Source organism: Rhizocola hellebori (genome assembly GCF_016862955.1).
GTDB classification, from domain to species: Bacteria; Actinomycetota; Actinomycetes; order Mycobacteriales; family Micromonosporaceae; genus Rhizocola; species Rhizocola hellebori.
Window position 1 is genome coordinate 1 of record NZ_BONY01000002.1, and the last position, 56,851, is coordinate 56,851.

The following is a 56,851-nucleotide window of genomic DNA, read 5'->3' on the forward strand; positions in this document are numbered from 1 at the left end:
ACGGGAGTTCGCGGCGCGCAACCACCACGGACCGGCGCCAAGAAATGCCACACAAACTCACAGCGCGCAACCGAGGAATGCTGCCGGGAGAGGATCGCCGAGTCTGCACCGCGGAAATCTGTGGTGTGGAAGCGGTTGCGGCGCACGCTGAGCGCGAAACGGCTGGGGTGAAAGTCGCGCGGCGGTCGAGGGGCGGGCTAGGCGTGGTTTAGGGAGTCGAGTTGTGCTTGCAGCCGGGCGGCTTCGGCGGGGTCGAGGTCGCGCAGCATTGCCAGGGCGCGGAGCCAGGCTTTGCGGGCGTTGGGCAGGTCGCCGGCGACGACGTGGACCTCGCCTAGGGTCTGCCATGCCTCGGCTTCGTAGGCTTGGTTGGAGTCCGCTTGGTGCAGGGCGACGGCATGTTCGTAACAATCGATCGCTTCGGCGAAGGTGCCTCGCTGGCGGTGTACGTAGCCTAGGCTGTCCCAGGCCAGCGCCTCGCTGGTGCGGTTGCCCGCTACCTGTTGCAGGGCAACGGCTTGGCGGCAGTAGCCGAGCGCTTCCTCGTAGTCGCCGCGCATCGCGTGACACCAGCCTAGGTTGTTGACCGCCCGCGCTTCGCCTACCACGTGTCCGGCCTGGCGGAACAGGTGTAGTGCGTGGCGGGTGTGCTCGATGGTGTCGTCTAGGCGGCCGAGCCGTTCGGTGATGAAGCCGTAGGCTACGTGGCTGTGAGCCTGCGCGGCTGGATCGCCCAGCTCGGTGAACAGCTCCAGGGCTCGGCGGCAGTGTTTTTCAGCGTCGTCGTAGAGGCCTAGGCGGCCGGTGACCCGGGCCAGACTGCGGTGGGCGACGGCCTGGCCGAGCAGGTCTCCGCAGCGCTCGGCGGCGCGCACGGCCACCGTGTCCATCTCGCGCCAGTCCCGGTTGGCGGCACGCGAATCGAAGTAGCTTTCCAATGTCCAGCTCAGCCGGGGGACGTAGGTGTCATGCCCGGTGTCGGCGGCCGATCGGATGACGGCGAGCAGCGTCTGGTACTCGGCGGCGAACCAGGCGAGGCCGGAATCCTTGTCGACGATATCCGCCAGGGTGACGCCCGGCATCGCTTCCGGAAGCTCAAGCCGGTCGCGGGTCGGGTACGAGCTGATTGCCGCCGCGTAGCCACACCGCAGATAGTGATCAAGCATGCGCCTGGTGGCGACATCGCGTTCCGGATCGGGCTCCACGAGCTCGGCCGCGTATTCGTGCACCAGATCGTGCAACCCGTACCGGCCGATGCTGCCCTCGTTGGCGAGGTGAAGGCGTGCCAGCTCGTCGACCAGGGGACGGATCTGCGCCACCGGCTGCCCGGCCAGGCTGGCGATGGCGCTCAGCGAAGCATCCGGGCCCGGGTGCACGCCCAGCAGGCGGAACACCCGGGCCGCGGCGGGCGAGAGCCGTTGATATGACCACGTGAACACCCCGCGCACGCCCGCGTCGCCGACCCCGAACGCGTCGAGCCGGTGGTGGATGGCGCTCAGCCCGTCGGCGAGATGGTCGAGCGGGATGTCCGTGCGCATGGCGGCCTCGGCGGCCACCATGGTCAAGGCCAGCGGCAGCGACGCGCATCGCTCGATGATCTGGTCCACGGCCTCGGGCGCCTGCGCTATCCGGGTCTGGTCGAGGCGCAGGGCCAGCAGAGCGCGGGCCTCGTCCAGCGCCAGCGGCGGCACGGCAAGCGGGAAAGCCCCCGCCGAGGCGATCAGCCCGGTCAGCCTGTCCCGGCTGGTCACGATGGCCATGCAGGCCGGCCCGCTGGGCAACAACGGCAGCACCTGGCCGGTGTCGCAAGCATTGTCGAGCACCACCAGCAGGCGGCGGGTGGCCGTGAGACTGCGGTAGAGCGCGATCTGCGCATCGGCTGCGGCCGGGACATGTTTGGGCGCCAGCCCAAGCCCGTCAAGCAACCGGCGAACGGCCTCCTCGGCCGTCACCGGGGCAGCGGAAGGATCGAAGCCGTGCAGATCAAGGTAGAGCTGGCCGTCCGGGAAGGCTTCGCTGACCCGGTGTGACCAGTGCACGGCAAGCGCGGTCTTGCCCACACCGCCCATTCCCGACACCGCGACCACGGTGGTGAGGCTGGACTGGCCGGCGACCAGCCGGTCGAGGCGCTCAAGCTCGGCCTGACGGCCGGCGAAACCGCGCACATCGAGCGGAAGCTGCCGGGGCACGGCCACCGATCCGTCCGTCGCGGACAGGTCCGGCTCGGTCAGCGACGGATCGTTGCGCAGGATCTTCCCGTGCAGGCGCTGCAGATCGGGCCCGGCCTCTATGCCGAGCTGCTCCACCAGCTGGTCGCGAGTGGACCGGTAGACAGCCAGCGCCTCGGCCTGACGCCCGCAGCGGTACAGCGCGGTCATCACCAGACACACCATGGTTTCCCTGGTCGGATGCTGCTCGACCAGTGTGGTCAGGTCGGTGACCACCTGGCCGTGCCGGCCGGTGGCCAGGTCTGCCAGCGCCTTCTCTTCGACGGCGTGCAGGCGCAGCCCGATCAGGCGGCTGCCCAGCCTTTCCCGAAGATCTTCTTCCACCACGTCGGCCAGCAGCTCGCCGCGCCACAGCGCCAGCGCCTCGCCGAGCTTGGCCGCCCGGCTGACCGGATGCTGGATCGCGGTCGCGGCCGCGACCAGGTCGGTGAACCGGTGCGCGTCGACCCTGTCCCGTGGGGTGTCCAAACGGTATGCGGCGTCCTTGGTCTCCAGCCGCACGCCGAAGGGGGCCAGCCGGGCCCGCAGGCGGGCCGCATGGGTGTGCAGCGCCGCCCGGGCACTGGCCGGGGCGTTCTGCTCCCACAGCAACTGCACGAGCCGGTCGATGAGCACCGGGTTACCGGTTTCGAGCAGCAGCAGACCCAGCAGCCGCCGCTCCTGGCGTCGCCCCAGTTCCACCGGGGTTCCGTCGGCGTAGGCGACCAGCGGGCCCAATACATGAAAGTCCATCGCGGCAGCCAGGATAACCCGTAAGGCCGATCGATATGTGCCCCGTGAAAGCCACCTGCAAGGCCACGCGGAGACGGTGTCCACACTGTCCACTCGCCGTGCCGAGGCGCTTTCGCGAAGGAACCGACGTGAATGTAAACGATCTTCCATTCCAGGGCAGACCAAGCTATGCCGCACGGTCATGGAGCAGCCGGCTGATGGCTGGACTGGCGATGCTGTTGGCCACGCGGACCGGGTCGGTGGTGCTGTCCTCGTCAGCGGCCTGGGCCTATCCGCCGCCTGACCCATACCAGCCGTGAGGTCGGGGTCCAACAAGCAATGGGTGCGCATCGCCGGAAACATCGAGGCCCATCAGGCTGCGGCGCCGTTCACCTCTTTCACCAATCATGCGGGTACCAGTGGTCTGGGCGACCTGGTTTTCATCAAGCTGCGCGGCACGGGCTCGGGCGTTATCGAGCTCTTCGCCGCCGGGGCGGTCTCCGGTTACCAGCAGCTCAGTCGCGTTCGCGCTGGGCGATGCCAACAACGGACGTTCACGCTGACCCGGAAGCTGGCTATACCCATCGGGTATAGCCGGCTCACTCGAACCGGATGCTGTCGTGGCGGGTGGCGATATCCATGAGCGGCAACGCAATCAAGGAAACCGCGAAGGCGGCCAGCACCCCGACGCCGAGACCGGCGAGGAAGCCGCCGGTCGGCCACACCCACTCGCTGGGCGAGACGCTGACATAGGCGGCCACCATGGCGACGCCGACCCCGCCCAGAACCGTTGCCGCCAAAGGAACTCCGGTCTCGAGCAGCACGATGCGGCGCAGCTCGCCGAGGCGCACCCCGGACGCGCGCAGCAACGCGAACGGGCGACGGCGCTCGGTCAGCCCGTTGATCGCCGACACAGTGAGGCTGCACGCCGCGACGAGCAGCACGAAGACCATCACCGGCGGCAGGGCGGCGTCCAAGCCGGACGTGTCCACGGCCTCTCGCGCGGGCAGGTCGTCGTCGGTTTTGCTGCGCGAAGCCGGAATCGTGACCGCGGCGAGGGTCCGCAAGCGCTCCTGTGTGGCCAGGGTGCCGTCGGTGGGTATGAACAGTGTCTGGATGGGAAGCTGGGCGGACTCGGCGTCGGGCTCGGCGAAAGCCCTGGGGCCGAAGATGTAGTCGGCGGCGCTGACCCCGGGATATGGCAGCATGAAAAGGTCTTCCGCCTGTGCGCCTTCGAGGGTGTCCCATCCGCTGGGGTCGGTCGGCAGCGGACAGCGCACCGAGGTCACCCTGGCCAGCTCGGCGCACGCCACCACGACCTTCGCGTTGGGGCCCACCCGCGCCATCACCGCATCGCCGGACATGAGCGCGGCAACCGATTCCGGCGATGCCCCCTGCACGTGTACGGCGACCACTCCGGGATCAAGGGCAGAGGTGACGTCGCGCTGGGTTTGCCGTTCGTGCGCGGCGGACAGGCTCAGCCAGGTGGCCACGTATATGGCCAGGGCCGCACCGCTGACCGCCCGGAAGGTGCTGTAGGGGTCGGCCGCCACCCGCCGCGCCACGATCAGCGACGTGGCGCTGCCGCTCAGCCGCGCCATACCCCGGCTGATCCACATGCACACCCACGATCCGGACAGGAAGAGTCCCACCACAATGGACAGTGCGGCCAGCAGCGAAAGTGGCCCGAGCCGAAGGTCTTCGGCGAGCGCCGGGTTGGCTTGGGCCTTAGTTATCGCCCAGACACCAAGGAGTCCCACGGCCACCGGCAGGAGCCGCCAGGCCGAGGGCGGCCGCCGCCGCGTGCGCCGGCGCACCTGCAGCGGTGTCATCTGCACCGGACGCAGGCTCACCAAGGTGGTGGCCCCGGCCAGCAACGGCACGGCCAGCAGCACCAGCACCAGCTGCCCGGTGGGGACCCGCAGATCCGAAGCGAAGATCGGCATGCCGTGTCCCAGCGTGATATAGCCCGCCGCCAGCGGCCGGACAGCGAGAAACCCCGCCCAGCCCAGCAGAACTCCGGCGATGGCCGCGCCCACGGTCTCCACCGCGGCGAACACCGCTGTCTGCCATCGGGTCGCCCCGGCCAGCCGGAGCGCGGCGAAGCGCACGTCGCGGCGCGCACCGCCGAGCCGGGTGACCATGGCGACGAAAACGGCCACCGGCCCGATGATGAGCGCGGCCAGCATGCCGACGAGGATTCCCAGCAGCTCGATCAGATCGCGCCGCTCGCCCGGCTGCTCGATGCCGCGGATCTCAGTTGCGCCAAGGGTTTGGCGCAACTGCTGTGGGGCCTGCCCCACGATGCCCACCAGCTCGGCCGGGGCGATCAGCCCTTCCGGCCCGATGGTTCCGGCTATCCGCCCCGGGAACCGGTCGCGCAGCTGATCGCTGGGCGTGGCCGCCATCAGCTCGGCAAGCGCGGGCGAGACGAACACCTCGCCCGGGCCGGGCAACCGGCTGATGCCGGGTGGGACAGGCGGGTGCGCCCCGAGCGCGGCGACGTGCACCCGGATGACGTCCTTGCCCGCGTACCGGTCGGTGACGGCCAGCCACAGCGCCGGATCCGGTGCGGTGGCTGGGCTGTTCACATTGGTGCGATGCCAGGCCAGGCGGTCGGTGTGGGTCTGCAGCACCGGCAGGGCGGTCAGCGCGAGCAGCACCAGCAGCACCCCGATCGCGATGCCGATGGCCATCAGCGCCATGCGCACCATGCTCTCCCGGCCGCCCCCGAGCACCATCCGGATCCCCAGCAACAGGTTCATGACGCCCCCAGCACGGTGGCAGGTTGGGCGATCCGGCCGTCGCGGACGGTGACCTGGCGATCGGCGTAGGCGGCGACCCGCGGCTCGTGGGTGACCAGCACGGCCCCGGCCCCCGTGGCCTTGGCCGTGTCGATGAGCAGCTCCATCACTTCGTCGGCGGCCACCGAGTCGAGCGAACCGGTCGGCTCGTCTGCGAATATCACGCTTGGGCCGCAGATCAGGGCGCGGGCGATGGCGGCCCGCTGCATCTGCCCGCCGGAGATCTCGCCCGGCAGCCGCTGCCCGATGTCGCCCAGCCCCAGGCGCTGCAGCCAATCCTGGGCCGCGGCCAGGGCCACCCGCCGCTTCTTTCCGGTGAGCAGCAGCGGCAGGGCGATGTTCTCGACCACGGGCAACTCGGGCACCAACTGTCCAAATTGGAACACAAAGCCGAAAGCCGTTCGCCGCAACTGGCTGCGCTGCCGATCGGGCAACTGGTCGATGCGGCGCCCGGCGAAGGTCACCTCGCCCGAGTCGGGCGTGAGGATGCCCGCCAGGCAGTGCAGCAGCGTGGATTTTCCGGAGCCGCTGGGCCCCATCACCGCAAGCACTTCGCCCGCTGCCAGCGAAAGGTCCACCCCGCGCAGCGCGAGGGTGGGCCCGAAGCTCTTGTGCAACCCGCGGCCGATCAGAAGTGGCGCTTGCTCGTTCATAGCTGTATCTCCGCAGCCAGAGTGTCCAGGCGGCCGGCCGCATGGTCGATCCAGCGCAGATCCGCCTCGATGTGGAAGAGCTGATAGTCGATGAGCAACCCGTCTTGCAGGGAGGCGGTGCGCCTTGCCGTGGTGAGCTCGCGCATCGCCGTCAGGTGGACGCCGCGCTGCGCGTCCAGGTATTCCCCCGCGGACCGGCCCGACAGCAGGGCCAGCATCACCTTCTGAAACAACACCGTCTGGAGCTGAGGTTGCGGCTCCTCCGGCTCGGCCAGCCAGCGCTCCAAGTCCGTCACCCCTTCCGCGGTGATCGAATAGCGTTTGCGGTCGGGCCCCGCGCCCGCCTCCACGCCGACGATGGCGATCAGGCCGTCCCGCTGCAGCTGCGAGAGCGTGCGGTAGACCTGGCCGAAGCGCAACGGCCGGGTGCCACCAAACATGCGGTCGTAGCTCTGCTTGAGGTCGTAGCCATGCCGGTCGGCCTCGTGCAGGAGCCCGAGAAGCGCGTACGAGACGGTCATGTCATCGACTATACGCATCGGGTATACCCGATGGGAAGAGTCAGGCGAGGATCAGGTCCACGACAGGCCGGTAGACGCCGGCGTGTTCCCGTACCGGCAATCCCACGCGGCGACGGCCCTCGCTGGTGGCGATCCGGTACATCAGCGCGCGAACCAGCATCTGGTCCCACTGCGGCCGGTCGCTCAGGCGGTCCACGAGCGTGGCGGGTGCGGCGTGCCAGGTCAGGGCGTCCACCACGGCCACGGCCAGCGCCCACGACACCGGGCGGTAGTAGACCGGCCAGTCGATCACCGTGGGGGCCAGCCGATCGGCGAACATGACGTTGCCCAGCAGGTCGCCGTGGACGGGCTGGGACGCCAGCTGGACCTCCCGGCGCGCCGAAGCCAGCGGCTGCAGCAGTTCGGCCATAGCCTCGCCGCCGCGCAGCGGCAGCTCCTCCCACGCCAGCCGTTCGCCGTAGGTCCACGGATCGTCTCGTTCATCCAAAAACGACGGTCGCGCCATCCCGGCCAGCGCCTCGTGGAAAGCCTCCCCTGCCACCAGAATCTCGTCCCAGCGCCGGGGATCGGGTGCCCCGGGCGTGCGCTGCCAGGCCTGCCAGCCCTGCACCACCCAGCTTCCGTCCGAGGCCCGCACCGGCCGGGCCACCCGAAACCGGGCCGTCGCCACGAGAGCCGACAGCACCTCGGCAACCCAGATCGTCTCCGCTTCCAGCCCGGCGGGTTTGAGCACCACCTCCCCGGAAAGCCAGGTCTGGCCCTGGCCGCCCGGCAGCGGCACCGCTTCCCGATAGGCGCCGAATGCCGCCAGAACCTGCGGTGGTGGAGTCGCGCTAACCGTCATCTCTGCAGCATTGTTGGTACCGCGATGATCCGCTACCGTTTTCCGATGGTCCCCCTGCGCTAGCCCCAGACCTCGGCGGCGGTTTCGACGATGAGGGACAGCTTGGCGACCTGCTGATCGTAGGTGAGCACGTTGCCTTCGACGGTGGAGGAGAAGCCGCACTGTGGGGAGAGGCACAGCTGGTCGAGCGGGATGTACTGGGCCGCCTCGTCGATGCGGCGCTTGAGGTCGTCCTTGGATTCCAGCGCGCCGCTCTTGGTGGTGACCAATCCAAGCACGACCTGTTTTCCTTTGGGTACGAAGCGAAGCGGAGCGAAGTCGCCGGAGCGCTCGTCGTCGTACTCGAGGAAGAAACCGTCGACCGCCAGCTCGGAGAAGAGGGCCTCGGCGACGAAATCGTAGCCGCCCTCGGCCGCCCACGAGGAGCGGAAGTTGCCCCGGCACATGTGGGTGGTGACGTTGAGGGAAGCGGGCCGGTCGGCGATCGCCGCATTGATCTGCTTGATGTAGCGCAGGTGCTGGTGCTCGGCGTCGTCTCCGCGTTCGGCGAGCATGGCGCGCTGGGCGGGGTCGTTGAGGTAGGCCAGCGAGGTGTCGTCGAGCTGCAGGTAGGTGCAGCCGAGCGCGGCGATCCCCTGCACCTGCTGGGCGTAGGCCGCGCTCAGGTCCGCCCAGAACTGCTCCTCGTCGGGGTAGACCGCCGGGTCGATGGCGGCGCGGCCGCCGCGATAGTGGACCATGCTCGGTGACGGGATGGTGAGCTTGGCGGTCACGCCGTCGTCCACTACGGACTTGAGGAAGGCGAAGTCGTCGCCGAAGATGGGCTCGCCCAGGCGCACCGGCCCGGTGACGGCCAGCGCGGCCGAGGTGAACTCCAGCAACCCGTCGGCGTTGCGGAACTGCACGGTGATCCGCCCGTCGGCCTGGTTGATGCCGCCCAGCCGGTAGATGAAGTCCATGTGCCAGGAGGTGCGGCGAAACTCGCCGTCGGTGGCCGATTGCAGCCCGGCCTGGCGCTGCATCGCTACCACGCCCCGGATCGCGTCGTCCTCCACGGCGCGCAGCTGCTCGGCGGAGATGGCGCCCCGGGCTTTTTCCTCGCGGGCGCGCAGCAGGGTTGCCGGGCGCAACAGGCTGCCCACGTGGTCGGCCCGGAACGGCGGCTTGTCTCGCATGTCAGTTTCCTCCATCGAAGGGCAGGCCGACATAGTTCTCGGCGAAGGATGTGGCCGCGGCCGGGGAGCTGGTGAGGTAGCGAAGCTGGGACAGCTGCAGGCGCTCGGTGAACGGGTCGGCCACGCGGTGCAGCATCGAGGTCATCCACCACGAAAAGTGCTGCACCCGCCAGACCCGGCGCAGGCACCGTTCCGAATAACCGTCAAGCCGGTTCTCCACAATGGCTTGCGCGAGCGCGGCGACATCGGCGACGGCGAGGTTGAGGCCTTTGGCCCCGGTCGCGGGGACGATGTGGGCCGCGTCGCCGGCCAGGAACAACCGGCCATATTGCATGGGCTCCACGACGAAGCTGCGGTGGGCTGTGATGCTGCGTTCCACGATCGGGCCGGCGGTCAGCTGCCACGCCGGGTCGTCGCGGGCCAGCCGCACCCGCAGCTGTTCCCAGATGCGCTCGTCGGGCCAATCGGCGAGCTGCTCGTCGGGGGGCACCTGTAAGTACAGGCGGGTCAGGTGCGGGGAACGCATGCTGTGCAAGGCGAAGCCCTCGCGGTGGTACGCGTAGATGAGCTCGTCGGCCGAAGGCGGCGCCTGCGCGAGGATGCCCAGCCACGCGAACGGGTAGAGATGCTCGAAGGCGGTGAGCACACCGTCGGGAATGGACGGTCTGCTCACCCCGTGGAAGCCGTCGCAGCCCGCGATCAGATCGCATTGCAGCTCTTGGGTCTGACCGTCCTGCACGAAGGTGACCCGGGGCCGGTCGGAGGTCAGGTCGTGCAGGGCCACGTCGGAGACCTCGAACAGCAGCGGCCTTCCCGTGTCGAGGCGCGCGGCCACCAGATCCTTGACCAGCTCGTGCTGACCGTAGATGGTGATCTCCCGCCCGGCCAGCTCGGCCAGCGGCACGTGGTGGCCGACGCCGTCGAAGAGCAGCTCCAAACCCTTGTGCACCAGCCGTTCCGCGAGCAGCCGACCGGCCAGGCCGATCTCCTGCAGCAGGTCGACCGTGGCCGGTTCCAGCACGCCAGCACGGATGCGGCGCTCGATGTGTTCTCGGGTCTGCCTTTCCAGTACCACGGAATCAATGCCCTGCAGATGCAGAAGGTGCGCCAGCACCAGCCCGGCCGGGCCGGCGCCGATGATGGCGACCTGGGTGCGCATCAGAACGGGTAGGCCGGGACGTCGCCGCGAACGGTGATCCATCGTTGTTCGGTGAAGGCTTCCAGGTTGGCCGCGCCGCCGAAGCGGGCGCCGGTGCCCGAATCCCCCACCCCACCGAATGGGGCCACCGCCTCGTCGTTGACGGTCTGGTCGTTGATGTGCACGATCCCGGTCGGGATCCGGTCGGCCAGGGCCAGCCCTTTGCTCACGTCACGGGTGAGGATGCCCAGCGACAGGCCATAGCCGGAGTCGGCGGCCAGCTGGGCGGCCTCGTCCAGGCTGGAGAAGCGGGCCACCGGGGCCACCGGGCCGAAGACCTCCTGGGCGTAGGCCGGCATGTCGGGCCGCACGCCGTCGAGCACGGTCGGCCGGTAGAACAGGCCTTCATAGCTGCCCCCGGCGGCCAGCCGCGCCCCGGCATCGACGGTGGAGGTGACCAGGCCGTGCACCTTGTCGCGCTGGGCCTCGTCGATGAGCGGGCCGAGCGCCACGTCGCCGGCGGACGGGTCGCCCACCGGAAGGTTGTTGGCGTGCGCGGAAAGCGCCTCCACATAGGCGTCGGCGACGCTTTCGTGCACGAGGTGACGCCCGGCGGTCATGCAGATCTGGCCCTGGTGCAGGAAGGAGGCCCAAGCTCCGGCGGACACGGCGCGATCGGTGTCGGCGTCGTCGAGGATGACCAGCGCCGAGTTTCCGCCCAGCTCCAGATGCACCCGCTTGAGGTGACGCCCGGCGAGCTCGGCGACGGCACGGCCGGTGGCGGTCGAGCCGGTGAAGGAGATGACCCGGATGCGCGGATCGGTGACCAGCGCCTGGCCCGCGTCGGCCCCGCCGGGCAGCACGTGCAGCAAACCCTCGGGCAACCCGGCGTCGGCGAACACCTTCTCCAGGATGAACCCGCCGCTGATGGAGGTGCGCACATCGGGCTTGAGCACGACCGCGTTGCCCAGCGCCAGCGCGGGCGCCACCGAGCGGCTGGACAGGATCAGCGGCGCGTTGAACGGTGAGATGACCCCCACCACACCGACCGGCACCCGCCTGAGCAGGCTCAGCCGCGGCTGGGCGGTGGGCAGGATCTCGCCGATGGGCCGCGACGCGAGCGCGGCCGCCTCGTAGCACTCCTGACTGGCCACATAGGTGCCGAACCCGGCCATCCCCTGTACCGAACCGGTCTCCCGGATCATCCAGCGTTGCAGCTCCGGCGCGTGTTGCTCGATCAGCGCACCGGCGCGGCGCAGCACCGCGGCCCGCTGCTCGAAGCTGGCCGCCGCCCAGTCACGTTGCGCCGCAACGGCTTTCGCCGCCGCCTGGGCCACATCGTCGGCATCGGCTACTCCGGTGGCCCCCAGCGACTTGCCGGTGGCCGGCTCGGTGATGGTGGTCTGGCCGCCGTGCAGCGGCCTGTTTTCCCAAAGGGTGCTATCGAGATAGGTCATGTGTGCTCCCATGTTCAGCCCGCTGGCTGGGCAGCTTCTTGATGTGGGCATAGATGCGTGCGCGCAACTCGGCGAAGCGCGGGTCTGCGCGCGTGGTGAGCTGGTCGCGCTCGCCGGGCAGGTCGATAACGATGTTTTCGACGACGCGGGTGGGCGCGGACGACAGCACGATGACGCGCTGTCCTAAGTAGACGGACTCATCGATGTCGTGCGTGACGAACAGCAGGGTGACCCCGAGCCGCTGCCACACCGAACGGATCAGGTCCTCCAGGTCGGCGCGGGTCTGCGCGTCGACCGCGGCGAATGGCTCGTCCATGAGCAGAACGCTTGGGCCATAGGCGATCGCGCGGGCGATGGCGACCCGCTGCTGCATGCCGCCGGAGAGCTGCCAGGGGTAGGCGTCGTGGGCGTCGGCGAGCCCCACCGCGGCAAGCGCCTCGTCGACCTGGCGCTGGCGCTGCGCACGCGGCATCTTGGCGGCCTTGAGCGGCAGCTCGACATTCTGGGCCACCCGCAGCCACGGGAACAGGCTGCGGCCGTATTCCTGAAACACCACCGCGATCGGCTCACCGGCTACCCGTACCTGTCCCGAGGTGGGTGGCAGCAGACCGGCGATGCAGCGCAGCAGGGTGGTCTTGCCGCAGCCGGAAGGCCCGACCACGCAAGCGAACTCGCCTCCGCCCACGGTGAAGGTCAGGTCGGCGATGGCCTCGACCCGGCGGCCGTGCCCGTCGTAGACCTTGCGCAGCCCCTGCACCTCAAGCATTTACCACTCCCGCTGACTGGAACGAATCCCGTGATACCAAGCCAGAATGCGGCGCTCGGCGATGGTGAACAGCTGGGCGAGCACAACTCCGATCAGGCCGAGCACCAGCACCCCGCTCCACATCTCCGGAATCTGGAAACCGCGCTGGAACTGCACGATGGTGAAGCCGAGGCCGCTGCTGGCGGCGAACAGCTCACTGATCACCATGAGAATGATGCCGACGGACAGGCCTTGCCTTGCGCCGGTGACGATCTGCGGGCTGGCCGAGCGCAACACCAGGTGACGCCACCTGTTCAGGCCGGTGATCCGGTAGCTGCGGCAGGTGTCGGCGAGCACCTCGTCGACCCCGCGCACCCCTTCGACCGTGTTGAGCAGCACCGGCCAGACGCAGCCGGAGACGATCACGATGACCTTGGTGGTGTTGCCTATCCCGGCGACCAGCATGATGATCGGGACCAGGACGGGTGGCGGGATGGCCCGCAGGAACTCCAGCACCGGCTCGCAAAGCGCTCGCAGCCAACGGTTTGCGCCGATCATCATGCCCAGCGCTATGCCGATCACGAGCGCGATCAGATAGCCGACCGCAAGCCGGGCCACGCTGGGCAGCACATCGACGACCAGCCGCTCGCTGAACCAGGTCTGCTGGAAGGCTGTCACGATGCGCTGAAGCGAAGGACGGTAGAAGTCTGTGCTGCCCGCGCTGAGGAACCACCAGGTGGCGACCAGAACCACGGGCAACCCGAGCAGGGTGACGATCCGTCTGGCGAGGGTCATACCGGCACCTCACCGCGGATGGCGGGATGCCAGGCGAGCACCCGCCGCTCGGCCATGCGGGCGAAAAGGTTGGCGGCCAAGCCAATCAGGCCGGTGACAATGACCAAGGCATACATCTGGGGTACCGCGCCACTGTCCTGCGCGTTGCCGATCTCGCGCCCGAGCCCGGGCGAGCCGATGAGAAGCTCGCCGGTGATGGCGAGGATCAGCGCCACCGACGCGGCCAGCCTGACCCCGGTCACCGCATAGGGAAGCGCGGTCGGCCAGAACAGGTAACGCACCCGCGCCCAGCGGCCGAGCCGGTAGGCGCGGGCGGTGTCGTGGGCCACCGGGTCGACGTCGGCCACGCCGTGCAGCACCTGGACGAGCACCTGCCAGAACGACGCGTAGACCACCAGCACCAGGGTGGAGGTGATGGTGGCGCCGTAGAGCAGGGACACCAGCGGGATCAGCGCCACCGACGGGATAGGCCGCAGGAACTCGATGGTCGAGGCTGTCGCGGCCCGCAGCACCGGCACGGCCCCGATGGCCACCCCCAGCACCACCCCGGCGACCACGGCGATGAGCAGCCCGAGCGCCCAGGTCTTCAGCGTGTCGACGGTCGCCGTCCAGAACCGGGGCTGCTGGACCTGGTCGCCGAGCAAGGACAGGATGCGGCTCAGCGGCGGCGCGTACAGCGGCGATATGAGGCCGAGCCGAGGCAGGGCCTCGCCGAGCGCGGCGAAGATCGCCAGCCCGGCGAGACCCCACAGGGCCCGGCTCATCCTCACGGCAGCAGAGCGTTCAGGTCGGCTGCCTTGGCAAGCAGGCCATCGCCGAGGGCAAGGTCGGCAAGGGTCTGCACCGCTGGGCGGTTGACGTCGGCCGGCCACTTCGGCAGCGTCATCTTGGCGATGACCTCGGGCGCGATCTGGGTGTAGGTGCCGATGATCTGCCGCGCCTCGTCGGGATGGGAGTCGGCATAGGCCAGCGACTCCTTCATCGCCTCGGTGAAGCGCTTCACCAGATCGGGGTTGCCCGACAGCATCTGCTGCGAGGTGAAGTAGGAGGCCACCACCAGATTCGGCGCGACGTCCACATAGGACGAGGCAATCTTGCGGCCGCCCTGAGCCAGCACCGCCTGCTGGAACGGTTCGACGACGAAGACCGCGTCGACCTGGCCGGACTGAAGCTGTGCCGGTTGCTGCGGGAACGGCAGCTCGACAAACTTCACGGACTTGGGATCGCCGCCGGCCTTGCGCACCGACGCCCGGACGCTGGTGTCGACGATGTTCTTCAGCGTGTTGGCGGCGACCGTCTTGCCCGCCAGATCGGCGGCTGTCTTGATTGGACTGTCGGCCTTCACCATCAGCGCGGCGAAGTCGGAGCCGTCGACGCCGGTGGAGTTGTTGCCGTTGCAGACCACCTTGAGCGGCAGGCCATTGCTGCTGGCGATCAGCAGCGAGACCATGTTACTGAAGCCGAACTGATATTGCCCGCTGACCACGGCGGGCACGATGGCCGCCCCGCCGGTGGCCTGGATGAGGTTAAGGTTGATATTGCGTTTAGTGAAGAAGTCTTTTGACTTGCCCAGATAAATCGGTGCTACGTCAAGAATGGCGATGACGCCGACGTTCACCGTGTCAGGCGCGCCAGGTGTCGTGTTAGGGGTATTGGCCGGCGTGTTCGAGCAACCGGCCACTAGCAGGACCGTGGCGAGCGCTAGGGTGGCGATACTTCGTCTCATTCGAGGGCTCCTGTTCGGAGATCGCACGCTCGTTCTCTACGAGAACGTACGACTCGGCACGGGGAGCGTCAACCCATTGACTGCGGTCGGGATGGTTCTCTAATGTGCGTTGAGAGAACGTCCGTTCGCACAGCGCACAAAGCGAAGGCATTCCGGAGGACGTGAACATGGCGGAGCTGGTCGGTCTGGCCGAGGGCATCGCCGCGCTGGTCCACGACGGCGATACGGTCTCGCTCGAGGGCTTTACCCACCTTATCCCGGTAGCGGCCGGGCACGAGATCATCAGACAGCGCCGACGTGACCTGACCTTGGCGAGGATGACGCCCGACATCGTCTACGACCAGATGATCGGCGCGGGCTGCGCCCGGCGGCTCATCTTCGCCTGGGGCGGCAACCCCGGCGTCGGCTCGCTGCACCGGCTGCGCGACGCGGTGGAAAACGACTGGCCGGCCCCGTTGGAGATCGAGGAGCACAGCCACGCCGGCATGGCCAACCGCTATACCGCGGGTGCCAGCGGCCTGCCCTTCGCCGTGCTGCGCGGCTACACCGGCACCGATCTGGTCCGGCACACCTCCAGCCTGGCCACGGTGACCTGCCCGTTCACCGGCGAGGTGCTCACCGCCGTGCCCGCGCTCAACCCCGACGTGGCCGTCATCCACGCCCAGCGCGCCGACCGCAAGGGCAACGTGCAGCTGTGGGGGCTGGCCGGGGTGCAGAAGGAAGCCGTCCTGGCCGCGAAGCGTTGCCTGGTAACAGTGGAAGAGATAGTCGAGGAACTCGACGCGCGTCCCAACGCCGTCGTGCTGCCGTCATGGGTGATCACCGCGGTGGCGGTGGTGCCGGGCGGCGCGAAGCCGTCCTACGCCCAGGGCTATTACGACCGGGACAACCTCTATTACCGGCGATGGGACGCCATCAGCCGCGACCGCGATACCTTCACCGGGTGGCTGGCAGATGAACTGGGAAGCTGAAGAGATCATGACGGTGGCCGCGGCGCGGGCGCTCGCCGGGCGCGTCGCCTGTTTCGTCGGCATCGGTCTGCCCAGCACCGCAGCCAACCTGGCCCGCCGGCTGCACGCGCCGGAGCTGGTGCTCATCTACGAATCCGGGGCCATCGGGGCCAAGCCCAGCAAGCTGCCACTGTCCATCGGCGACGGCGAGCTGGCCGAAACCGCCGATGCCGTGGTGAGCGTGCCCGAGATCTTCAACTACTGGTTGCAGCCGGGACGCATCGACGTCGGCTTCCTGTCCGCCGCTCAGGTCGACCGGTTCGGCAACCTCAACACCACGGTGATCGGCGACGACTATCGGCGGCCCAGCGTGCGGCTGCCCGGGGCCGGTGGCGCCCCCGAGATCGCCGCGTCTTGTCGCGAGGTGATCCTCATCGTGCGGCAGAGCCGGCGCAGCTTCGTGGAGCGGCTCGACTTCGTGACCTCGGTCGGGCACGGCAGCGGGCCCGGCGATCGGGCCCGCCTTGGCCTGCGCGGCAAGGGCCCGGTCATGGTGATCACCGACCTGGGGGTGCTCGAGCCCGATCCGCAGACCTGCGAGCTCACCCTCACCAGCGTGCATCCCGGGGTCGACCCGGAAACCGCCCGCCGCCAGACCGGATGGCCGCTGGCGATAGCGGCGCAAGTCGCGGTGACCCCGCAGCCCACCGCGCAGGAGCTGGAGTTGCTGCGCGACCTGGTGAAAAGGAGTGAGGTATGACGGTGCATCCGCCGCTGCTGTGGCCCGCCTACAAGTCGACCCTGCTGCGCGCGCCGAGCAAGGCCCCGGTTCCGTTGCAGCTCAGCGTTTCCGAGCTGACCGGGCCGACCTTCAGCGATCGTCCGGTGGAGGCGCACGAAAGCGACCTGACGCGGCAGGGAGCGATCGGCGAACGCCTTATCGTGCACGGGGTGCTGCGCGACGACACCGGCCGTCCCATCCCCCACTCGGTCATCGAGGTGTGGCAGACCAACGCGGCCGGCCGCTACGCCAACCGGGCCGACCAGCATCCCGCTCCGCTCGACCCGAACTTCACCGGCGTGGGCCGCTGCGTCACCGACGCGCAGGGCCACTACCGCTTCCAGACCATCCGGCCCGGCGCCTATCCCTGGCGTAACCACGACAACGCGTGGCGTCCCGCGCACATCCACTTCTCGTTGTTCGGGCGGGCGTTCACCCAGCGCCTCATCACCCAGATGTACTTTCCCGGCGACCCGCTCTTCGACCAGGACCCGGTCCTCAACTCGGTGCGCGACCCGGCCGCCCGGCAGCGGCTCATCTCCGCCTTCGACCTGAGCGCCACCGAGCCGGAATGGGCGCTGGCCTACCGTTTCGACATTGTCCTGGGTGGACAGTCGGCAACCCCGATGGAGCCCTGATGACACCATCGCAAACCATCGGCCCGTTCTTCACCCACGCCCTGCCCTACCCTGAAGGCCCGCTGGTGGTCCCGCTTTCTCAACCCCATTCCTTCTGGGTACGGGGAAAAGTCTTCGACGGCGTCAACGCCCCCGTGCCCGACGCGCTGATCGAAAGCTGGCAGGTCACCGACGAGTTCTCCGGATTCGGCCGCTGCCCCACCGACGAGGAGGGCAACTGGGCGCTGCACACCGTGAAGGCGCCCTACCTGGTCCTGTCGGTCTTCGCACGCGGCCTGCTCAACCGGGTGGTGACCCGCATCTACTTCCCCGACCAGGAGCAGCTCAACGCCACCGATCCGGTGCTGGCCACGCTCGACGACACCGCCCGGGCCACCCTGCTGGCCCGCGCCGCCGATGACGGCTACACCTTCGACATCCACCTGCAGGGCGAGCATGAGACCACCTTCTTCGCCCTCTGACCGGCCCGGGCTCTTCGACCAGCTGCAGGCTCGGGGTGCCGTGCGCGACGCGGTCAGCGACGAGGCGTGGCTGCAGGCGCTGCTCGACGCCGAGGCGGCGCTCGCGGCGGTGCAAGCCGATGAGGGCCTGATCCCCCAGGCCCACGCCACCGCGATCGCCCAGCTGTGCCACGCTGAGCAATTCGACATCAGCGACCTCGCCAACGCCGCCGCCGGAATGAGCGACCACGACGCGGATCCAGCAGGCTCGGGTGAGCCCGGCGCGGGCACAGGGGCGGCGGGGAAGCCGGCTGCCGACGCGGGGCCGCCGGGTAATCCGGTGCTGCCGTTGGTGCGGGCGCTGCGGGCGCGGCTGACCGAGGAGGTGGCCGCATCTGTCCACTTTGGAGCGACGAGCCAGGATATCCTTGACACGGCGGGGATGCTGGTGGCCCATCGCGCCCTTGGCGCGCTTCTTGCCGACCTCGACTCGGCGGCCGAAGCGGCTGCCCGGCTGGCCCGCGAGCATCGTGCTACGCCTATGACGGGACGCACGCTGCTCCAGCTGGCCGAGCCGGTGACCTTCGGGATGACCGCGGCGGGATGGCTGGTCGCGCTCGACGAGGCGGCCGCGTGGCTGCGGGAGGTGCGGCGCGCCCGGCTGGCCGTTCAGCTTGGCGGGCCGGTGGGCAGGCTGATCGGGTACCAAGGAAAATATGCTCAGAAATTGGGCCTGGCAACGCCTTTGCTCTCCTGGCACACCAACCGGCTGCGGGTCGCGGAGCTGGCGGCTGCGCTCGGCGGGGCGGCCGGGGTGGTCGGCAAGGTGGCGCGGGACATCACGCTGCTGGCCCAGTCGGAGGTGGCGGAGGTCAGCGAGGCGGCGCCCGGCGCATCGTCGGCCATGGCGCACAAGCGAAATCCGATCGCCGCGATAATGGCTGTCTCCTGCGCGATGCAGGCGCCGGGGCTGGTGGCAACCCTGCTGGCCGCCATGATCCAGGAGCACGGGCGGGCCGCGGGCGCTTGGCATGCCGAGTTTCGCGCCCAACGCGAGCTGCTGACCTCGACCGGGTCGGCGGCGGCGTGGCTGCGCGCCAGCCTCGACGGGCTGCGGGTCCACGACGACGCCATGGCCGCCAACCTGGCGCTGCTGGCGACCTCCGATGTCCAGACAGCGCACACCGCCACGGCCCTGGTGGACCGGGCGCTGCTGGCCCATGAGACCCGGGAGGGGCAATGACATCAGGCGAAAGCACCCGGCGGGCGGTGCTCGGCGATGGCTATGTGGACCGCGCCCAGGCCAACACGACCGAGTTCACCGCGCCGTTTCAGCAATGGGTGACCAGCAGCGCCTGGGAACAGGTGTGGTCGCGACCCGGGCTGGACCTGCGCACCCGAAGTTGCCTTACCCTTGCCTTGCTCACCGCGCTTCGCTGTGAGCACGAGCTGGCGATCCATATCGAAGCGGCGGTCCGGCTGGGGGTGACCCCGACCGAGATCCAGGAGGTTCTGCTGCATGCGGCCGTCTACGCGGGCGCTCCGGCAGGCAACGCCGCCTTCGCCGTGGCGCAGCGCGTTCTGTCCGAGGTGGAGGGCTCATGACGCAGGGCGTGACCAGACCGAACGCCGATTTCGTCCAGTCGCTGGAACGTGGGCTGGCCGTGATCCGCGCGTTCGACGCCAAGCATCCCGAGCTGACCCTCAGCGAGGTCGCCGTCGCGACCGGAGTCACCCGGGCGGCCGCCCGCCGATTCCTGCTGACCCTGGCCGATCTGGGCTACGTGCGCAGCGACGGTCGGCTGTTCTCGCTTACGGCACGGGTGCTCGATCTGGGCTACGCCTATCTTTCCAGCCTGTCGCTGCCCGAGGTCGCCGAGCCGCACCTGGAGGCGCTTGTCAGCGAGGTCAACGAGTCCTCGTCGGTGTCGGTGCTCGACCGCGGCGACGTAGTCTACGTCGCCCGGGTCCCCACCAGCCGCATCATGACGGTGGCGATCAGCGTCGGCACGCGCTTCCCCGCCTACGCCACATCCATGGGCCGGGTGCTGCTGGCGGGCCTGCCCGACGACGAGCTCGACGCGTACGTGGCCCAGGTGAAACTGGAACGGCTCACCTCCCGCACGGTCGGCTCCGCCGCGGCGCTGCGCGCCGAGCTTCTGCGCGTGCGCACCCAGGGCTGGTCGCTGGTCAACCAGGAGCTTGAAGAAGGCCTGCGCGCGCTGGCCGCGCCGATCCGCGACAAGACCGGCAAAGTGGTTGCGGCCGTTAATGTTTCAGCCCACGCCAGCCGGGCCTCATTGGAGTCGATGCGCAAGGAGCTGTTGCCGCCCTTGCTCACCGCCGCCTCCCGCATCGAAGCCGACCTGCGCGCCGCCACCTTCCGCTCGCCCTAGCTCGAGCCGCGCCGCCACCTGCCGCTCGCCCACGCCGAACCGCGCCGCCACCTGCCGCTCGGCCGGGCCGAGCCGCGCCGCCACCTTGTGCCCGCCGTAGCCGATCCGCGCGCCGCCTTCGCCGCTGTCTGCGCGGCCCGCCTTTGCCGCTTCCTGGGAGGCGGGCCGGGGCCGGCCGCCCGAGCGGCCGGCCCCGGATTTCATGGGCGGGAAGCGATGCCTTACACGGGACTGCGGCCCGAGCGGATGCGGCTCACCAGGACGACGCCGACCGCCGCGAGGATGACCTGGAAGAGGATTTCGATCCAGTCGATGCCGTCCGTCACCGCCACACCAACGGCTTGGGCGAGCGCGGTGCCGATCACGGCGGCGACGATGCCGACCACGATGGTGATCCAGATCGGCAGGCTCTGGCGGCCCGGAACGACCAGCCGGCCCAGCGCGCCGATGATGAGGCCGACGATTATCGCGGAGATGAGCCCGGCGACGGTCATGATTGAACTCCTTTGGCGTAGTACGGATCGGGGTTTGGTCCGCGGCAGTTGATGCCCAGCTCCCGGCAGCTCTCAAACAACCGCAGCTCAGCGTGGCGCGGGAGTGTCCGAATCGTTCAAGACGCCGGCCGCGCCCCAGCCCGATACTTGGCCCCATGAACGATCCGTTTGCCGCCGCCGAGCGCTTCATCCGCGCCGAGGCCCGACTGCTGGAACAGCGCGCCTTCGCCACCTGCTTTCACCATGAGCCCGCCGACGGTGTGGTGGAGGCACTTCGTGGTTACCAGAACCGCGATGGCGGCTTCGGCCACGGCCTGGAGCCCGACAAACTCTGCCCGGCAAGCCTCCCCATCGACGTGGAGATCGCCTTGCAGACCCTGGCGATGGTCGGCACCCTGGACGCGCCGATGGTGGGGCGTGCTTGCGACTTCCTGGCCGCCACCGCCGCGCGGGCCGACGCCGGTGGCGCTGTCCCACTTGCCTTTCCGGTCATCGAGGGCTACCCGCGGGCCGAGCACTTCGCGGATTGGACCTACCGGCCCGATGTCTTCCCCACCGCGGGTCTGGCCGGTTTGCTTTACCAGCTCGGCTTTGCGCATCCGTGGCGGGACGAGGCGACGCGCTATTGCTGGTGGGCGCTGGAAAACCAGCCGCTCTCCGACGACGTCCACGCCTTGATGGAAATCCTGGTCTTTCTTGAACATGTCCCCGACCGGGTTCGTGCCGACAAGCACGCCGGCGCGGTAATTGAGCACCTGACCGCCAGGCCGATGTTCCACCTCGATCCCCAGCCGTCGGTCTACGGCCTATCGCCGCTGCACGTCGCGCCCGTCGCCGACTCGCGATGGCGATCGATGTTCAGCCAGGCTCGCCTCGACGCGCACCTCGACCATCTGCTCGAAATCCAGCAACCCGACGGGGGCTGGCCCATCACCTGGGCACCGCCCAGCGCGGCGGCAGCCCTGCGGTGGCGGGGAATCGTCACGCTCAAGGCGATCCTGACCCTGCGCTCGTACCGGCGGCTATAGCTCCGATCGGCTGTCGCGCGCCCAACGCGCGCTGTGATATGCACTTGTCGTGACCGACAGCAGCCCATCGCCTTTCACCTGCAACACGCAAACCCGGGCCGGGGTAACCCTCCTGCGCCTGGCCGGCGAGCTCGATCTGGCTGCGGAGTCAACCATGAACAACGCCGTCGCCGCGGTGGTCGCGGCCCGGCCCACAGCGATCATCGTGGATCTCACTGAGCTGGGTTTCCTCGACTCCACGGGGGTCCGCTGCCTGATCGTGGCCAAACGAGACGCGGAAAAGGCCGGGATCGGCCTGACCGTGCGAGGGGCAAAGGGAATCGTCGAGCAGGTCCTCACCATCACCGGCATCCTGCCCGCCTTCGGCGAAGCGGGGCCCGCTTCGCCACAAGGGCAACCCACCCTCAACGCCGCATCCGGCGGATTCCTCGCCCGTCTAGGCCGCCGCGCCGGATGGCCCCGCCGCAACCCCAGCCCCTAGCACCCACCCTCCCCACTCCCGCGCGCCCGCCCCCTTCCGCGCCCGCTCACTCGGGAGGGGTGTGCTGTGCGCGCACCTTTGCTCTGCACCCATAGGCGCAACTTCATGGTCAATGCGGGTTGTCAAGGTCAATGTGCGTCTATGGGTGCAGAGCAAAGGTGGCTGGCAACAACACCCCACCTGGTCCTTCCACAGCACCTACATCTCTGCGTTAGGAAAGTGAGGCAGAGATGTAGGTGCCGTAGACCTCCTGCCGCCGCCGACTCTCGCTGACCGCTGCGCTGCCCCGCCGCCCACCCCTTTCCGGGGCTTGGGGATGATCTAGCGGTTGCGGGTCGGCGGCGGAGCCGCCGGGGGTGACCATGCACGGAGGTGGCGTTGCCGCACGGGAGTTACGGCGCGCAACCACGCACGGGCCGGCGCAAAGGAAAGCGTGTGACGTGGCGCATTCCATCTGTATGACTGGGTTGTCGCATCTTGGCGTCAGATCCCGGCTACAGAAAGGGAGAACGCCATGTTACTTCTGCGCCGCATCGGCGTCGTGGCAGTCTCGGCCGTCCTGGGTGTTGCATTGGCGGGCCCGGCCGCCCATGCGGACTGGACCTTCTATCGCACCGATCCTCATCTCATCGCCTGCTGGGAGAAGGTTAATGCCTACGGCGGCGTCTATCAGGTGAGCAACGGGCTGCTCAACGGCACGGGCGGCTGGCACTCGGCGCGTGTGCTGGTCAACCGGCCATGGGTCGGCATCACCGCCGACCAGACCTATGTCGCTGCGCCAGGCGAGTGGAAGATCGGAGCGATCGCCAACGTCGCCATCGTGCCGGGCGACGAGTACCTGGTGGACCTCGACGGCGCCCGCGCCGTGGGTATCCCCGCCCACGGCATTCCGTTCTACATGAACCATTGCCAGGTTAGCGAATCGCCGTTGCAGAATATCCGCGAGGCGATCAGCTTCGGACTGGCCCAGCTCGACTCCGTCTACACCGGAGGCTGCGCAGATCCGTGGCGCTTCGGGGTGATCCCGCAACAGAACATGTGGCACAACGGTTCGTGCCTGAACCAGAACAACTACTTCCAGCCGGCCGGGGTGAAGGGCTTCGACTGCTCTGGCCTGATCTTCAAGATGTTCGAGTATGCCGGGGTGTGGTTCCCATGGGCCAGTTCCACGGACATGAAGAACGCCCTGCCACGCATCGACAAGTCTCAGCTCCAGGTCGGCGACCTGCTGATCAAGTATGGGCACGTGGCGATGTACCTGGGCGACGGCAACGGCGACGGCATCCCCTCGATGCTTGAGGCCAGGCCGCGATGGGGCAACCCGGACGGCAGCATGACCGGCGTGATGATCAGCGATGCTCGGGAGTACATCGGCTCTGGCGAGTTCACGGCCCATCGCGTCACCTGGGCCTGACCCAGCGAAGCGGGCCGGCGGGTCAAACGCACATCTTGACCCGCCGGCTTTCGGTCAGCTGGTGGAGCCGGTGATGGTGCTACCCGAGTCGGTGACGAAGTACGTCACGCGGGTGCCGCTCCAGAAGTGGAACGTCAGAGTGACGCGCACCCCGTTGTTGACCTCGTTGAAGAACTCCTGCTTGAGCGCGATGTTGTTGCTGCTGTAGTTGGGAGCGAAGGTGAAGTCGAACTCCTTGAACGACGTCCAGTTCTGCGGGCCGGCGTTGGTGCCGTCGGCGTACTTGGCCTCCATGGTGGCCAGCTGATCGCCGCGGAAGGTGGTCGGGATGGTGAACGAACCGGAGCTGCCGCTGGCGTTCTGCAACACCGGCGGATCATAGGTGACGATATTGATGCGCCACGGGACGCCTTGGGAGAACCGCACATTGACCGTGGCGTTGACCCCGTAGGCTCGGCTGCCGCTGAGCCGGGTGAGGGCGGCGGCGGTGAAGGTGAGCTGGCTGCCGGAGATGGTGTAGTCGGTTCCGGCCACCAGGTCGGTGGTGCCCTGCCGGACGCCCAGGAACGTGGTGCCGTTGAGGTTCAGCGTCACCGTCTTGGCGGTGATGGCGGAGGCGCGGGCGTTGAAGATCTGGTCGCTGGAGGCGGTGCCGGAACGGGTGGTCCAGCTCGACTTGATCTGCCCGATGAGTTCCGGATCGCTCCACTGCAGCGAGGTGCGGCCGAAGTGCTGGCCGTTGTCCCACAGCATGGTGGTCAGCCGCTTGGTACGGGCGTAGAAACCCAGGTATTCGAAGAACTTGAGCTTCTCCCCCTGCTCGATGGTGCCCACCTGACGATCGAAGCCCAGCAGCCCGTACTCACCGATGATGACCGGGATGTTGCGGGACACGAACGCGTTGGCCACCCGATCGAACTGGCTGACCAGATCCTGCTGCACCTCCGCATTGAAGGTGGTAAAACCGGCGATGTTCACGCTGAACGGCCAGAAGCCGTAGAAGTGAACCGTGGCAATGAGATTCGGGTCGTTGAGCGCGGTGAAGGTGGAGACCAGCTCGTCGACGCGGGGCTGATCGGCCGAGGTGTGCAGCGTGGGCAGCACGAGCAGGCGGGTGGCGTTGTTGCCGCCGGACTGGCGCACGATGCGCTGGAACGAGGTGTTGAGTTCGTTGAGCAGCATGGCATTCTGGGCATCGCCGGAGCTGCCGGTGAACTGCGGCTCGTTGATGCTCTCGAAGATCAGCTTCGCCGAGGACGCCTGGAACCTGCTGGCCAGCTGGGTCCAGATCGCGTTGTAGCGGGCCAGTACGTTGTTGTGGTCACCGGGCATGTTGGCCACCCACTGCCACGAATCGTGATGAATGTTGATCATCACGTAGAGGTCGGCGGCCAAGGCCCAGTCGACCACCTCCTTGACCCGAGTCAGGTAGGCGGCGTCGAGGGTGTACGCCGGACCGGCCGACTGGTGCTGGCCCCAGGTCACCGGAATCCGGATGCTCTTGAAGCCCTGGGCTTTCACGCCGTTGATGAGGGCCTGGGTGACCCGCGGGTTGCCCCACGAGGTCTCGTCGGCGCCGGTGGCGTCGAAGGAGTTGCCCAGATTCCAGCCTGGTTGCATGGCGGCCACGACGGCCATCGCGTTTCCCGGCGGCGGCTGCGTGCCGGCCACCTCGAACTCCAGGAAGTCGACGTTGGCCAGGCCGTTGGCGGTGGTCGGGCTCAACCGGATGGTGTTGTTGCCCGCGTTCGCCGACACCGTAAGGGTTTTGGTGACCCAGGTCGTCCACGCGCCGGTTCCCTCGAACTGTACGGTTTGGACGGTGGCGCCGTTGACGATGAGGCTCGCCGGCCGGCTGGTGGTGGTGCCGTTGGCGAAGCGCACTCCCAACGTCGCCGTGCCCGCCGCCGAGGCGCTCGCGGTGAACTGCACAGCCGCGCCAACAGCGTTGTTGCCGTTGCAGAATCCGCTGCCGGAGAAGCCGGCATGGTTGGAGTCGATGGTGCCGGTGCATGTCGCGGGCGAAGTCTCGGCCTCATAGCGGGTGGGCGCACCGAACGCGGCCGCGCCGTGGAACGCCACGATCGCACTGGCCAGCACGCCGACAGAGGTGATGAAGCTTCTCAGTTTCATCGAATATTTCTCCTTTGTACCGGTCGGGTGAGCGGTCCCGGCCACCCGGAGCCGACAGCACGGTGACCCTCCGACGCGACGGCGACGGGCGCGGGCGCTGCCAACCACAAGCGACCGGCGAGTTCACTCACCGGCGACTTTGGATATTGACAGGAGCACATGGAAGCGCTCCCAACGCCCGGATGGCAAGCGTATCACAAGTGACTTAGTGGGCTATCTCGATTGGGGCAGTGCCGCTGATCTGTCCCCGCGTCCCGGGCCAGAACACAATCTGCGTCCAAAGTCTATGGAGGGAGAACCTATGCGGCGAAGGCAAAAACACCTCGCCCGGTCGGCCGCGATGGCGTTGACCGTGGTGTCGCTGCTGTTGGCGAACGCCACCACGGCGATCGCGAACGACAACCCGCGACTCGCCCTGATCGGCAAGCCGCCACCGCAGTCCGGGGCGGCGGCCGCGTCGCCACCGGTCACCCAGGCGCCCAAGGCGGGCGAGTACACCACACTGTCCTTCGGGGTACAGGGCGGGTGCAACTTCAGCCTGCACACCGACATACGCGAGTTCGGTGAGGAGGACGGCGGGGTGTCGGTCGAGGTCAACTATTCGGGAAGCATCGACTGCACCTCTGACGTGTACTTCGAAGGCGAGGCCTATCTGCTCGACCGCACGCCCGGCTTCGAAGCCATTTTGGACTACTCCGACACCATCTCCGGCTCCGGCGGTGGCTCCAGCGGCAGCTCGTTCTTCATCCCGTCGGCCTATGACGGCGGCGACGAGCTGGAGACCGCGTTCGCGGCCGACCTGTATTCGGACGTCATCTGGACCGAATGCAACGACCGCCCGGGCGCGAGGATCCTGTTCTGCGAGGGCCTCGGCACGACGCACCTCACCATCGGAGTGGGATCGGGCAAGTACCAGTCCAAGAAGAAGAAGGCATGCATACGCTCTTCCGCCTCGCCACACACGTGGACCGACAATGTCACCGAAAAGACCGGCACCGTGGTGGCCAAGCCGAGCGTGACGGTCGAGTGGTGTTATGACGCCAAGACCGGCAGCAACGCCTACGCCAGGATTGTCGGCGAGATCGCCGGGCGCCCATTGATCCCTGAGCTGGGGCCGCCGGTTGTCACCCCGGCCGATGCCAAGCCGAAACCGTTCCAGATCAAGCCAGGTGTCACGGCTCACCGGCTCCAGTTCTCGCTCACCTACACCTTTGCCGTCAAGTATGTGCGGGAGGTCGGGGTCGGCGAGCGGGGCGGCAAGATCGTGTACGAGGCCAGCACCAGTTGCACGGTCTCGGTCGATCTGACGTTCTCCGGCAACGTCATCGCCAACCTATCGATCAACCCCTGCAGGCCGTGGCTGCCGGGCGGCCGCGCGATGCTTGACGTGGACCGACCGCGCTACCGCACCGGCGAGAGCACGAACTATGTGGTTCAGGGTGCTCCGCCCAACTCGCCTGTCCGGTGGTCGAGCTCGCTCAACGGGAACCCGGTCGAAAACCAGGCCTTCTACGGCCAGTACACCGATGCCGGTGGCAACTGGTCCGGCGCAGGCGATCCCTGGGCCGCCAACCAGACCGGCGAGTGGATCAAGAAAGCCTATGTCGGCGACTTCTACGACCTCATCGCCTTTGATGTCAACACGGGCTCGTCACCTCCGTCCACAGGATCGAAGAACCTGGCGGTCAACGGTGGGTTCAACCTGGGATTCGCACCGTGGCAAGTGATGCCGCAGACCAACATCGCCGTGTACGGTCCCGGTGTCACCGGCAACGAGCCCTATGAGGGCACCCAGTTCGCTGCGACCAACTCCACCGACGGCAATGGCGGCATCTTCCAAGACGTCCCGGTCGCCATCAACGCCGGCGACACCTTCTGCGGCAGCACCCAGGTCGCCACCCAAGGTGCCGGCAGCGGCGCCAGTGGCACGTTTGTCATCTGGGGACTCGACGGATCCGGCGGAAGCGAAGCGTCCTACAAGGCCTTCACCAACCTGCCCGGCGGCAACGCCTGGACGCAGATACAAACCTGTTTCACGGCTACCCGTGACCATCCCGCCATCCGCATCCAGTTCTATGTCACCCCTAACACCCCAACCCTGATCGTCGACAACGTCGACGTTCATCGCAGTCTGGCTATCGATGGTGGGTTCAATCAAGGTCTCGCTTCGTGGCAGGCGATGCCGCAGACCAATTGGTTCGCCTACGGTCCGGGCGTCACGGGCAACGACCCCTATGAGGGTACGAAGTTCATGGCGACCAATTCCGCCGACGGCAATGGCGGCATCTACCAAGATGTCGCGCTCACCGTCAACGCGGGCGACACCTTCTGCGGCAGCGCGCAGGTCGCGTCGCAAGGCACCGGCAGCGGTGCCAGCGGGACGTTTGTCATCTGGGGACTCGATGGGCCCGGCGGAAGTGAAGCCTCCTACAAAGCCTTCACCAACCTGCCCGGCGGCAACGCCTGGACACAGCTGCAAACCTGTTTCACCGCCACCAACACCCACGCCGCCATCCGCATCCAGTTCTACGTCACCCCTAACGGCCAGACGCTCGTCGTCGACAACGTCGACGTTCACTGAACACGAAGTCTTTGGGGCCGGCCTCAAGACGCCGGCCCCAAAGACAACGGGATCAGGCCACGCCCTCGAAGATGACCTGCGGGTCGGTCTGGGCGGGCGTGCCCCAGGTCAGGTCATAGCTGGCGGTGTCGCCGGCCAGGTAGTAGCGGAACCAGTCGGTCAGCAGGCGGCGGGTGATCTGCAGCTGCACAGCGCGGGTGATCGAGCCGCTGTCGCAGAACAGGCCGGTGGAGTCGATGAATCCACAGTGGAATCCGCCGCGGATGGTGCGCAGCTGCTTGGGCGCGAGCTTGCTGTTGTAGATGGGCCGCTGGTTACCCGAGATCCCGGCGATGGTGTCGCGGTCCCCGGCCACCAGCATCATCGGCTTGGACAGGGTCGCCGCGGCGGTGACCGCGGAGGGAGTGGTCTCGGCCGCGGCCAGGTTGGCCACCGCGGTGACGGCCGGGTTGCGGGAGGCGGCCAGCACACTGGCCCCGCCGCCCATGGAGTGCCCGGAAAGGCCGAGCTTGTCCTGCCGGACATGCTGGTAGAAACGCGACGTGCTGACAGCGTCCTGTGCCACCAGGTAGCTCAGGGACGCGTTCATCTCATCGGCGAAGGTGCCGTGGTTGACCGACAGCCCGGTCTGGGTGTTGGGCAGGCCCACGATGAATCCCCACGAGGCAAGGTGTTTCACCGTGCTCGTGTACTTGCTGATGGCCTGGAAGAAGCCGTGGCCGAACGCGATGGCGGGAAACTCCCCGGCCGCGACGGGCGCGTTCTGCGCGGTCGAGGTGCCCGGGTAGTAGTAGCGGGTGGTGAACGAACGCCCGTTGAGGGTGACCGAGGCGTCGGTGTAGGCCACCACGAACGGCCCGGGTGCCGAAGTGTCGGCTGCCGAGGCCGGGGCGGCGCCGGCACCGGTGAACGCGGCCAGCGTGACGAGTAGGAGGGCGGCTCGCCTGAACATTTTGTGCTCCTCTCGAAGGGACGGTGTGTTTCGGACAATGAAACACCGTTTCCCTCTGAGATACAAGCATGGAAATATGCCGCGTCGTCGGTTACCGTTTCCGCTGGCGCGGCAGGACATCGTCAAGGGTGCGAGCCCATTGGCGCAGCACCCGGCCGCGCCTGCGATCGTCGTCGCTCAGCAGAGCGGCCAGGCCCAGCCCGCGGACCAGATCCAGCGTGGCCTGAACGGTTTCGCGTACCCCGGGCTCCTTCTCGGAGACGCCCAGCAGCTCCACGGCCATCGCGTGAGCCTGCCGGCCGAGCTCCGCCTCAAGCGGCCCGATCAGCGCGCGCAACCCCTCGTCGGCGGCAGCAGCGACCCACAATTGAAGCGCGGCCCGGAACACAGGGCCGCTGTAGAAACCGAACAGAAGCTCAAGAACCTCCACAGTGGAGTGTGGAACGCCTTCGTGCGCCGCGATTTCGGCCCGGCGCAACTCGCTCATGTGTGAGATGGTGCCGGCCACCAGCGCTTCGCGGGTCGCAAAGTGATGCTGCGCCGCGCCCCGGGAAACCCCGGCCCGCTCGGCGACCACCACCACGGTGGTGTTCGACCACCCCAGATCGGCCAAGCACTCCAACGCCGCCTCCAGCAACCGCTGGCGCGTCACCCGGCTGCGATCCTGCCGCGGCGCCCGCACCGCCGCGGTCATGGAGCGGCTGCCCAGGTTGGGGGGCGCTTCTGCAGGAAGGACATGATGCCTTCCATCGCTTCCGGGGTGCCGAAGAGGCGGGCCGAAAGATCTATCATCTCCTGGCCGTGGGAGGTCAAGGCGGCTCTCACGGCGCGGGTGGTGAGCTGCTTCGAGGCGGCCAGGCCCTGCGGTGAGCACGCCCGGATGCCGTCCAGCAGCGCGGTCAGCGCGGCCTCGGGGTCTGCCGCGGCCTCGGTGATCAGGCCGATGGCGGCCGCCGTGGCCGAGTCGAAAACCTCGCCTGTCAACAGGTACCGGGCGCAGGCTCGGTCGCTCATGCGGGGCAGGGTGGTCAGCGAAACCACGGACGCGGCCACGCCGAGGCGGGCCTCGGTGAAGGCGAAGGTCGCGTTCGGCGAGGCGATCGCCAGGTCGCAAGCGCCGACCAGGCCCAGCCCACCGGCGCGCACATGGCCGTCGATCCGGGCGACGAGCGGCTTGGGCGTCTCGACCATGCTGCGCAACAGGTTCAGCAGCCTGCCCAGGCCCTCCTCGATGCCTTCGCCCGCCTGCGACAGGTCGGCCCCCGCGCAGAACACGCGGCCGGTATGGGTCAGCACGATCGCGCGCACGCCTTCGTCGGCGGTGGCCTGCTCCAGATGGGCCGACAGCTCCTGCATCAGCTGAGTGGACAGAGCGTTGCGATTGTGCGGAGAGTCCAGGGTGATCGTGGCGATACCGGCCTCGACGGCCAGATGGACGAGCATGCCCCCACCTTTCGCGAAGGCCGGGAAAAAATCAAGCACAACTGCTTGTTTTTTCTCCGCGAGTAGATAGCGTGCACGGCATGACGGTTGGTGCGTCCACACCGGATGATGTCGCGCTCGCCTTCGCCACCGCGCGGGCGGCCCAGCCCGCCTGGGCCGGTTTGCCGGCACGCCGGCGGGCCAAGGTCTTTGCCCGCTTCGCGCGTCAGGTGCTGGGCCGGCGGGAGGAGGTCCTCGACCTGATCCAGGCCGAGACCGGCAAGGCCCGCGTCAGCGCCGCCGAAGAGGTTTTCGACGCTGCTCTGGTCAGCAGCTACTACGCCCGCAAAGGGCCGCGGGCGCTGCGGTCGCGGCGGCGGCAGGGTGCGATGCCGATGCTCACCCGGGTCGTCGAGCATCGGGTGCCGTTCGGCGTGGTCGTCGTGATCACCCCGTGGAACTATCCGCTCGCCCTGGCCGTCGGCGACATCGTGCCGGCGCTGCTGGCCGGAAACGTGGTGGTGCACAAGCCCGACACGCTCACCGCACAGACCGCGCGGTGGGCGCGCCAGCAGCTGATCGAGGCCGGGCTGCCGCCCGAGGTCTGGCAGATCGTCACCGGCGAGCCCGGCCAGATCGGCGATTTGCTGCTCGCCGGGGCCGACCACCTGACCCTGACCGGGTCGACCGCGGCCGGGCGTCAGGTCGCGCAGGCCGTCGCGCCCAGGCTCATCGGCTATTCCCTGGAGCTCGGTGGCAAGAACGCCATGCTGGTGCTGCACGACGCCGACATCGGCAAAGCCGCCCGCGGTGCGTTGCGCGCCTGCTTCTCCAGCACCGGTCAGCTCTGCCTTTCCGTGGAGCGCCTGCTGGTCCACAGATCGCGCTATGCGGAGTTTCTGGCCGCGTTCCTGCCACTGGTCGAGGCCTTGAAAGTGGGCCCCGGCAACGGTTACGACATCGACGTCGGCTCGCTGAGTCACCCCGGTCAGCTCGATCGGGTCTCCCGGCTGGTCGACGAAGCGATCGCGGGCGGGGCGACTGTTCAGATCGGCGGCAAGGCCCGGCCCGACCTGGGGCCGCTGTTCTTCGAGCCGACCGTGCTCAGCGGGGTCACCGCGAAGATGGCGCTGCACCACGAGGAGTCCTTCGGGCCGGTGGTGTCCATCTACCCGTTCGACAGCGAGCAGGAAGCGGTCGAGGTGGCCAACGACACCGAGTTCGGACTCAACGCCAGCGTCTGGAGCCGCGATGTGACGCGGGCAGGGCGGCTGGCGCGCGGGCTGCGGGCCGGGTCGGTGAACATCAACGACGGCTACGGCGCCGCCTTCGCCTCCTACGACGCGCCCATGGGCGGCATGAAAGCCTCTGGAGTGGGCCGCCGCCACGGCATTGAAGGGCTGCTCGGTTACACCGAGGCGCAAACGGTGGCCAGCCAGCGCCTGCTCACCCTGGATCGGCCAGGTAACAGATCAGCGCGCAAACACCTGGCGCTGCTCGCCAAAGCCACCCGCTTGATGATCGGATTGAGGTTGCGGTGAAGGTCAAGAGCCTGTGTGAAGCGTTCCAGATCACCGCCGCGCGGGCGCCGCAGGCGGTGGCCCTGCGGGCCTCCGGTCAGGAAACGGTGATCACCTGGGGCGACTACGCGCGCCGGGTGGCCAGGCTCGCCGCCGGGCTGCGCCGGCTCGCGGTGTCCAAAGGGGACACCATCGCGCTGATGATGGCCAACCGGCCGGAGTTTCATCTCGCCGACACCGCCGCCATCCATCTGGGCGCTGTCCCCTTCTCCATCTACAACACCTCCTCCGCGGAGCAGATCTCCCACATCATCGCCAACTCCGGGGCCAAGGTAGTGATCTGCGAGAAGCAATACGCCGACCGCATGCCGCCGATCGAGCACCTGATCCTGGTCGAGGAGCTGACCGCGCTGGAGGCCGATCCGGATGACGACTTCGAGCAGGTGTGGCGCTCGGTGCAGGCGGAAGACCTGCTGACGCTGATCTACACGTCGGGCACCACCGGCCCGGCCAAAGGGGTGGAACTCACCCACGCCAACCTGCTCGCCGAGGCGGATGCGGTGACCGCCTACTTCGATCCGCAGCCCGGCGATCGCAGCACCTCCTATCTGCCCTCGGCTCATATTGCCGACCGCCTGTCCTCCCACTATCTGCAGATGCTCTACGGCGCGGAGATCACCTGTGTGTCCGATCCGCGGGCGCTGATCGCCGCGCTGCCCTCGGTGCGGCCCACCTTTTGGGTTGCCGTGCCCCGGGTATGGGAGAAGATGAAGGCCCGCATAGAGGAGGCGGTGCTCGACGCCTCGCCGTTGCGCCGCGCGATGTTCCGATGGGCGCTCGCCCGGGGGTACAACCGCACTCCCGTGTTGTGGCCCATCGCCGATCGGGTGGTGCTTTTGCCGGTACGCAGAAAAATTGGCCTAGATCAAGTGAGATGGGCCATGTCCGGCGCTGCCGCGATCCCGCTCGAGACGCTGGAGTTCTTTCTGGCGTTGGGAATCCGCGTCTGCGAGGTGTGGGGGATGTCGGAGACGTGCGGGGCCGGCACGGCGAACCCGCCCGGGAAAATCAAGCCCGGCACGGTCGGCCTGCCGCTGCCGGGGGCGCAGATCCGGCTCGACGACGACGGCGAGGTGCTCATCAAAGGGCCGATGATTATGAAGTCCTATCGCGGCGAGCCCGCCCTGACCGCGGAGGCGCTCGACGAGCAGGGCTGGCTTCGCACCGGCGACATCGGCAGCTTCGACGCCGACGGCTATCTGTCCATTGTGGACCGCAAGAAGGAGCTCATCATCAACGCGGCCGGCAAGAACATGTCGCCGACGAACATCGAGAACGCGGTCAAGGCGGCCTGCCCCTTGGTGGCGGCGGTCGTGGTGATCGGCGACGCCAAGCCCTATAACGTTGCGCTCATCTCCCTCGATGCCGATGCGGTAGCCGCTTTCACCGCCCGCAACGGCGCGCAGGCCATCCCCGGCGCGATCGAAGCCGGTGTGGCGCAAGGAAACGCGCGGCTGTCGCGGGTCGAGCAGATTAAACGTTATACCGTGCTGGAGGGCAGCTGGGATCCGGGCGGCGACGAGCTGACCCCGACGCTCAAACTGCGGCGCCGGGCCATACTCGCCAAGTACACCAAGGAAATCGCGGAGCTCTACCGCTGAGCGGTCACATTCCTTCGCCGTCCCAGCGGCCGCGGGAACGGCTGCGCACCGGCAGCGACGACAGGATCGGCGCCGGAATCGGGTCACCCTGACGCCAGGCGCGTCCGGCGCCGAGATTGTGGGCGTGGGAGTCGGTGCGCTCGTGCGGGTGCTCAAGGTGGTGGTGGTCGGGACCCCAATGGGTGTGCCCGTGGCCGTCCTGCAACCGGGCCGCGTCAAGCGCCTTGGCGATGGCGAGGAAACCGGGGTCGTCGCCCTGGCCGTGCAGAACCACCTCCGGGTCGCCCTGGAACTTCGCGGAAGCCTGCAGCTGAGCCAGATCGGCCGCGGTGCGCCGGGACGGGCCGGAGCCGAGCTGGTGCGAGGAGTGCGACCAGCGCAGCGGATGCTCCGCCTCCTGCGGCCCATAGTTGATCGCCTCGCCGCCCCACCGCACCCATTCGTTTTGGGTGTACCAGTTGAGCAGCTCGCCGTCAGAGCGCAGCAGCCAGGTCGCGCCGCCCTCCATCGTGGTGAAGTGACCGTGCTTGACCCGCGCCGGGCGGAAGAAATAGGTGCCCAGATCCAGCGTGCCGAAGTTGTACTCCATGTGCCCCGCGACGGTGTAAGCCTCCTCATAGCACGGGTGGTGCGCCAGCCGGTGATCCGACCAGCCCTCCTGCGCGAAGACCAGCCGCGTGTAGAAACCGGTCACCGGATCCACATGCAGGTACTTGATGAACAGCCCCGGCATCGGGCCGGCGTTGGGCACCGCGTCCCAGGCCATCGCCTCGGTGTCGAGTACGATGATCTCCTCGCGGGCGCCCGGCCGGCGCGGCGCGGCGACGGAGTCGACCGGGTCGAAGCCGGCGTCGCCGTACTCGCGGTAGTGCAGGATGCGGGTGCCCTCGGCGAATCGCAGCCAGTCGGCGGGAACCCCTTGCGGCACATAGAGATAACCACCGGCCCCGATCTTGCGCCCGCCGTAGGTCATCTCGCCTTCAAGCACGTGGTACTCGGTGTTGGCATGATGGATGCCCGGCCCCCGCCCCCAGTCGGTGTGGAAGTCGACGCGCAGCGATGCCGAGCCGTCCTCCTCGTCCACCGACAGCCGCCGCTCGCTGGCGCGGCCTTCGCCGCCGATCAGCTCCGCGCCGTGCCAGACGTAGTCGTTTTCCTGGATGAGCTCGACGTGCGGGCGCACCTCATACCTCCTGTTTCGTGGATACGGTAGTCGACTGCGCGACCGCAGCCGCGGCGTCGGCGTCATAGGTGCGCCAGGCCGCAAGCACGACAAGGCTTCCCACCACCAGCGGGGCGATGACAATGGCGTAGGCCAGGCGCAGCGAGCCGGTGGCGTCGGAGGCTTCCCCGATCAGCCACGGCCCCAGCGCTCCGCCGAGGGTGACCACCATTTGCAGCACAGCGAAGCCGAGGCCACGCCGGGCCGCGGCGACCACATCGGCGTTGGCGGCGGTGAGGTTGGCGATGGCCCCGGCGAACCCGACGTTGGCCAGCGCGAAGCAGATCACTTGTGGGACAAAGGGTGTCAGCAGCACGGCACCGGTCAGCCCGGCCGTGCCGAACAGCAGCGACCATCCGCCCAGCGCGACCCGCCAGCCCCGGCGGCGGCCGTGCCACCGGTCCCCCAGCCAGCTGCCGACGCCGATGCCCACCAGGATGCCCACCAGCCCGGCGCCCCCACCGACCGCGGCCGCCCCGGCCTCATCAAGGCCGAACTCGCGCTGGTAGAACGAGGGCATCCAGAAGAACAGGCCGCCCAGCCCGAAGAAGAGAATGCTCAGTCCAATCACGACACTGCGCAGCGTGCGGATCCGCCACAGCTGCCGAACCTGAGTCAGCATCGGCACCACAGCGCCAGTGGGTGCGGGGGCGGCGTGGAGGGTGTCGTCCGCGTACCAGGTGGTGAGGCGGTCACCGGTGCCGCGAATGGGTTCCTTGATCGTCAGCACCAGCAGCGCGATGATCGCGCCGGGCAGGGCGACCAGAAAGAAGCCGGTGCGCCAGCCGAAGGCGGTGGCGAGCGCGCCCCCGGCGATGACGCCGATCGGCAGCCCGGCGAAGTAGGCCATGCGTTCCAGGCCGAAGGCGCGGGCACGCGACGGGCCGGGATACAGGTCACCCAGCAGGCTGGAGGCGGGCGGGTTGTAGAGCTGTCCGGCCGCGCCGAGCAACAGCCGCACCCCGAACAGGGCCAGGTAGGAACCGGCCAGGCCGGTGCCCAGCGTCAGCAGCGCCCACACCGCAACGACACCCGCGATCGTCCACGAACGGCGGCCGGTGTCGGCGAGCTTGCCCGCCGGCAGCAGCAGCACCACCGCCGCGATCGCGCCCGCGGTGGCGATCGCCCCGGCCTGCCCGTCGTCGAAGCCGAACTCCTTCTGGATGGCGGGCAGCGCCCCGGCCAGCAGGTTGTACTCGATACGGTCGATCAGTGCGACCAGCGCCACGCACACCGCGGGCCACCAGCCGAACGGCGCGGCCGCGCCGCGTTTCACGGTCACCGGCGGCTTGCCTTGGTACACCTCGATATCCAGGCTCACCGCAATCTCCTCAACGCCTCGTCCAGCGACACCACATCGGCATACTTCGCGTCCAGGTCGAACAGGTTGGCCTCGTGCGGGCCGGGTTCACGGTCGGCGCAGGCTTCGCGCACCACCATCGGCCGGAATCCGTTCTGCAGCGCGTCCACCGCGGTCGCCCGCACGCAGCCGCTGGTGGAAAATCCGCCTATCACCAGGGTGTCGATGCGGTGCGAGGCCAGCCAGGCGGCCAGGTCCGTGCCCGCGAAGGCGCTCGCATAATGTTTGACGACCGTGTATTCACCGGGTTGCGCGGCCAGTTCCGCAGGCGGCCGGGCCAGCTCGGTGGCGAACAGGCTCAACGCGGGCACCTTGGCCGCGAACAACGGCGCCTCCGCGCAGGAGGCGTCGGCGTAGCGCACAGCCGTGTGCAGCACCGGAATCCCGCTGCGCCGTGCCGCCTTCGCCAGCCGCGCCATCGCCCGCACCGCGGCCCGTCCTGACTTCAAGAACAATGGTGATTTGGGTACCAGATAAGCCCGCGCCGGGTCCACCAGCACCACCGCCGGGCTGACGCCCCAGCCGAGCCGGCGGCCGAAGGGCGGGTCAGATGACTCCGCTGCCACGCAGGTCCTCCAGTTCGGCGTCGGTCAGGCCGAGCAGGCCTTGGTACACCTCAATGTTGTGTTGACCCAATGCCGGCCCGGCCCATCGCACGGAGCCGGGGTTGGCGGAAAGCCTGGGGGCCACGTTCTGCATCGGCAGCTCGCCGAAGTCCGGATGTGGCACGGTCACTATGGATTCGCGGGCGGCGATGTGCGGGTCGGCCATCATCTCCGCCGCGGTGTAGATGCCGCCCGCGGGCACCCCGGCCGCGTGCAATTGCTCCAGCAACTCCGCCGAGTCGCGGGTGACTGTCCACTTTGCTATGAGCTCGTCCAGCTCGGCCTGGTGCGCGCCGCGGGCGCCGTGGGTGGCGTAGCGCTCAGGAACCTCCATCCCCATCACCTCGGCGAGGCGGCCGAAAACGGTGTCCTGGTTGGCGGCGATGAGGATGTCGACGCCGTCGGCGGTCGGGTAGACGTTGCTGGGCGCGACGTTGGGCAGGATCGGGCCGGTGCGCTCACGCTGATATCCCGCCACCGCCCACTCCGGCAGCAGCGACTCCATCATGGCGAGCACCGCTTCGTAGATGGCTGAGTCGACGACCTGGCCCCGTCCGGTGCGTTCGCGGGCGTGCAGCGCGGCCAGCGTGCCATACGCGGCGTAGGTGGCGGCAAGCGAGTCGCCGATCGAGATCCCGGAACGCGACGGCGGCCGGTCGGCCTCGCCGGTGACATAACGGATGCCGCCCATGGCTTCGCCGATCGACCCGAACCCGGCGCGCGAGGCGTAGGGGCCGGTCTGGCCGTAGCCGGTGACCCGGACCAGGATCAGCCGCGGGTTGATTTCAGCTAGCTGTTCGTAGCCCAGACCCCACTTCTCCAGCGTGCCGGGCCGGAAGTTCTCCAGCAGCACATCGGCGTCGCGCACGAGCCGGCGCACGAGCTGCTGCCCCTGGAGCGTGCGCAGGTTGCAGGTGACCGACTTCTTGTTGCGCGCCACCACCGGCCACCACAGCGACTGGCCATGGGGTTTCTCCCTGCCCCACTGGCGCATAGGGTCACCCTTGCCCGGGTCCTCCAGCTTGATCACCTCCGCGCCGAAGTCGCCCAGCAGCTGGCCGCAGAACGGCCCGGCCAGCAGGGTGCCGGTTTCGATGACCCGAATATCGGAGAGTGCGCCGATCACGAGCGGATCCTATGCTTTGGAAACGCCGTTTCGCTAGAGGAGACTGTTGCCGGTGGAGATCGTGGAAGTGGGACCGCGCGACGGTCTGCAAAATGAGAAGGCGCTGCTGCCCACCTCGGTGAAGGTGGCCTACCTGCAACGGGCGGTCGACGCCGGGCTGCGCCGCATCGAGGCCGCCGCCTTCGTGCACCCGGCCCGGGTGCCGCAGATGGCCGACGCCGAAGCCGTGCTCGCCGCCGCGCCGCGCCCGGCCGGGGTCGTCTACACGGCGCTGGTGCTCAACCTTCGCGGCATGCACCGCGCCGCCGCCTGCGACCTAGCGGAGATCAACTATGTGGTGGTGGCCAGTGACGAGTTCTCCCAACGCAATCAGGGCATGACCACCGCGCAGTCGCTCGCCCAGTGGGAGCAGGTGTGCGCCGCCGCACGGTCGGCCGGGATGCGGGCCACCCTCACCATCGCCGCCGCGTTCGGCTGTCCCTACACCGGCGAGGTCTCCCCCGATCACGTCGCCCAGCTTTTGGCGCAGGCCGCCCCCGCCGACGAGATCTGCCTGGCCGACACCATCGGCGTCGGCGTGCCCAGCCAGGTCGAGGTGCTGGCTCAGATCGCGCGGTCGGCCCAGCCGCAGGCATCGCTGCGCGCCCACTTCCACAACACCCGCAACACCGGCTACGCCAACGCGGTCGCCGCGGCCGCCAACGGGATCACCGCCCTGGACGCCAGCCTCGGCGGCATCGGCGGCTGCCCCTTCGCCCCGGCCGCGACCGGCAACATCGCCACCGAGGACCTGGCCTACCTGCTCAACCGCAGCGGCCAGGCCACCGGCGTCGACGTCACCGCCGCCGCCCAGACCGGCGTCTGGATCGCCGACCAGCTGGGCATCACCGCCCCCGCCCAGCTCGGCCGGGCCGGCCACTTCCCCGGCTAGGCCACCGGCTCGCCGGAGTTGACGTGAAAATGCAGGTGCTTGGAGTCCTGATCCGGCTCGGAGACGGTTAACCGGGTGCGGCGAAGGATGCCGGCGACCATGATGATCTGGTGTGGCGACTGCCGTTCTTCGAGGCCCTCAACGACTCCCAACGCGTCCTGATCGCGGGGGCAGGCGGCGGCTTCGACGTCTACGCCGGTCTGCCCCTCGGCCTGTCCCTGATGAACGCGGGCAAGACTGTCCACTGGGCAAGTCTTTCCATCGTCAACCTTTACGACCTGGACAAGGACGCCTGGCTGGAACCTGGCGTCGCCGCGATCACCGACGAATCCACCGCGGGCGGCGACTACTTCCCGGAACGGGTGCTGGCCCGCTGGCTTGCCCGGCACAGCATGCCCTCCACCGTCTACGCCTTCCCGCGCACCGGGGTGCGGCCGCTGCGCAGCGCCTACCGGCGGCTGGCCAAACGGCTCGACCTCGACACGATCGTGCTCGTCGACGGCGGCACCGACATCCTCATGCGCGGCGACGAGGCGGCGCTGGGCACCCCGGTCGAGGACGCCACCAGCCTGGCCGCGGTGCACGGCACGCCCGTGCCCACGAAACTGGTGGCCTCCATCGGTTTCGGCATCGACGCGTACCACGGAATCAATCACGTTCAGGTCTTGGAGAACATCGCCGCCCTGGACCGCGCCGGCGCCTACCTGGGCGCGTTCACCGTCCCATCGCACGGCCGGGAGGCGGCCCTCTACCGCGACGCGGTCGCCTACGCGCAAGCCTGCACCCCAGACCGGGCAAGCATTGTCAACGGCCAGATCGCCGCAGCCCTCACCGGCGCCGCCGGAGACGTGCGCCTGGACGGCCGCACGGACACGACGGCGCTTTTCGTCAACCCGCTGATGGCCATGTACTTCACCTTCGACCTAGCCGGTTTGGCAGCGCAATCCCTTTACCTGCAACGAATCCGGCAGACCGAAACCATGCTCGAGGTCAGCCACCTCATCGAACGATTCCGCGACGAAGTCACCCCTCGCCCCAGAGTCCCCTTCCCCCACTGACAGATTCCGCGACAGGGCCCCACATCACAGCTCTCAGACGAAGGTAAACGTGGGAATCTTGCGCCACCGGTAGGTATCTGGCCGACGGGTCAGGATAGCGGCACGCGCCGCCTCAGCTTCCACAATGCAGTGCGATGAAGAGAAGTCGGTGCCGGGCACCAATCCTGCCTCCACAGCCGACCAACTGCTCAGCTCTACGACTTCGACCGGGGGAAAGAGCAATGCCGCCCAGGCTGAGTCGTCGAACACTATCGGCTTGAGGCTCATGCTGCGGCCGCCTGTTCGTCTGGGTCATCGTCGAGAGCGGCGAGGTCGGCCAGTACCTGACCGTGGACCTCCGCCGGGATCATCGGCGCCTGGCGGCCCATGGCTTTCCAGAAACGATCGGGGTCGGCCACCATCTGCTGAACCTGCTCGCGGGTAATGCCGTGCTTGTCGAACTCCAGGCGCAGCAGCTCGACAAGGAGTTGGTTTTGCGAGAGGCCGGTCTTTAAGCAGAGCAATTGCAGCATCTTGTGCTCGACCTCGTCGAGGCGCAACGTCGTTCCGGGCATGCGCATCATGCTTGCATGATGGCAAGATATTATAGTCGACGCACGACGGTGGATAGTAGGGCTGGGTGGTCAGTGGTGCCGGCCATGTCGATGCGGGTGCTGGCCAGCACGGTGAAGTCGGTGGTGGCCAGCATGTGTTGCAGGCCGCCATCGGTTCGGCTCAGGTAGCCGGGCGGGGTGCAGCCGCGCAGGCCTGCATTGCCGTCGTAGGGCAGGTTGAAGTCGCCGCTTATCACCGCGCCCACCGGTTTGGCCGGGCCGGCCCGCAGCGAGGGCACCGCCGTGCCGAGCAGGTAGCCGCATTGGGCGGAGGCGGTCGACGCGTCGAGGGCCAGGTGGGTGGTGCAGACGACGAACCGGCCTTGCGCCCGCACACAGAGCCAGACCCGCTGCTCCGGGTGGCCGCTGCTCTGCATGGGATAGGGGCTGCCGTGGAACTCGGGTGTCTGGGTTGGATGGGCGAAGCGGGCCACCACGCCGATGCCGTAGTCCTGGCCGTCGCGGCATTGGGTAGCGCGGCCGGTCCGGCCGGCTGGGACGGCCTGGAACGCGCCCGCTACGGTCGCGCCCGGCGAGGCCGCCCGGAGCGCGGCTTGCAGCGCAGCGATGTCGTTGCGGCAGATCTCGTTAACGGTGACCACGTCCGGCGCATAGGTCCTGATCAGCGTCGCGGCTTGCTGCACCGAGCGACCGGTGTAGCAGCCGGCGAAGCCGCTGGCGCACAGGTTCATCTGCAGGACGACAAGGACTTGCGGCTCGGCGACCGCGGAGCCGGTGACGACGGCCGCGATCGACACCAGGCCGGCCATGAAGGCGGCGAGCCTTATCGGCCAACGGTTTCCAGGAGTCATATCCCACGCCGTTTCCGCGGTGGCGCGCCAGCAGTGTCGAGGTTCATTATGGCGCGTCGATGTGGGCCCGCGGCAAGGACGATCGGGAACCGGCCGGGGCCTAACGGCGTCGAACGACTTGTCGATGGTCACGCCAGGGGGAATCGTGCACGCCAGTAGATTCGAGGATGTCACTGCGAGCCGCAGGGCTTTGCTGCTAGGCCTGGCCGTGCTGGCTGCCGCGCCGCTGGCCGGCTGCGGCAGCGAGGCCGAGGTCCCGGCGCTGCTGGTGGCCGACGGAGTTACCCGCAACCAGCCGGCCGGCAACGCCCCGGTGGGCGCGGCGGTGGATGCGCTGACCCCGGCCGGCATTGCCAAGGTGCGCGCGGCTTTCACCGAGGCCCCCGTGGAGATTGCTGTGCCCAGATGGGAGTTCGAGACCTCCCTCGACCTGGCGACGCTGCTGCCCGGCCTGGGGCTGCGGGCGGCTTTCGGTGCGGGCGCCGACTTCAGCGGCATTGCCGATGGGCTTTTCCTCGCCCAAGCGGTACACAAGGCAAATATAAGTGTCGATGAATGGGGGACGGAGGCGGCCGCGATCACCGAAATGTCCATGCCCGCCAGCGCCCAGATGAAACCGCCGATCCGGTTTTCCGCCGACCGGCCTTTCGCCTTCGCCATCGTCGGCGGCAAGGACCAGGTGCCGATTTTTGTCGGCCGGGTCAGCGATCCGACCGCGAAATAGCCAGGCGGAAACCGACGTCGTCGATGCGATAGCTGGTCATGCTGCGGTGGCGCACCGAGGCGCGGCAGCTCCACGGCTCGTCGAACCACCCACCGCCGCGCAGCACCCGATAGCTGCCGTAGACCTGCGGGTCATAGAGGTCCCAGCACCATTCGAAGACGTTGCCGAGCATGTCGTAAAGGCCCCACCCGTTGGGCTGCTTGCCGCCCACCTCGTGCACCCGGCCGCCGGAATTGCCGCGGTACCAGGCGATGTCGTCCAGTGGGCCATAGCGTGGGCCGGTCGTAGCAGCGCGGCATGCGAACTCCCACTCGGCTTCCGTCGGCAGCCGATACCCGCCGGCGCCGCGGTCCCATTCGATTTCCTCTGCGGCGGCATCGATCCGGTAGGCCGGCGGCAGACCGTCGCGGGCGGACAAAGCGTTGCAGAACTCGACCGCTGGTCCGGGCGTGTGTTCATCGGCCATGAGATTACCGGTCAGCGGCCTGCGGCCAGGATCGATATCGTGTCTCGGTGGACACCGGACGTGATCTGAGGTTGTTGCCGAAGGCGGAGCTGCACCTGCATATGTTGGGCGCGATGCGCGCGGCCACATTGGAGGAGCTGTCCGCCGAAGCGGGGCTGCCGGCCCCGAATCCGCGCGGCTTCACCACGTTCGCGGAGTTCCAGACCATGTTCCAGGCGGTCTACGACGTGACGCGGATCCGCCCGGAGAACCTTATGCGGCTGGTACGTGAGATAGTCGACGACGCCGCGGCCGATGGGGTCGTCTGGGTTCAGCCACACTTCGACCCCAATCTCTATCCGAGTTTCGGCCCCGCCGAGCACGTGCTGGAGATGGCCCTGGCCGAGGGGCACGCGGCGGCGGCACGGCACGGCATCGGGTTCGGGTTGACGCTGGGGGCCATGCGCCATCTGGGTCCGGATTGGGCGGTGAGCATGGCGCATTTCGCCGGCCGCTATGTCGACGCGGGCGTGCGTGCGCTTGGGCTGACCGGCGACGAGGTCGCGTTTCCGCCGGAGCCGTTCGCGGAGGCCTTCGCGATCGCGCGGGAGGCAGGCCTGACCGCGGCCCCGCACGCCGGTGAGCTGAGCGGACCGGACAGTGTGCGGGCCGCGGTGGAGGTGCTCGGCGCGACCCGGATAGCTCACGGCGTGCAGGCCGTGCACGATCCCGAGCTGCTGGCGATGCTGGCCGAACGGAAGGTGACGCTGGACGTCTGTCTCACGTCCAACGATCTCCTGGGCGTGGCCCCGCTTGCCCAGCACCCGTTGCCGCGGCTGCTGGAAGCCGGGGTCGGCTGTTCCTTAGGCGCCGACGACCCGACCATGTTCGGCGTCGGGCTCCTGGACGAATACCGCCTCGCCCGCACCGAGTTGGGGCTCTCCGATCATCAGCTGGCCTCGCTGGCCCGCACCTCCATCGACACCAGCGACGCCCCGCCTGCTCTCGTCGCGGCCGCGACAGCCCGCATCGGCGAGTGGCTGGCCGTGGAGGACTCACGGGCTCGGTGAGACCACCCGCAGTTGCAGCATCGCGGCGAACCTGGCCTCCGAGTCGGCCAGATCGATGCCGCCGACCTCGGCCAGCCGGCGCAGCCGGTAGCGAAAGGTGTTGGGGTGGACGTACATCGCCGCGGATGCCGCGATGACATCGCCGAACGCGTCCAGCCACGCCCGCAGCGTCTCGACCAGGTTCGCCGCATGCTGCGCGTCGTAGGCCATCAGCCGGGCGACCGGGCCGGTGGGGCGGTCGCCGCGCGCGGTGACCAGGTCACGCAGCTCCAGCAGCAGCGACTCGACGTGCACGTCGGCCAGCTGGGCGGTGCGGCGGGCTCCGCCGCGGCCGGTACGCAGCACCCGCAACGCGCGGTCGGTGCTGGCCCGCGCGGCGGCCATGCCGGCCGCGTCCTGGGCCACCGGGCCGATGCCGATGACGGCACGGGTCCGCCCGCCCACCCGGTCGAGGAAATCGGTGGCTATCCGCACCGCGCGCTGCTCGCCGTCCTCATCGCGCGGCACCGGGACCAGGCCGTAGGTGACGTCGCCCACGAGCGCCGCGGCGCATCGCGGATGCGCCGCGCTCAGGTGCATGGCGAACGCGTCGCTCAGCCGCTGCAGCCCGGTGGCGTGGTCGGCGTCGCCGGCCAGGCTGTGGTCGGGGCCATCGGGCTGCACCGCCAGCGCCAGAATCACCACCGGCTGGTTGGCCAAACCCAGGCGGCTCAAGGCTTCGTGGGCGCCCACACCGCCTTCCAGCGCGGTGGCGAGCAGGTCTGTGCGCAGCCGCCGCTTGACGTCCGCGCCGGCCCGGATGCGCAACAGGTGCAAGGCCACCAGCTTGCTGGCGTCGCGCAGCGCGCTGGTGCGCTCCTCGCTGAGCGGCTCGTGCACGGCGGCCCAGATGGAGCCCAAAATCTCGTCGCCTGCGCGCACCGCGACCGCGACCCGGGGGACAGAGAATCCGTCCTGGCCCGGCTGCGGCGGCTCGACCCAGAGCGGTTGGCTGCTGCGGTACAGGTCGTGGAAGACCCCTCGGTCCGACAGCAGCCGCGAATACCGCTCGGGCACCTGCCGGCCCAGGATGGTCTCCACCCGCGACGGGTCGGCTTCGTCCTGGCGACCGGAGAAGGCCAGCACGCGCGAGCTGCGGTCTTCGATGGTGATGGGGGCGTCGAGCAGCGCGGCGATGGCGTTGGCGAGGGTGAACAGGTCACCGGAGGGCATGCCGCCCAGGGTTTCCGGCTCGGCGTCGCCGACGTCGCCCTCGGCGAGCAGGGAGCGCAAGAGCGCGGCCAGCTGTGCCCAGGAGGCGCCGCGGGTGAGGCCGAGCACGGCGACGCCGGATTCGATCACCGCCGCTGACAGTTCGTCGGTGACCGAAACGGGTGCCCTGACGACCAGGCCAGCGGCCCGGTGCCGGCCCAGGATGCGCAGCAGATCGGCGATCTCGGCCGGGTCGCGCAGGCCGACCCCGAGCACGAGCGCGTGCTGGGGCAGGACCGGTTCCTCCAGCGGGTCGAAAATGGCGACGCCGCCGATGTCACCGGCCCGGTCCGGGTCGCCCAGCACCAACTCGAGCAGGGTGGCGCCGAGGTCGTCGAGCACCCGGCCGAGGCTGGCGTGAGGTCGCAGGTTAGCCGAAACGAGCATCGCCCGAGATTAGCCGGAGCTACAGCGTCAGCCACTGCGACGCGGTGGTGACCTCGGCCAGGCGGTCGGGCAGCGGAGCGACGCCGATGCCGGGGCCGGTGGGCACGCTCAGGTGACCGTCGTCCAGGACGAACGGCTCGGTGATGTCGGTGCGGTAGTAGCGGCCGGAGGCGGAGGTGTCGCCGGGCAGGGTGAAACCGGGCAACGCGGCCAGCGCCACGTTGGCGGCCCGGCCCAGGCCGGTCTCCAGCATTCCGCCGGCCCACACTGGTACCCCATTAGCGGCACACACATCGTGGATGCGCTTGGCTTCCAGGTAACCGCCGACCCGGCCCGGTTTGATGTTGACGATCTCGCAGGCGCCCAGCTTGATGGCGTCGGCCGCGGCACGGGCCGAGACGATGGACTCGTCCAGGCAGATCGGTGTGCGCACGGTCTTGGCCAGGTGGGCGTGGCCGAGGATGTCCTCCTCGTCGAGCGGCTGCTCGATGAGGAGCAGGCCGAACGGGTCGAGCCGGGCCAGATGGCGGGCATCGCCGACGGTGTAGGCCGTGTTCGCGTCCACCTGCAACAGCACGTCGTCGCCGAAGCGTTCCCGCACCGCCCGTACCGGTTCCACGTCCCATCCCGGTTGGATCTTGAGCTTGATCCGCAGGTAGCCCTCGGCGAGGTAGCCGTCCACGGCATCAAGCAGCTCGGGAATAGAGTCCATGATGCCGACCGAGACGCCGCACGGCACCCGCTCATGCACGGCGCCCAGCTCCCGTGCCAGCGTGCGGCCCTGCTCGCGCAGCTCGGCGTCGAGGATTGCGGTCTCCAGCGCGGCCTTGGCCATGCGGTGCCCCTTGAACTTGGCCAGCGCGGGCGCGACAGCCGTGGCGTCCAGCCGGGGCAACGCGGTCAGCGCCGGCACCAGGAACCGGGTCAGCACATCCGCCGCCGCGTCGACGTACTCCGAGGAGTACAGCGGGTCGGACATCGCCACACATTCGCCCCAGCCCTCGGCCTGCTCGGCCACCACCCGGATCAGCAGGACGTCTCGGTCGTTCTCAGTGCCGAACGAGGTCCTAAACGGTGCCACCAAAGGCATCCGGATCCGGCGCAGCTCCACCCCGGTCAGCTTCATCGGCCTTCCCTTCTCAGCACATAAGAACCTGTCTTGTCGAAGCCGGTGACCCGGGCCCCGTCGGCCATCAGCGGGGCCAGCACCTCACGCAGCGCCCCGCGCCAGCGCCGGGCCAACGCGGAATCGTTGGCACGCAACGCTTCCACATCGACCGGTACCGCTACCAGCAGGGTGTCGCCGTCGAGCGAGCCGATGGCCGGGCCGCCCTCAGCGGTGCGGCCCAGGGCGACGACCGCCTGCTCCGCGCCGGTCACCCCCGAGCGCGGCGCGGCGAGTTCCCATCGCACCAGCATCCGGTCGGTCTCGTCGCCGCCGTTGATGCCGTCGTGCATGCCGCCGTAGAAGTTGGGCAGGTACTCCCCCGCCGCCGCGCCGAGCTTGACGAGGTTGAAGTAGGCGTTGCGGCTTACCAGCGGGTCGAAGGTCCAGGAGATGGTGCGCACGCCGCGGTCCAGGGCCCACGCCCGCTGATGCAGCTTTACAGCGTAGCCGACGCTGCGGCCGGCCTGATCGGGTACCACACCGGCGATATGGCTGTGCATCGCCGCCTCGCCGGGCGGGCCGAAGAACGCGACGCACGCGCCAACCATCCGGCCCTGGCGTTCCGCGGCCACCACATAGTTACCCGCCTTGGTCAGCGCGCGCAGCAACTCGGTGGTAACCGGCGGGTGGTGCGGGTCGGGCTTCCAAATTCCCTCAAATAATTGTTGTACCGCAACGAATCCCGCCAAATCGGCGACCTCCCGCAGCTGCACCCCGGCGGCCTGGGCGGCGCGGGCTGCCTCCTGCGCCGCGGTCGGCAGGGCAGTCATCGCGCTGCTCCCAGCACATCGCCGATCAGCGCGGAGACCAGGGCTGTGCGGCCTGGCAACTCGTCGATCAGCACGTGTTCGTCGTCGGCGTGAGCCCCGCCGCCCACCGCGCCGAGGCCGTCGAGCGTCGGCACACCGAGGCCGGCGGTGAAGTTGCCGTCGGAACCGCCACCCACCGCGGCGCCGGTCAGCGGCGGCAGATTCAGTTGCCGGGCAAGCGTTTGGGCGCGGGCGAACAGCTCCGCCGAGGCGCTGGCCGGCATCGGCGGCCGGTTCGACTTGCCGCCCAGCTCGATGCTCGCGCCGGGCAGCACCGGCTTGAGCGCCTTCATGGCGGCGTCGACCCGGGCCATCTCCGCGGCGTCGCTCACCCGAACGTCGACCGTGAACTCCCCTTGAGCCGGCACGGTGTTGGCCGTAGTCCCGGCGGCGGTCACGGTTGGCGTGACGGTGGTGCCACGTTGCGGGTCGGCCAGCGCGGCCACCGCGAGCAGCTGATGGGCCAGCTCGACGGCGGCGTTGACCCCCTTCTCCGGCTCCAGGCCGGCGTGCGCGGCCCGGCCGTGCACACCGACCCGATAACCCACGACACCCTTGCGCGCCGTCTTGAGCGCCCCACCCGGCGCTGACGCCTCCAGCACCAGCGCCGCGGCACAACCCGCCGCCTCGGTCTCGATCAGCCCTCGCGACGTGGGCGAACCGATTTCCTCGTCCCCGGTGATGAGCAGGGTGACCCCGGACCGGTCGGGCAGCGCCGCGATCGCGCACATCGCCATGACGACACCGGCTTTCATGTCGAAACAGCCGGGGCCGCGCAGCACTCCGCCGTCCACAGTGCACGGATGGGTGGCCAGCGAGCCGAGCGGCCACACCGTGTCGTGGTGGCCCAGCACCAGCACCCGGGCCGGGCCCGCGCCGAAGCGCCAGCGCAGGTGGGTGCGGCCGTCGATGACGATGCGCTCTGGCGACGCACCGAGCAACCGCTGACCGACCGCTGACACCGTGTCGGCGGACCTGGCGACCGCCGCCAGGTCGGCCGAGGGCGACTCGCAGCCGACCAGTTCGGCGATGTCGGCGAGCATCGTGGGTAAATCCATCTTCAGCTCACTTTCGGGGTGGCCCGCACGCCGAAGTGGAGGTACTTCTCGCCGGAGGGCAGTTCATAGAAGGTTACCGGGGTCCAGGTCTGGGCTTGCGGCTCGCGCACCACAAAGAGATTGTCGCTGACCGCCACCATCGGATATTCGCTCACCGGGTCGGGCAGCAGCGCCGCGATCTCCCCGGACAGGGTGGTGCGCAGCATCGGGCCGTCCTCGCCTTCGAAGACGTCCAAACGCACGCTGTGGCGTTCATAGGTGCCCAGGTGCGCCTGCACGTCGACGGTCACCGGCTCCGCGGGCGGCGTCAAGGTAGCGGGCATCTGCACGCCGGCCAGCTCGGCGAAGATCTCCCGGTATAGCTCCTCGTAAAGGTCGCGGCTGCGGCCTCCGTTGGTGAGCAGGGTGACGGCCAAGCCTTCCTCGGGCAGCAGGCGCAGGAAGGCGGCCTGGCCGATGGTGTTGCCGTCGTGGCCGATCAGCCGTCGCCCGTCCCATCCGTCGCGAATCCAGCCCAGTCCCCACGAGTCGCCCAGGGTGTGCTTGTCGGGCAGTTCGGCCTGCAGGGCGGCCATGGCTTCGGTGCCGGCCGGGGAGAGCAGCTGCGTGCCGTCGGCGGTGGCGCCTGAGTTGAGATGCAGGCGGGCGAAGGCGAGCACGTCGGCGGTGGTGGAGCAGATGAGCCCGGCCGGGCCGAGCGGACGCGGCAGCATCCACACCGGAGCGCGGACGGCCTGCGCATCTGGCCCGGTGACGTGTCCCACCGCGGTGCGGAACAGCAGCGCCTCCTCCGGCAGCGTGACCGTGTGGCGCAAGCCCAACGGCGTGAACAGCCGCTCCTTCATGGCCGCGTCCCAGGTGCCGCCGGTCAGCCGTTCGATGACCCGCCCGGCCAGGCTGAAGCCGGAGTTGCAGTAGGACCAGGTCACCCCGAGCGGATGGTTCTGCATCACGCCGGCCAGCGCGGCCACATACTTTTCCAGGCAGTCGTCGCCGCGGCCGGTATCGGTGAACACGTCGCCGTCGATGCCGCTGGTGTGAGTGAGCAAGTGGCGCATGGTGACGCGGGCAGCAACGTCCTTATCGGACAGTTGCAGCTCCGGCAGCACCTCGGCGATGGGCGCGTCGAGGTCAAGTTTGCCTTCATCGGCAAGCAGCATCGCCACGGTCGCCGTCCAGACCTTGGTGATGGAGCCGATCTGGAACAGCGAGTCGGGAGTCACCTCGACGCCGGTGTCCATGTTGAGCACTCCGTAGGCCGCTTCGGCCAGCTCGTCGTCCTGACCCGGCCGCAGGCGCAGAATTCCCAGCGCCGCTCCGGGTACCTCGTGGCGCTGAGCCAGTTCGGCCAGGCGCCGCTGCCAATGTGCGATGTCGATGCGCGGCTTGGCCTCGTCGGCGTACTGCTGCATCCACTCCACCACCCTTCGGTTGTAGTCGATACGGTGTGACGGACGCCCATCGAGGATGAATGGATGGTCGCCATCGGGATAAAGGACCATGCGCGTCGGCACCTGCCGCTCGCGCAAGGCTGTGTACCACTGCTGGGCCTGGCCGACCGGACAGGTCAGATCGGCGGCCCCGTGCAGGATCAGCGTCGGTGTGGACACCTCGCCCACTCGCGAATACGGCGACATGGCAAGGTAGCGCTGCGGATCCGACCACGGCTGGCCGCCCAGCTCGTATCGGCTCAGCAGATGGCCCTCGGCCGAGGTCCCGGCCATGCTCACCAGATCGGTGACCACCCCACCGGCGACCGCCGCCGCGAACCGGCGGTCACGGCTGGTCAGATAGCAGGTCATGTAACCGCCGTAGCTGTAACCGGTGACCGCCAGCCGGCCGGGGTCGGCGATGCCTTGCGCCACAAGCTGATCGAGCGGTTCCAGGAAGTCCTTGGCGTCCGCCTCGCCCCACGCGCCGAGCGCGGCGTTGAAGAACCGTTCGCCGTAGCCGTCACTGCCGCGCGGGTTGACCAGCAGCACGGTCCAGCCGAGCGCGACCAGTTCCTGGTGGTAGCGATGGATTTCGTCGGCGGCGCCGTTCCACGCGTTGTGTGGTCCGCCGTGCACATCGAGCAGCAGCGGCTGCGCGCCGGCCGTGGCCGGGTCGCGCATCAGCCAGCCGTGCACGACGGTGCCGTCGGAGATGGTGAACTCCACTTCCCGGCGTGCGTAAAGGTCTGCCGGCGCGCTGTGCTCGGTGCGCACCGTCCGCTCCCCGGTACGCAGGTCGACCGTGACGATCTCGCCGAACGAGGTGGGGGTGGAAAGCACGATCGCCGCGGTGTCCCCGGCCACCGACACGCCCGAAACAACCTCGCCTGCTGTGGCGACGATCGGGTGCGGCCGGCCGCCGGTGACAGGTACCGAATACAGATGGGTGCAGCCGCGGTCGCGCACGCAGAACAGCACGCTCTTTCCGCCATCGGCCAACTGCGGCCAGGCCCCCGGATAGGCCGGCCCGCCCGGCATCACATTGCGATCCAGCGCCTCGGCCAGATCGACAACCTCCCCACCGGCAAGCGGCAGGTGCAGTAGGTGGGCGTGGCCGACCGGGCCGGACGTGGTGCCGACGACGAGCAGGGCGTTGCCGTCGGCGGTGAAGGTGACCGCTGCGGCTATGCCGTCGGCGAGACCGGCCAAGCGGGAGACGGGAGTTTCGGTGGTGATGTCCACGGTGTAGACCGGGGCGCTCAGATTCAGGTCCGCGTCGGGTGCGGTCGCCGCGGCGTAGGCGAGGGTGGTGCTGTCGGGCGACCAGGCGGGATGCCCGGCGTGCCAGTCGCCGCTGGTGATCTGGCGCAGCCGCCGCGTTTCCAGGTCGAGCACATGCACGTGTTTGCGCCGCCCGCCCAGCAGGCCGACGCCGTCGGCTTGATAGTCGAGCCGGTCGGCGACGATAGGCGCGTGGGCATGCACGGCGTGCATGTCGACCACCGCGCCAAAGGCGATCTTCTTCCCGTCCGGTGACCACACCGGCCCGCCCGCGCCCAGCGGCAAATCCGTTAGCTGTTCGGGTTCGCCGCCGCCGGCGGGCAGCAGCCACAGCTGTGCCGGGCCTGCGCCTGCGCGCAGGAAGGCGATCTGGGTTCCCTGCGGCGACCAGGCCGGCGAGGTGTCGGCGTCGCCGCGGGTGAGCTGACACGCCTTGCCGTCCAACGTGTCCACCGACCACAGCCGGCGCACGGTCCGGTCGGCTGCGGCATCGCAGCTGCGCACCACGTAGATGCAGCGGCCGCCATCCGGTGACAGCGAAGGCTGTTCTGGTACCGAGAAATCAATCATCGACTTCTCCTTCATCGCTGGCCGCTGCGGGCGGCGGCGAGTAGCTGCCGCGTGTAGGGGTGCTGGGGATTGCTGAGAATGTCGTCGGCCGGGCCGCACTCGACGATGTGGCCGCCCTGCATCACCGCGACCGTGTCGCTGACATAGCGCACGACGGCCAGATCGTGCGAGATGAACAGCATCGTCAGCCGCATCCGCGCCTGCACCTGCCGCACCAGATTGAGCACGGTGCCCTGGATCGACACGTCCAGCGCGGAGGTGATCTCATCGGCGATGAGGACCGCCGGGCGACCGGCGAGCGCTCGGGCCAGCGCCACCCGCTGGCGTTGCCCGCCGGACAGCGCGGCCGGATACAGCCCGGCCCTATCCGCGGCCAGGTCGACCAGCTCCAGCAGCCGGGTGACCTCGGCGGCGATGGCGTTGCGGGCAAAGGCCCCTCGCGGCAGCGCCTCGGCGATCGAGGCGCCGACGGTCATCCGAGGGTCCAATGAGGAGTAAGGATCCTGAAAAACCATTTGCAGTGGGGTACGTTTCGGCAGCGGCCGCCCATCGAGAAGGATCTGCCCGCCGGACAGGGGAATCAGGCCGACCGCCGCGCGGGCGAGGGTGGACTTGCCCGAGCCGGACTCCCCCACCAGGCCCACGACGGTGCCCGAGGCGACGGTCAGATTCACCCCGTCGACGACGGTATGGCCGCGGCGGCGGGTTCCGTAGCGCACGGAAACTTCTTCGAACCTCAGCTCGCTCATCGGCTCACCTCCCGGTCGGCGTGCCAGCAGGCGACACGGTGTCCGCCCGGGTCCACTGCCAGCGGCGGATCGCTTGCCACACAAGCGCTGTCGGCAAGCGGGCAGCGGGGCGCGAAGGCGCAGCCGGGCGGAAGCTGCGCCGGGTCGGCCGCCCGCCCCGGGATGACCGTCAGCGGCTTGCCGCGATCGGTGTCCAGATCGGGGACGGCGGCCAGCAGCGCGCGGGTGTAGGGATGACGCGCTGCGGCCAGGTCTGCGGTGCGCAGATCCTCCACGATGCGCCCGGCATACATGACCAGCACCCGGTCGCAGACCTGCCGTACCACGGAAATGTCGTGGCTGATCAGCATCAGCGCGACTCCGTCGCTGGCCCGGATCTCTTGCAGCAGCGCCAAAACCTGCGCCTGCACGGTCACGTCGAGCGCGGTGGTCGGCTCGTCGGCGATGATGAGGGCCGGGCTTCCCATCAGCCCCATACCGATCATCGCCCGTTGCCGCATGCCGCCGCTGAGCTCGTGCGGGTACTGGCGGGCCCGCCGTTCGGGTTCGGTCAGGTGCACGGCGCGCAGCCGGTCGACGGCCCGCGCCAGCGCCTGCGCCCGGCCCAGCCCCTGATGCTGCTCGGCCACCTCGGCCAGCTGCCGGCCGACGCGATGGGTGGGGTTGAGCGAAGTCATCGGATCCTGGAACACCATGGCCAGGGACAGGCCCAGCAAACGCCGGTGTTCCTTGGCCGATCGCAGATCCTGGCCGAGGAACTCGATGCGGTCGGCGCTCACCCGGCCCGGTTCTTCGATCAGTTGCGCGATCGCGAGCGCGGTCAGGCTCTTGCCCGAGCCGGATTCGCCGACGATGCCGACGCTTTCGCCGCGGCCGACGGTGAAGCCGACGTCGCGCACCGGGCTGACCGGACCGAAGCTGATCCGCAGCCGCTCCACGGCGAGCACCACGTCGGCGGCGCTCATCGGCTGCGCCGGCTCGGGTTGTGACGTGGCCGCGGGTTCGCGGGACAGCACGGTGCGCAGCCCGATGGCCCGCGCCGCCGCCTCACCGAACAGGCTGAAAGCCAATCCCGCCACCACGACCGCGATCCCGGGCGCGAGGGCGGCCAGCGGATGCACATAGATGCCGTTGAGCCCTTCGCCGAGCAGCCGCCCCCAGTCGTACTGCGGCGCCTGCACGCCAAGGCCGAGAAACGACAGCCCGGCGAAGGCGAGCAGCGCCCCGCCCGCGGCCACGGTGGCGTTGACCACCAGCGGCTCGCCGACGTTGGGCAGCACGTGGCGGGCCAGCACCCGCAGCCGGCCCACCCCGGCGATGCGGGCGGCGTGCACGTAGTCGCGGTCGGCGACGGTGGACACCAGGGTGTGGGTCAGCCGGGCGAAGCTCGGGGCGACGGCGAATCCGATCGCCAGCACCGCGCCGCGCATGCCCACGCCGAAGATGACCGCGAAGAACAGGGCCAGCAGCAGGCCGGGGAAGGCGACCGCGATGTTGACCGCGGCGGTGACCCACCGGCCGGCCCGCGCCCCGATCAGCAGCGGGGCCGCGCCCAGCAGGAGTCCAATGAGGACACCCACCGCGGTGGCCATGATGGCCAGCTGCACCGACAGGCGGGTCGCGACCAGTACCCGGAAGAAAATGTCACGGCCAAGGCTGTCGGTGCCGGCCCAGTGCTGCGCCGACTGGCCCTGCAGGATCTGGGTGGTGTCGATGGTGGCGGCCCGGTCTGCCCACAATACGGGGGCGAACACGGCCAGCAGCAGCACGGCGGCGAGCAGCGCGGCGGCGCTCACCCCGACCGGCGATCGGAACACTCGGGACATGGCTCAGCTCTTCCGGATCGTCGAGCGCGGGTCGAGCAGGGCCAGCGCGATGTCCACCACCAGGTTGATCAGCAGCACGCCGATGCCATAGATCAGCACGATGCCCTGTACCACCGGATAGTCCTTGGCCAGAATCGAGGAGACGATGGTGCTGCCCAGGCCGGGCCAGGCGAAGACGTTCTCCACCAACACTGTTCCCGCGATCAGTCCGCCCAGGATGAGCCCACCCAGCGTGATGGTGGCGGTGAGGGCATTGGGCAGGGCGTGCCGAAGGTAGATCAGGCGGCTCGGCAGGCGCTTGGCCCGAGCCGTGCGGATGTAGTCGGCCTGAAGCACCGCAAGGGTTTCCACCCGCACGATGCGGGCCAGCACCGCGGCCGGCCCGATCGCCAGCGCGATCACCGGAAGCACATAGGAGTCGGGTCCGGACCTTCCGGCCACCGGCGCCCAGCCCAGCGTCACCGAGAACACATAGACCAGGCCGACCGCGACCAGAAACTCCGGCAGCGCGGCCAACACCGCGCTGGCCGAGGTGAAAGCCAGCTCGGCGGGACGGCGGCGGCCATTGCGGGTCGCCACCGCCATCGCCAGCCCCAGCGGCACCGAAATCAGGATCGCCAGCACGAAGGAGGCCAGGGCCAGCTCGATGGTGGCGGGCAGCCGGTCGCTGATCACCTGCGCCACCGGCAGCCCGGAAAGGGTTGAGCTGCCGAACTCGCCGGTGACCAGATGGTGCAGATAGTTCAGGTATTGCAGCCACAGCGGGTCGTCCAGGCCGAGCGCAGCGCGCCGGGCCTGGACCAGCTCCGCCGGTGCGGTCGGCCCCAGGGCCGCCCGCACCGGATCTCCGGGAATCAGATGGATCATCCCGAAGGCGGCAGTGATCACGACCCACAGCGAGACGAGCAACCGGCCGGCGCGGCGGATCGCGAATCTGTGCATCGTCAGCTCAGCCCAGCATCCGCACGGAGGCAGGGTCGACGCTGCCCGAGCTCAGCTCGAACGTGGCGCCCTTGCCGTAAACCCCGATGCTGGAGAAGGCGAAGGGAACGATGTCGCCATTGCCAACCAGCGCCTCTTCCGCCGCCGCCCACTGCGCACAGCCCGCCGTGCCGGCGGTCGCCGATGCCTTCTCAACCGCCGCTGTGTAAGCCGGGTTGTTGATGCTGGCGAAGTTGACGCCGTCGGGCGCGCTGGGGCCGGAGAAGAACGACACCAACTCGCTGGGCAGGGTGACGCCCAGCGGCAGGAATGCCGCGTCCCACGAGCCCTGGCCGCCGACGATGGCCTGCCCGATCTCGGCGTTGGTCACGCCCTTGAGGGTGACCTCGACCCCGGCCGCCTGCCACGCCTTCTGCAGCAGCTCCGCGGCCGCCTGCATGCCCGGGCCGACCGCGCTGGCGTAGTAGAAGTTCAGCTTCAGGTTCTTTCCGGACAGCGCGGTCTTGGCCGCGGCCGCGTCGGAGGCGGGCAGCTTCGAGGTGACCGTGTCCTGGGGACAGGGACCCAGGCCGGGGGCCACCAGCCCGGTCGCCGGTTTGCCCGAGCCGCTGGTGATGACCGCCATGAGCTGCTTGAGGTCGAGCGCCTGGGTCAGCGCCTTACGCGTCGCGGCGTCGGCGCCGGGCAGTCCGGCCTTCTGGTTGAACCACAGCTCGCCAAGGGGCGCAACGACTTCGCGCTTGTGCAGGTTCATCGCGGTGAGCCGGGCGCCGTCCGGGCCGACCACGACCGCGGCGTTGGCCTGATCGGTGGAGATCAGGTTGGCGGCGGTGGTTTCGTTGGCCACCACCTTGAGCACGACCGTCTCCGGCAGCCCCGCCTGGTCCTTGCTCCAGTCGCCGGGACCCCACGCGTAGTCCTTGCGGCGCTTGAGGGTGTAGTGGTCGTCGGCAACGGCTTCGGTCACGGTGAACAGGCCTGTCCCCACCGCGCCCTGCTTGAGCAGAGTGCGGTCCTTCATTCCCTTGTCGCACACGATGTGCAGGCCGCCGAGGGTGCGGTCGAGGAACGCAGACGGCGCCGGTGAGGTGACCGTGACGGTGCCGGCCGCGTCGTCGGCGGTGGCCGTGGCGCCCGGCGGCACATAAACCCCGATGCGCGAGGAGGCGTTCTTCGGGTCGCCCACGAAGGTGATATTCGCCGCGATCTGGGTGGCGGTCAGCGGGCTGCCGTCGCTGCAGGTGACGCCCTTGCGCAGGGTGAAGACGGCCTTGGTGGTGGTGGCCTCCCACTTCTCGGCGAGTCCGGCGACCATCTTGCCGTCCTTGTCGATGTTGATAAGGGAGTCGTAGAGGAACCGGTCGACCTGCTGAGTGGTCGACAGCGAGGTGAAGTGCGGGTCGAGGTTTCCGGGATCGGCGCTGAGGATCATCGTGAACGTTTTGCCCTCGGCGAACTTCGTCCCGCTGGGCGTAGCGCTGTTGCCGCTACACGCCGCCAGACCAAGCGCCAGCGCGCCGGCCGTGGCAAGGCGCAGAACCGCTTTCATCATGCCTCCAGATGGGTGACGCGGCGTGTGGCGCGGCCGCTGTGGATGTAGAGCGCGCGGCCGGAGCCGTCATCGCCGACGAAAACCTGCGGCATATGGATGCCGTAGTACGGCTGCACCGGGAGGAAGGTGTCGCCCTCGAAGTGCACCAGTTCTTTGCGCTCGGGCTGCCGGCCGATCTCGGCCAGCAGGCC

At 68.9% G+C, this 56,851-nt stretch carries 51 protein-coding genes and 1 pseudogene (1 of these 52 cut by a window edge); 17 read left to right on the forward strand and 35 right to left on the reverse strand.

Annotated elements, in window-relative coordinates:
• Positions 1–197: 197 nt before the first annotated feature.
• The 12 genes from Rhe02_RS01915 to Rhe02_RS01970 form a co-directional block, all read right to left on the reverse strand.
• Positions 198–2,960: an AfsR/SARP family transcriptional regulator gene (locus Rhe02_RS01915; RefSeq protein ID WP_203906270.1), complete on the reverse strand. Its 2,763-nt coding sequence runs from the start codon at positions 2,958–2,960 to the stop codon at positions 198–200.
• A gap of 578 nt (positions 2,961–3,538) precedes the next feature.
• Positions 3,539–5,704 carry an FtsX-like permease family protein gene (locus Rhe02_RS01920; protein ID WP_203906271.1) on the reverse strand — a complete coding sequence of 722 codons (2,166 nt, stop codon included), beginning with the start codon at positions 5,702–5,704 and terminating at the stop codon, positions 3,539–3,541.
• Entirely contained in the window at positions 5,701–6,396 is a 696-nt protein-coding gene (locus Rhe02_RS01925) for an ABC transporter ATP-binding protein (RefSeq protein WP_203906272.1), read from the reverse strand. Before Rhe02_RS01925 ends, Rhe02_RS01920 begins: the two co-directional genes overlap by 4 nt.
• Positions 6,393–6,917, reverse strand: coding sequence for a PadR family transcriptional regulator (locus Rhe02_RS01930; protein ID WP_203906273.1), 525 nt, complete (start codon positions 6,915–6,917; stop codon positions 6,393–6,395). Before Rhe02_RS01930 ends, Rhe02_RS01925 begins: the two co-directional genes overlap by 4 nt.
• 40 nt (positions 6,918–6,957) lie before the next feature.
• Positions 6,958–7,761, reverse strand: coding sequence for a TIGR02569 family protein (locus Rhe02_RS01935; protein ID WP_203906274.1), 804 nt, complete (start codon positions 7,759–7,761; stop codon positions 6,958–6,960).
• 59 nt (positions 7,762–7,820) lie between these two features.
• A complete protein-coding gene (locus tag Rhe02_RS01940; RefSeq protein WP_203906275.1) occupies positions 7,821–8,936 on the reverse strand; it encodes a 5-methyltetrahydropteroyltriglutamate--homocysteine S-methyltransferase in 1,116 nt (371 codons plus the stop codon).
• Position 8,937: 1 nt separating this feature from the next.
• Positions 8,938–10,095 carry a 4-hydroxybenzoate 3-monooxygenase gene (locus Rhe02_RS01945; RefSeq protein ID WP_203906276.1) on the reverse strand — a complete coding sequence of 386 codons (1,158 nt, stop codon included), beginning with the start codon at positions 10,093–10,095 and terminating at the stop codon, positions 8,938–8,940.
• Positions 10,095–11,531 (reverse strand): benzaldehyde dehydrogenase, encoded by a 1,437-nt coding sequence (locus Rhe02_RS01950; protein WP_203906277.1) that lies wholly within the window; start codon positions 11,529–11,531, stop codon positions 10,095–10,097. The genes Rhe02_RS01945 and Rhe02_RS01950 overlap by 1 nt, the downstream gene beginning before the upstream one ends.
• Positions 11,515–12,297 (reverse strand): ABC transporter ATP-binding protein, encoded by a 783-nt coding sequence (locus tag Rhe02_RS01955; RefSeq protein ID WP_203906278.1) that lies wholly within the window; start codon positions 12,295–12,297, stop codon positions 11,515–11,517. The genes Rhe02_RS01950 and Rhe02_RS01955 overlap by 17 nt, the downstream gene beginning before the upstream one ends.
• Positions 12,298–13,071 carry an ABC transporter permease gene (locus Rhe02_RS01960; protein ID WP_203906279.1) on the reverse strand — a complete coding sequence of 258 codons (774 nt, stop codon included), beginning with the start codon at positions 13,069–13,071 and terminating at the stop codon, positions 12,298–12,300.
• On the reverse strand, positions 13,068–13,835 hold the full coding sequence (locus tag Rhe02_RS01965; RefSeq protein WP_203906486.1) for an ABC transporter permease: 768 nt from the start codon (positions 13,833–13,835) through the stop codon (positions 13,068–13,070). Before Rhe02_RS01965 ends, Rhe02_RS01960 begins: the two co-directional genes overlap by 4 nt.
• Before the next feature lie 2 nt (positions 13,836–13,837).
• Positions 13,838–14,797: an ABC transporter substrate-binding protein gene (locus Rhe02_RS01970; protein WP_203906280.1), complete on the reverse strand. Its 960-nt coding sequence runs from the start codon at positions 14,795–14,797 to the stop codon at positions 13,838–13,840.
• A gap of 167 nt (positions 14,798–14,964) precedes the next feature.
• Between Rhe02_RS01970 and Rhe02_RS01975 the strand changes: the two genes are divergently transcribed.
• From Rhe02_RS01975 to Rhe02_RS02005, 7 genes are read left to right on the forward strand one after another with little or no spacing between them, the layout of a single operon-like run.
• Entirely contained in the window at positions 14,965–15,768 is an 804-nt protein-coding gene (locus Rhe02_RS01975; protein ID WP_203906281.1) for a CoA transferase subunit A, read from the forward strand.
• Positions 15,752–16,507 (forward strand): CoA-transferase subunit beta, encoded by a 756-nt coding sequence (locus tag Rhe02_RS01980; RefSeq protein ID WP_203906282.1) that lies wholly within the window; start codon positions 15,752–15,754, stop codon positions 16,505–16,507. The genes Rhe02_RS01975 and Rhe02_RS01980 overlap by 17 nt, the downstream gene beginning before the upstream one ends.
• The gene (gene pcaH / locus Rhe02_RS01985; protein WP_203906283.1) at positions 16,504–17,166 is read left to right on the forward strand and encodes a protocatechuate 3,4-dioxygenase subunit beta; all 663 of its coding nucleotides are present in this window, start codon (positions 16,504–16,506) and stop codon (positions 17,164–17,166) included. Before Rhe02_RS01980 ends, pcaH begins: the two co-directional genes overlap by 4 nt.
• Positions 17,166–17,627, forward strand: coding sequence for a peptidase associated/transthyretin-like domain-containing protein (locus tag Rhe02_RS01990; protein WP_203906284.1), 462 nt, complete (start codon positions 17,166–17,168; stop codon positions 17,625–17,627). The genes pcaH and Rhe02_RS01990 overlap by 1 nt, the downstream gene beginning before the upstream one ends.
• On the forward strand, positions 17,602–18,849 hold the full coding sequence (locus Rhe02_RS01995) for a lyase family protein (protein ID WP_203906285.1): 1,248 nt from the start codon (positions 17,602–17,604) through the stop codon (positions 18,847–18,849). Before Rhe02_RS01990 ends, Rhe02_RS01995 begins: the two co-directional genes overlap by 26 nt.
• Entirely contained in the window at positions 18,846–19,211 is a 366-nt protein-coding gene (locus tag Rhe02_RS02000) for a carboxymuconolactone decarboxylase family protein (RefSeq protein WP_203906286.1), read from the forward strand. The genes Rhe02_RS01995 and Rhe02_RS02000 overlap by 4 nt, the downstream gene beginning before the upstream one ends.
• Positions 19,208–20,002 carry an IclR family transcriptional regulator domain-containing protein gene (locus Rhe02_RS02005; protein WP_203906287.1) on the forward strand — a complete coding sequence of 265 codons (795 nt, stop codon included), beginning with the start codon at positions 19,208–19,210 and terminating at the stop codon, positions 20,000–20,002. The genes Rhe02_RS02000 and Rhe02_RS02005 overlap by 4 nt, the downstream gene beginning before the upstream one ends.
• A 221-nt stretch (positions 20,003–20,223) precedes the next feature.
• On the opposite strand, the gene Rhe02_RS02010 is transcribed toward Rhe02_RS02005, so the two are convergent.
• Positions 20,224–20,496: a GlsB/YeaQ/YmgE family stress response membrane protein gene (locus Rhe02_RS02010; RefSeq protein ID WP_203906288.1), complete on the reverse strand. Its 273-nt coding sequence runs from the start codon at positions 20,494–20,496 to the stop codon at positions 20,224–20,226.
• Positions 20,497–20,651: 155 nt separating this feature from the next.
• Between Rhe02_RS02010 and Rhe02_RS02015 the strand changes: the two genes are divergently transcribed.
• The 3 genes from Rhe02_RS02015 to Rhe02_RS02025 all read left to right on the forward strand — a co-directional run bounded on the left by Rhe02_RS02015 (position 20,652) and on the right by Rhe02_RS02025 (position 23,419).
• On the forward strand, positions 20,652–21,524 hold the full coding sequence (locus Rhe02_RS02015; RefSeq protein WP_203906289.1) for a hypothetical protein: 873 nt from the start codon (positions 20,652–20,654) through the stop codon (positions 21,522–21,524).
• A 49-nt stretch (positions 21,525–21,573) separates the two neighbouring features.
• A complete protein-coding gene (locus tag Rhe02_RS02020; RefSeq protein ID WP_203906290.1) occupies positions 21,574–22,005 on the forward strand; it encodes an STAS domain-containing protein in 432 nt (143 codons plus the stop codon).
• 514 nt (positions 22,006–22,519) lie between these two features.
• Positions 22,520–23,419: a C40 family peptidase gene (locus Rhe02_RS02025; RefSeq protein ID WP_203906291.1), complete on the forward strand. Its 900-nt coding sequence runs from the start codon at positions 22,520–22,522 to the stop codon at positions 23,417–23,419.
• 54 nt (positions 23,420–23,473) lie between these two features.
• Here the strand turns inward: Rhe02_RS02025 and Rhe02_RS02030 are convergent, their stop codons facing one another.
• The gene (locus tag Rhe02_RS02030; protein ID WP_203906292.1) at positions 23,474–25,552 is read right to left on the reverse strand and encodes a cellulase family glycosylhydrolase; all 2,079 of its coding nucleotides are present in this window, start codon (positions 25,550–25,552) and stop codon (positions 23,474–23,476) included.
• A 301-nt stretch (positions 25,553–25,853) separates the two neighbouring features.
• Between Rhe02_RS02030 and Rhe02_RS02035 the strand changes: the two genes are divergently transcribed.
• Complete coding sequence (locus tag Rhe02_RS02035) at positions 25,854–28,133, forward strand: hypothetical protein (protein WP_203906293.1); 2,280 nt, start codon at positions 25,854–25,856, stop codon at positions 28,131–28,133.
• A 52-nt stretch (positions 28,134–28,185) separates the two neighbouring features.
• Here the strand turns inward: Rhe02_RS02035 and Rhe02_RS02040 are convergent, their stop codons facing one another.
• The 3 genes from Rhe02_RS02040 to Rhe02_RS02050 form a co-directional block, all read right to left on the reverse strand.
• A complete protein-coding gene (locus Rhe02_RS02040; RefSeq protein WP_203906294.1) occupies positions 28,186–29,085 on the reverse strand; it encodes an alpha/beta hydrolase family protein in 900 nt (299 codons plus the stop codon).
• Between the two features lie 91 nt (positions 29,086–29,176).
• Positions 29,177–29,779, reverse strand: coding sequence for a TetR/AcrR family transcriptional regulator (locus Rhe02_RS02045; protein WP_203906295.1), 603 nt, complete (start codon positions 29,777–29,779; stop codon positions 29,177–29,179).
• Positions 29,776–30,528 (reverse strand): enoyl-CoA hydratase family protein, encoded by a 753-nt coding sequence (locus Rhe02_RS02050; RefSeq protein WP_203906296.1) that lies wholly within the window; start codon positions 30,526–30,528, stop codon positions 29,776–29,778. Before Rhe02_RS02050 ends, Rhe02_RS02045 begins: the two co-directional genes overlap by 4 nt.
• 41 nt (positions 30,529–30,569) lie before the next feature.
• On the opposite strand from Rhe02_RS02050, the gene Rhe02_RS02055 reads away from it, so the two are divergent.
• Positions 30,570–32,048, forward strand: a complete 1,479-nt coding sequence (locus Rhe02_RS02055) for a succinic semialdehyde dehydrogenase (protein ID WP_275411040.1) — start codon at positions 30,570–30,572, stop codon at positions 32,046–32,048.
• A complete protein-coding gene (locus Rhe02_RS02060) occupies positions 32,045–33,688 on the forward strand; it encodes an AMP-binding protein (protein ID WP_203906298.1) in 1,644 nt (547 codons plus the stop codon). The genes Rhe02_RS02055 and Rhe02_RS02060 overlap by 4 nt, the downstream gene beginning before the upstream one ends.
• 4 nt (positions 33,689–33,692) lie before the next feature.
• On the opposite strand, the gene Rhe02_RS02065 is transcribed toward Rhe02_RS02060, so the two are convergent.
• From Rhe02_RS02065 to Rhe02_RS02080, 4 genes are read right to left on the reverse strand one after another with little or no spacing between them, the layout of a single operon-like run.
• Positions 33,693–34,871 (reverse strand): DUF4437 domain-containing protein, encoded by a 1,179-nt coding sequence (locus tag Rhe02_RS02065; protein WP_203906299.1) that lies wholly within the window; start codon positions 34,869–34,871, stop codon positions 33,693–33,695.
• Position 34,872: 1 nt separating this feature from the next.
• On the reverse strand, positions 34,873–36,231 hold the full coding sequence (locus Rhe02_RS02070; RefSeq protein ID WP_203906300.1) for an MFS transporter: 1,359 nt from the start codon (positions 36,229–36,231) through the stop codon (positions 34,873–34,875).
• Positions 36,228–36,836: an isochorismatase family protein gene (locus Rhe02_RS02075; RefSeq protein WP_203906301.1), complete on the reverse strand. Its 609-nt coding sequence runs from the start codon at positions 36,834–36,836 to the stop codon at positions 36,228–36,230. The genes Rhe02_RS02070 and Rhe02_RS02075 overlap by 4 nt, the downstream gene beginning before the upstream one ends.
• Positions 36,817–38,001, reverse strand: a complete 1,185-nt coding sequence (locus tag Rhe02_RS02080; protein WP_203906302.1) for a CaiB/BaiF CoA transferase family protein — start codon at positions 37,999–38,001, stop codon at positions 36,817–36,819. The genes Rhe02_RS02075 and Rhe02_RS02080 overlap by 20 nt, the downstream gene beginning before the upstream one ends.
• Positions 38,002–38,053: 52 nt before the next feature.
• Here Rhe02_RS02080 and Rhe02_RS02085 point away from each other — a divergent pair, with 52 nt between their 5' ends.
• Together Rhe02_RS02085 and Rhe02_RS02090 are read left to right on the forward strand one after the other, a co-directional pair.
• Positions 38,054–38,932 carry a hydroxymethylglutaryl-CoA lyase gene (locus Rhe02_RS02085; RefSeq protein ID WP_203906303.1) on the forward strand — a complete coding sequence of 293 codons (879 nt, stop codon included), beginning with the start codon at positions 38,054–38,056 and terminating at the stop codon, positions 38,930–38,932.
• Positions 38,933–39,042: 110 nt separating this feature from the next.
• Positions 39,043–39,990: a DUF1152 domain-containing protein gene (locus Rhe02_RS02090; RefSeq protein ID WP_239123227.1), complete on the forward strand. Its 948-nt coding sequence runs from the start codon at positions 39,043–39,045 to the stop codon at positions 39,988–39,990.
• Between the two features lie 33 nt (positions 39,991–40,023).
• On the opposite strand, the gene Rhe02_RS02095 is transcribed toward Rhe02_RS02090, so the two are convergent.
• The 3 genes from Rhe02_RS02095 to Rhe02_RS02105 are packed head-to-tail and all read right to left on the reverse strand — an operon-like array spanning position 40,024 to position 41,395.
• Positions 40,024–40,257: a hypothetical protein gene (locus Rhe02_RS02095; RefSeq protein WP_203906304.1), complete on the reverse strand. Its 234-nt coding sequence runs from the start codon at positions 40,255–40,257 to the stop codon at positions 40,024–40,026.
• A complete protein-coding gene (locus Rhe02_RS02100) occupies positions 40,254–40,553 on the reverse strand; it encodes a hypothetical protein (RefSeq protein ID WP_203906305.1) in 300 nt (99 codons plus the stop codon). Before Rhe02_RS02100 ends, Rhe02_RS02095 begins: the two co-directional genes overlap by 4 nt.
• A 20-nt stretch (positions 40,554–40,573) precedes the next feature.
• On the reverse strand, positions 40,574–41,395 hold the full coding sequence (locus Rhe02_RS02105) for an endonuclease/exonuclease/phosphatase family protein (protein ID WP_203906306.1): 822 nt from the start codon (positions 41,393–41,395) through the stop codon (positions 40,574–40,576).
• Positions 41,396–41,540: 145 nt separating this feature from the next.
• On the opposite strand from Rhe02_RS02105, the gene Rhe02_RS02110 reads away from it, so the two are divergent.
• Positions 41,541–42,119, forward strand: a complete 579-nt coding sequence (locus Rhe02_RS02110) for a serpin family protein (protein ID WP_203906307.1) — start codon at positions 41,541–41,543, stop codon at positions 42,117–42,119.
• Here the strand turns inward: Rhe02_RS02110 and Rhe02_RS02115 are convergent.
• A pseudogene (locus Rhe02_RS02115) lies at positions 42,097–42,558 on the reverse strand (formylglycine-generating enzyme family protein); the annotation flags it as partial. The gene Rhe02_RS02110 and the pseudogene Rhe02_RS02115 overlap by 23 nt on opposite strands.
• A gap of 74 nt (positions 42,559–42,632) precedes the next feature.
• Between Rhe02_RS02115 and add the strand changes: the two are divergent.
• Positions 42,633–43,634, forward strand: coding sequence for an adenosine deaminase (gene add / locus Rhe02_RS02120; protein ID WP_239123228.1), 1,002 nt, complete (start codon positions 42,633–42,635; stop codon positions 43,632–43,634).
• Here the strand turns inward: add and Rhe02_RS02125 are convergent.
• The 10 genes in view from Rhe02_RS02125 to Rhe02_RS02170 are tightly spaced (at most 19 nt apart) and all read right to left on the reverse strand, a layout consistent with a single transcriptional unit that may run on beyond the window.
• A complete protein-coding gene (locus tag Rhe02_RS02125) occupies positions 43,620–45,272 on the reverse strand; it encodes a PucR family transcriptional regulator (protein WP_203906310.1) in 1,653 nt (550 codons plus the stop codon). The genes add and Rhe02_RS02125 overlap by 15 nt on opposite strands.
• Positions 45,273–45,291: 19 nt before the next feature.
• A complete protein-coding gene (gene menC / locus Rhe02_RS02130; protein WP_203906311.1) occupies positions 45,292–46,398 on the reverse strand; it encodes an o-succinylbenzoate synthase in 1,107 nt (368 codons plus the stop codon).
• Entirely contained in the window at positions 46,395–47,210 is an 816-nt protein-coding gene (locus Rhe02_RS02135) for a GNAT family N-acetyltransferase (protein WP_203906312.1), read from the reverse strand. Before Rhe02_RS02135 ends, menC begins: the two co-directional genes overlap by 4 nt.
• Positions 47,207–48,307, reverse strand: coding sequence for a M20 family metallopeptidase (locus Rhe02_RS02140; RefSeq protein WP_203906313.1), 1,101 nt, complete (start codon positions 48,305–48,307; stop codon positions 47,207–47,209). Before Rhe02_RS02140 ends, Rhe02_RS02135 begins: the two co-directional genes overlap by 4 nt.
• Positions 48,308–48,309: 2 nt before the next feature.
• Complete coding sequence (locus Rhe02_RS02145) at positions 48,310–51,591, reverse strand: serine hydrolase (RefSeq protein ID WP_239123229.1); 3,282 nt, start codon at positions 51,589–51,591, stop codon at positions 48,310–48,312.
• Positions 51,592–51,602: 11 nt separating this feature from the next.
• On the reverse strand, positions 51,603–52,340 hold the full coding sequence (locus Rhe02_RS02150; RefSeq protein WP_203906315.1) for an ABC transporter ATP-binding protein: 738 nt from the start codon (positions 52,338–52,340) through the stop codon (positions 51,603–51,605).
• Positions 52,337–54,166 carry a dipeptide/oligopeptide/nickel ABC transporter permease/ATP-binding protein gene (locus tag Rhe02_RS02155; RefSeq protein WP_203906316.1) on the reverse strand — a complete coding sequence of 610 codons (1,830 nt, stop codon included), beginning with the start codon at positions 54,164–54,166 and terminating at the stop codon, positions 52,337–52,339. Before Rhe02_RS02155 ends, Rhe02_RS02150 begins: the two co-directional genes overlap by 4 nt.
• A 3-nt stretch (positions 54,167–54,169) precedes the next feature.
• Positions 54,170–55,108: an ABC transporter permease gene (locus Rhe02_RS02160; protein WP_203906317.1), complete on the reverse strand. Its 939-nt coding sequence runs from the start codon at positions 55,106–55,108 to the stop codon at positions 54,170–54,172.
• Positions 55,109–55,115: 7 nt separating this feature from the next.
• Positions 55,116–56,660 carry an ABC transporter substrate-binding protein gene (locus tag Rhe02_RS02165; RefSeq protein WP_203906318.1) on the reverse strand — a complete coding sequence of 515 codons (1,545 nt, stop codon included), beginning with the start codon at positions 56,658–56,660 and terminating at the stop codon, positions 55,116–55,118.
• A protein-coding gene (locus Rhe02_RS02170; RefSeq protein WP_203906319.1) for a serine hydrolase crosses the window boundary here: on the reverse strand, positions 56,657–56,851 show its 3' portion. Its footprint extends 1,203 nt past the window's final position; 195 of the gene's 1,398 nt are visible here — the last part of the coding sequence; the start codon falls outside the window, past its right edge — the gene reads right to left on this strand; it ends in the stop codon at positions 56,657–56,659. Before Rhe02_RS02170 ends, Rhe02_RS02165 begins: the two co-directional genes overlap by 4 nt.

Coding starts and splice junctions, on each gene's coding strand:
- Rhe02_RS01915 (WP_203906270.1), bottom strand. CDS start 2,960: ATGGACTTTCATGTATTGGGCCCGCTGGTCGCCTACGCCGACGGAACC.
- Rhe02_RS01920 (WP_203906271.1), bottom strand. CDS start 5,704: ATGAACCTGTTGCTGGGGATCCGGATGGTGCTCGGGGGCGGCCGGGAG.
- Rhe02_RS01925 (WP_203906272.1), bottom strand. CDS start 6,396: ATGAACGAGCAAGCGCCACTTCTGATCGGCCGCGGGTTGCACAAGAGC.
- Rhe02_RS01930 (WP_203906273.1), bottom strand. CDS start 6,917: ATGACCGTCTCGTACGCGCTTCTCGGGCTCCTGCACGAGGCCGACCGG.
- Rhe02_RS01935 (WP_203906274.1), bottom strand. CDS start 7,761: ATGACGGTTAGCGCGACTCCACCACCGCAGGTTCTGGCGGCATTCGGC.
- Rhe02_RS01940 (WP_203906275.1), bottom strand. CDS start 8,936: ATGCGAGACAAGCCGCCGTTCCGGGCCGACCACGTGGGCAGCCTGTTG.
- Rhe02_RS01945 (WP_203906276.1), bottom strand. CDS start 10,095: ATGCGCACCCAGGTCGCCATCATCGGCGCCGGCCCGGCCGGGCTGGTG.
- Rhe02_RS01950 (WP_203906277.1), bottom strand. CDS start 11,531: ATGACCTATCTCGATAGCACCCTTTGGGAAAACAGGCCGCTGCACGGC.
- Rhe02_RS01955 (WP_203906278.1), bottom strand. CDS start 12,297: ATGCTTGAGGTGCAGGGGCTGCGCAAGGTCTACGACGGGCACGGCCGC.
- Rhe02_RS01960 (WP_203906279.1), bottom strand. CDS start 13,071: ATGACCCTCGCCAGACGGATCGTCACCCTGCTCGGGTTGCCCGTGGTT.
- Rhe02_RS01965 (WP_203906486.1), bottom strand. CDS start 13,835: ATGAGCCGGGCCCTGTGGGGTCTCGCCGGGCTGGCGATCTTCGCCGCG.
- Rhe02_RS01970 (WP_203906280.1), bottom strand. CDS start 14,797: ATGAGACGAAGTATCGCCACCCTAGCGCTCGCCACGGTCCTGCTAGTG.
- Rhe02_RS01975 (WP_203906281.1), top strand. CDS start 14,965: ATGGCGGAGCTGGTCGGTCTGGCCGAGGGCATCGCCGCGCTGGTCCAC.
- Rhe02_RS01980 (WP_203906282.1), top strand. CDS start 15,752: ATGAACTGGGAAGCTGAAGAGATCATGACGGTGGCCGCGGCGCGGGCG.
- pcaH (WP_203906283.1), top strand. CDS start 16,504: ATGACGGTGCATCCGCCGCTGCTGTGGCCCGCCTACAAGTCGACCCTG.
- Rhe02_RS01990 (WP_203906284.1), top strand. CDS start 17,166: ATGACACCATCGCAAACCATCGGCCCGTTCTTCACCCACGCCCTGCCC.
- Rhe02_RS01995 (WP_203906285.1), top strand. CDS start 17,602: ATGAGACCACCTTCTTCGCCCTCTGACCGGCCCGGGCTCTTCGACCAG.
- Rhe02_RS02000 (WP_203906286.1), top strand. CDS start 18,846: ATGACATCAGGCGAAAGCACCCGGCGGGCGGTGCTCGGCGATGGCTAT.
- Rhe02_RS02005 (WP_203906287.1), top strand. CDS start 19,208: ATGACGCAGGGCGTGACCAGACCGAACGCCGATTTCGTCCAGTCGCTG.
- Rhe02_RS02010 (WP_203906288.1), bottom strand. CDS start 20,496: ATGACCGTCGCCGGGCTCATCTCCGCGATAATCGTCGGCCTCATCATC.
- Rhe02_RS02015 (WP_203906289.1), top strand. CDS start 20,652: ATGAACGATCCGTTTGCCGCCGCCGAGCGCTTCATCCGCGCCGAGGCC.
- Rhe02_RS02025 (WP_203906291.1), top strand. CDS start 22,520: ATGTTACTTCTGCGCCGCATCGGCGTCGTGGCAGTCTCGGCCGTCCTG.
- Rhe02_RS02030 (WP_203906292.1), bottom strand. CDS start 25,552: ATGAAACTGAGAAGCTTCATCACCTCTGTCGGCGTGCTGGCCAGTGCG.
- Rhe02_RS02035 (WP_203906293.1), top strand. CDS start 25,854: ATGCGGCGAAGGCAAAAACACCTCGCCCGGTCGGCCGCGATGGCGTTG.
- Rhe02_RS02040 (WP_203906294.1), bottom strand. CDS start 29,085: ATGTTCAGGCGAGCCGCCCTCCTACTCGTCACGCTGGCCGCGTTCACC.
- Rhe02_RS02045 (WP_203906295.1), bottom strand. CDS start 29,779: ATGACCGCGGCGGTGCGGGCGCCGCGGCAGGATCGCAGCCGGGTGACG.
- Rhe02_RS02050 (WP_203906296.1), bottom strand. CDS start 30,528: ATGCTCGTCCATCTGGCCGTCGAGGCCGGTATCGCCACGATCACCCTG.
- Rhe02_RS02095 (WP_203906304.1), bottom strand. CDS start 40,257: ATGAGCCTCAAGCCGATAGTGTTCGACGACTCAGCCTGGGCGGCATTG.
- Rhe02_RS02100 (WP_203906305.1), bottom strand. CDS start 40,553: ATGATGCGCATGCCCGGAACGACGTTGCGCCTCGACGAGGTCGAGCAC.
- Rhe02_RS02105 (WP_203906306.1), bottom strand. CDS start 41,395: ATGACTCCTGGAAACCGTTGGCCGATAAGGCTCGCCGCCTTCATGGCC.
- Rhe02_RS02125 (WP_203906310.1), bottom strand. CDS start 45,272: ATGCTCGTTTCGGCTAACCTGCGACCTCACGCCAGCCTCGGCCGGGTG.
- menC (WP_203906311.1), bottom strand. CDS start 46,398: ATGAAGCTGACCGGGGTGGAGCTGCGCCGGATCCGGATGCCTTTGGTG.
- Rhe02_RS02135 (WP_203906312.1), bottom strand. CDS start 47,210: ATGACTGCCCTGCCGACCGCGGCGCAGGAGGCAGCCCGCGCCGCCCAG.
- Rhe02_RS02140 (WP_203906313.1), bottom strand. CDS start 48,307: ATGGATTTACCCACGATGCTCGCCGACATCGCCGAACTGGTCGGCTGC.
- Rhe02_RS02145 (WP_239123229.1), bottom strand. CDS start 51,591: ATGATTGATTTCTCGGTACCAGAACAGCCTTCGCTGTCACCGGATGGC.
- Rhe02_RS02150 (WP_203906315.1), bottom strand. CDS start 52,340: ATGAGCGAGCTGAGGTTCGAAGAAGTTTCCGTGCGCTACGGAACCCGC.
- Rhe02_RS02155 (WP_203906316.1), bottom strand. CDS start 54,166: ATGTCCCGAGTGTTCCGATCGCCGGTCGGGGTGAGCGCCGCCGCGCTG.
- Rhe02_RS02160 (WP_203906317.1), bottom strand. CDS start 55,108: ATGCACAGATTCGCGATCCGCCGCGCCGGCCGGTTGCTCGTCTCGCTG.
- Rhe02_RS02165 (WP_203906318.1), bottom strand. CDS start 56,660: ATGATGAAAGCGGTTCTGCGCCTTGCCACGGCCGGCGCGCTGGCGCTT.